Source organism: Scopulibacillus darangshiensis (genome assembly GCF_004341035.1).
Taxonomy (GTDB): Bacteria; Bacillota; Bacilli; order Bacillales; family Sporolactobacillaceae; genus Scopulibacillus; species Scopulibacillus darangshiensis.
In genome coordinates, this window is record NZ_SLXK01000007.1 from 57,672 (window position 1) to 115,342 (window position 57,671).

Here is a 57,671-nt window from a genome sequence, read left to right on the forward strand (position 1 = left end):
GTGCGTGATTCATTCCAACATGATGGACCGGTTTTACTTGATGTTGTTGTCAACCGCCAAGAGCTGTCCTTGCCTCCAAAAATTACACTTGAGCAAGCAAACGGATTTAGCTTATGGATGCTAAAAGCCGTTCTGAACGGTCAAGGGAACGAATTGCTTAACCTTGCCAAAACCAACTTATTTCGATAAATGGTCTGTTGTTTTATAAAGGAATATGTCAGTTGATAAGATCAATCGACATATTTCCCGGGAAATTTGCAAATAAAAAGAGGAGTGCAGTAACTATTTGGTTACTGCACTCCCTTTTTATTGTGAATGTTATTTCTTTTTATCCCTTACAACCTCAACATCGCTTTTCTTAACGAAAGCTGCGCGGTGGTTGAATGAAATTTGGTAATATTCTTCATTTCCTTCTACAACCTTATTGGTTTCAGGGGCATTATAAATTTTGGCATAGTAGTAGTCAGGTTGGATTGGCCCGGTTGCTGCATAGCGCTGTCCCGCTGGTATTGTATATTGTAATGGAGTAACGTTCACGGCAGGGACTCCTGTTCCTTCGTAAGCAGCGGCCTCAGGATAGGCAGAACCATAGACGGGAATTGAATCTTTGCCATCTTTGGGTTGAATAATTAATCCTTTTGAAGGCACAGCATTCTTACCGTGTGGATTATAGAACCATGCTTTTTGTCCAGCAAAATAAATCGCTGTCCATTTACCTTTCGAATCTGCTTTGTAAAAACTCTGACCGGTCATCGCTTTGTCGCCCCAGTCAGTAATATTTGTCGTACCAGGAGCGCCGTCCGAATGCAAAGCTTGATCGCTGAGCAGCGGAGCATCAAAGTCCGGTGCGGTCCGCAAGTACACAAAGTTAGCAGATTGCGGGTCTAATTCTTTGCCCCCGTACGTCAAGACAGGTTTGTTCGTGTGGAAATTCGGCTTTATTGTGACAATGTGACCTTTGTTCTTGCCATGCTGTGGATGAATAGGCGAGCCAAGAACATCGTAGAAGTGGGCCCAATCCCAATATGCCGCGGGATCCCAATGCATGCGGGACTGATTTGATGGACTTAAGCCGGGTACATTCTCATGACCCAATATATGAGCGCTGTCCATTGGAATATCAAATCGTTTCGCAAGGTATTTTACAAGCTTTGCAGAGGCATGATACATTTGCTCGCTGTACCATGAAGCGCCATCAACAGCAACCCCGCCATGTTCAATCCCGATCGAGTGGCTATTAAAATACCAGTTTCCTGCCTGCCACGCCACATCTCTCGGCCGTACCATCTCCGCAGTATGGCCGTCTGTGGAACGAATAACGTAATGGGCGCTGACGTAAGATTGGCCAAGGAATGTATTGACGCCGTCTTGATAGCTGCCTTCAATATCATGAATGATAATGTAATTGATATCCAGTCCGTCCTTTGGGCGGTTTGCGAGGTCATAGTTGCCATAGTTATAACTGCTGCTGGAAAACTGCTTGTAGGCGGCCGGAATATATTCACATTCAAGACCGTTAGGACAATCGACACCGGCCTTTTTCGCATTTCTTAAGGGAATGTCTTTTGCGGTCTCCTTATTAGCTGTGACATTTTTTGCTTTAAGAACAACATGCTGGCCATTTGGTGTTGTCCTTTCCGCTCCCTTTTTAATTGTCTTATAGACTTGATCGGCAAAATCTTTGGCAACACTTGCGACATCTGACCCGCTGTATTTCACAACAGCCCCGTACCAGTCCGCTGCATGTGGTGAAAGGGAATCAGCGGTTTCACGTGCGTATTTGGCCAAGAGCGCTGCACCGCCCCGAATATTCTGAGCGGGATCAGTTTTAACCGTGTCAGATGAAATGCCTATGAGCTTTGCTGCCGTGTCAAGAGTGTGCATCTTAGGATCATCCGTTACAGTCCGTGTTATCCTCTCACCTTTTGCACTGATTGCCGGCACCTTAGTAACTTGAGTCAAATGCATGACACCATATCCGCCCGATGTGCTCGGTTCGCCGTTGTGGCCGTCCCAACGTGTTTCATTGTAGGCAACAGACATCAACAATTCCAGAGGCACGCCGAATTCCTTAGCTGCTTTTTCAAAGCCTTTTTGCAGAGCATCCGAAGGCTTTCCGTGGCTAGTTGGGGTTTGCTGCTGTGCATACGCGAGATTAACCGGCATCACCATGAAAAGAACCACAACAATTGTTAATAGCCAAGGCCCCAAACGATTACGCTTACCAGTCACCATGCTTTCTTCCTCCTCTTATCAGAATTTTCTAGAACAGTAAATCACCTAACGTTTCACCCTCGCTCTGCAAATGTCCTTTATTGTTACAAAAGATAATTAGAAACGCCTAAAAGATTGATTTAAAAGTTTCAAAAATGACCTTTGATCCGATTCTTTAGGCCTTTTACAGATAGTTTAAAGGAGTATTTTGCTGTTTAGAAAAAATTAATAAACATTTTATAAAGATATTAGGGATATCAGTTACAATTACCTTATAATCAGGAAACAAACTGTTTGGTATAAAAGGAGACCAGCTATGTCGATTAGAAAACGCCTGATGCTGTCTAATATCGCCATGATCGTGATCCCGGTCATTCTGTTTGTGATCGCGGCATTTCTTCTAGTTGTTATTTTCAAAGGTGACATACAGAATATCCGGGGACATTTTAACCGCGGTAATCAGACAACAACCCAGGAATCACGGATGTATATGGATATTGTAAAAGGAACCGCGCTCACGCCGGGGAAATTTAGGGATCAGCAATATCTTAAAACGTTAAATAAGAAACTGCAGAAAAAAGACATGGAACTTGTGGTAAGAAAAGCGGGAAAAGTGCTTTTCGTGGCGGACAACTTGGATGGTAATGTTACAAGCATGCTTCCGGCTTTTGGAGAAAATGAGGGGTATAAACCTGTAGTGTGGCTTGATAAACAACAGCTGTCCATTTACCAGCATAATTTCTATTTTACAGATGGGTCAGAAGGGACGGCTTTTTTAATAAAAGACGCGGCGCCGTTTACTTCATTTGCAAGAAGCTTTTTTCCTCTGCTATTTGTCAGTTTGTTAATGATATTGGCATTAACAAACTTTTTGTTAACCTATTTTATGTCGCGAAGCATATTAAGACCGGTTAAGAGATTATCTGAAGCCGCTCATTATATTAGTGAAGGACATTTGGACTTCCATGTTGAAAAAACCTCAAATGACGAGCTCGGCAAGCTATGTGAAACTTTTGATGACATGCGTGAGCGATTGAAACGATCAACCGAACTTCGGCAGCAATATGAAACCGACAGAAAAGAATTAATCGCAAGCATTTCACATGATTTGAAAACACCGATAACTTCCATTAAAGGATATGTCGAAGGGATTCAAGACGGTGTCGCTAATTCACCGGAAAAAGTTGAGAAATACCTCCATACTATTTTTGCAAAGGCGAACGACATGGACCATTTGATTGATGAATTATTCATTTATTCGAAACTTGATTTGAAAAATCTCCCCTTTCATTTTGAAAAGGTTGATGTCCTGGAATACATGAAGGATTATACAGAAGAGCGCCAGTTTGAATGGGACAAAGAGGGCGGTTCGGTTACACTTAATGCAGCAAAAGGAGATTATCTTGCTATAGTGGATCGGGAAAAATTGAAAAGAGTGCTTGATAATATCATTAATAATAGCATCAAATATATTGATAAAAAAGAAAAGCGAATAAAGATCAATTTAACAACTGCTGAAGATAAAGTCGGTGTGGAAATTCACGATAATGGTCCGGGTGTTACACACCAAGAGCTGCCCTACATTTTCGACCGATTTTACAGGACGGATCCATCGAGAAATTTAAGCGGCGGGGGCAGCGGCCTCGGACTTGCGATCGCTAAGCAGATTATCGAAGAACACGGCGGGGACATTTGGGCAGAGAGCCCTTCAAATCAGGGCCTAATAACCACTTTCACTTTGCCGAAAGCCGAAAAATAAGGGGTGGCGTAATGCAAAGAATATTAATTGTTGAGGACGAACAAAGCATAGCCGAATTAGAGCATGATTATCTTGAAATAAATGGATTCCATGTGGATATCGCCAATGACGGCAATAGTGCTTTGCAAAAAGTGATGGCCGAAGCGTTCGATCTTATTTTATTGGATCTCATGCTGCCGGGAATAAGCGGGTTTGAACTTTGCAAACATATTAGAAAGGAACAAGATATTCCAATTTTAATGGTGACAGCCAAAGGAGAAGATATTGATAAAATTCGAGGACTTGGCCTTGGTGCAGATGACTATATTGTCAAACCATTCAGTCCGAATGAACTTGTAGCGAGGGTGAAAGCGCACCTTTCACGCTATGATCGTCTAAAGGGCGGCGGAAGGCGTATGGATGATATTCGCATCCGCGGGTTGGTTATTAATAAAGAAGCCCGCCAAGTTTTCATTAATAATGAAGAAGTGATGTTAACCGCGAAAGAGTTTGATTTATTGACTTTTTTAGCGTTGCATCCTAATCGGGTGTTCAGCAAAAACGACTTATTTGAACGGATATGGGGCATGGATTCAATGGGGGACATTGCCACTGTAACGGTGCATATTCGAAAAATCCGCGAAAAGGTTGAAATGGATCCAGCCAACCCGCAATATGTAGAAACGCTTTGGGGAGCAGGCTACAGATTCAGGGGCTAAAGTTAAAGAGTCAGACCTTGTGAACGTTCACAGGGTCTGACTTATTTTCGGTTAACCAGAAAGTATAACTTTCTGACGCACCTAAGTGCACTGGCTAAAGACGTAACATCCTGTTACAACGCCAGTACTAGCACGTCCTGTGCGTCGCAACTACGCCTCTGTCTTTTAATAAAGATTTAAGATTTGGTTTATGAGGGGTTTAGAAATGGTGGTTAGACTTAAGTTTGTAAGGGGAAGTTGACATCAATCAAAAACAAGGAGTGGATAATAATGTATTGGGGACATCCTTTTTTTCCTCCCATCGGATTCTTCTTTATCATCTTGTTCATCGGTCTGGTGATTTCTAATATTATGCTGTGGCGCAGGCGGGGAAGGGCTTGCCGTCGCTACAACGGAAACACTGCGGAGTTTATGTTGAAAAAACGCTTGGTCAATGGCGAAATAGATGAAGAAGAATATCTCAGATTAAAAAATGTATTGGAACAATAAATCAGCCTGCCCCGCTAGAGCATTGCACTCCGGCGGGGCTTTTCCTGTCTAATCCCTGCCCGCCAGTTCATATTGAGTTCATAATCCTTTTATATAATGCTACAAGATTAGAACAAATAATGAAGGGTTAGATAAATATGGAGAACACGATGAAAAGCGATATCACGCCTGTCGAAAATAAGAGTCATAAAATCCTTGTTATGATGGGTTTGATTATCGGATTGATTTTTTCCGAATTGGATGAGACTGTTGTCAATACCGCAATGCCAACAATTATCAAGGATCTTGGCGGTTTATCGCTGTATGGATGGGTCGCTGGGGTATATATGTTAACATTGTCAGCCTTTATGCCCATTTTAGGGAAGCTGGCGGATTTGTTTGGCAGAAAAAAGATTTATTTAATATGTATGACCTTTTTCATTGGCGGATCAGTTGTATGCGGCCTATCCCACTCGATGACATTATTGCTGATCGGCCGCGGTATCCAAGGGATCGGCGCCGGCGGATTAATGCCGCTCGCTATGACGATTTCAAGTGATCTCTTTCCCGTGGAACAGCGGGCGAAGGTGCAAGGATTTATGGGTCCGATTATGTTTATACCGATGTTATTAGGCCCATTAATGGGCGGTTTCTTTGTTGACCAAGTAAGCTGGCACTGGATCTTCTTTGTCAATATTCCTGTTGGCCTGGTAGCTGCGCTCCTTTTAGCAAAGGGATTGCGCGAATCAAAGCAAACCAAGGAAGTAACCATCGACTGGGCAGGGGGATTTCTATTGATCTCAGCCATTGTCTCCTTGTTAATTACACCTGTACTTGTACAGAATGAGGGCTATGCTTGGACATCTCCATTAATACTTGGACTGCTGATTTTAGGAGTCATTTTAATTGGCTTCTTTATATGGGTAGAATCCAAAGTGAAGGAACCAATTGTTCCGCTGCATTTATTTAAGAACCGAAATATTTTAGTTTTATCATTACTTGTATTTACGGTAGGGCTGGGGCTTATGGGGTCGTTCTCATCCTTTCCTTATTTTGCTCAAAATGTGTTGGGCTTAACGCCAACAGAGGCGGGGTATTTAACGCTGCCTATGATGGTCGGCGCTGTCGGTTCAGCCATGATATGCGGTTTCTTATTGACAAAAGTGAGGTATCGCGAGCTATTTGGCATCGCCTTTATCATGCCGGTGATTGGCTTTTATTTATTTGCCCATCTTAATATTCATACGACAATTGTACAGATTATTATTTTCTTTGTTATATCAGGACTTGGGTTAGGCGTCATGTTCGGTGGCGATAACTTAATCGTGCAAGAATCCGTTGAAAAGGAACATAAAGGCATTGCCCTAGCCACTGTTCCGTTATTCCAGTCGATTGGGGCAACAGTGGGTGTGAGTATATTTGGCAACTTATTATCGTACACACTCACATCCAAATTGGGAAGTTTAGGCGATAAATTGCCAAAAAGCATCTCCGAACACATGGAGGATATGGCAGCAGGAGGCATACCACAAGGGCTTCGGCCATCACTAATGACTACTGTAAAAACAATGTTTGTTGAGTCGTTCCAACATATTTACCTTTATTCGTTTATCATTATGATTATCGCCTTTATATTGTGCTGGTTTTTGAAAAAAGAAGTCCTGTCATCCAAGACGGAAGAGGAAAATTAATAATTAAACCTCTCTAAATTAACCACTGGTTATTAATTTAAAATAATAATAACCAGTGGTTAATAAATTGTCATGATGAATTTGCAAAATTAGGCTTTTCCATGGAAAATAGAGGATGAGAATAATCTTGAGGTGGGGAAATGCCAGTGGCTAAACAACAATTTTGGTTCATGGTAGCTTCAGATACAGCGGCAGCCTTTAGGTGGGAGCACATATTAGAAAGTCAGAGGTCACAGTTTTGGTGGCTGCGCAGGCTCCCAAAAAACTTTAAGTCAGCGCGTGTGGGTGATCTTATTTTGTGCTACCGAAGCGGCAGCGATAAAAGAGCACTAGTGGGCTTAGCTAAAGTTGAAGAGGGATTCAATGAGGATGGCATCATGGTTAAGGGCCTGCTCGCTTTTAAACATCCCATTCCTTTTGAAAGATTTAAGCATGAACCTGTATATAAAAAAACAGAGGCAGGGCGCCTGCGCAACCGCGGCACCCTATTTGCAGTAGACAGCTATTTTGTTAACTGGGTGAGAGAGGTTCTAGAGGTGTGCGGAGATCAAGAAGCTGCAGACATGATAAGCTCAAGATTTAATAACGATCCAGTCCTCTAAGTCAAAAGGATTGTAAATTGTAACGTATTTTATAGTAATTGCCAAAATTGGTTTTACTCCTCTGCGAATTGTGATAAATTGGCAATAAGGCAACCCGCACTTTACTAAAATATTAGGTATGTTTTTTTATCATTTCCCCCCTTCTTTCCATACAAACAAACCAATAAAGAAAATAATGCCAATCCCGATCAGCGCATAGACAATATTTGAATAAACAGCCATGAAGCTAAGGATTTCCTCCCACGATTCCCCTAAGGCCCAAATGCAATCATTAAAAAAATACCGGCATAACCAAACTGCTCCATAAAGCCAGTAATCCACTCTTGCATGACATACCCCTCAATCTAAGATTTAAAGTAATGTCTTTTTTAAAAGTCCTTAAATACCTGGTATTGTACGAGAAATTGGGCGGTGCAGTTCCCTTTTTGCAGGCGGTTGCTTTTATTGACATTCATAAAGGATAACGTAAAATGAAGGGGATTTAAAACAATATCATTTTAGAAGCTGTTCAATGGTCTGTTGCTCTTACAAACTGGATTTTAAAGGGATTCAAACGGCTTTGGCTGCATCTTCTGTATCCGCCAATCTGCTGCGATGGATGTGGCTGTACATATGCTACTTGCCGGAAAAGTGGATCATGGGGAACATTATATGCCCCCTGCTAAAATGGGTTGTCGGTCTTTTCTCCGATGATGTGAAGAGGAATAGAAAAGGATAAAAAGGGGTGTCAATTAAATGATTAAGGCTGTTATTTTTGATTTTGATGGATTGATCATAGATACGGAATCCGCCTGGTATGAAGCTTACCGGCATGTTCTTGAAGGGCATGGTGTTACCCTTCCGTTAGAAATATTTGGCCGAGCGGTTGGAACACATGATTCGACTTTATATGACTATATCCACTCGCAAGGAAAGGATGGCTTGGAGCGTGAGGTGATTGAACAAGAAACTGCAAAGCACTATCATACGCTAATGGTATCACCCGCGCTCAGGGACGGTGTATTAGACTACCTGGAAGCAGCCAAAGCAGCCGGTTTGAAAATTGGGCTGGCATCCAGTTCTGGACGAGATTGGGTGCAAGGGTATTTGGAAAAGCTCAATATTCTCAGCTTTTTTGACACGATCAAGACACGGGATGATGTCAAGCAAGTGAAGCCTGACCCGGAATTGTATATCAAGGCTGTGGGAGCACTCGATGTGAGACAAGAAGACGTACTAGCCTTTGAGGACTCTCTTAATGGCTTAAAAGCCGCCAGGGCAGCGGGCCTTGCATGTGTCATCGTGCCAAACCCGGTAACTGGCCATCTCCAGTTTGAAGACTTTAGTCATCGCTTGTCATCTATGAAGGAAATGACCTTTGATCAATTGGTTAAAATGTTGGAGGAGAAATAAAGTTTAAGAAAAAAACACATTCGAAAGTAATATCAAAAAGGCCCTCGCTCTATATATGAAAGCGTGGGCCATATTTTTATTTTTAGATATCCCATTAAGGTGAAAATAAATTATGAATAATAAAATAATTTAATGTATAATTAGATGAAGGTATTTTTAAATTCCTTACATAGGGGAGATATGATGAAGCCAATCATCGGTGTCACATCGAATGTTGAGAATGATTTTACACATACGCTGTCGAATGATTATCTTCAAGCGACGCTGCAAGCGGGGGGCGTGCCGGTTATCTTGCCGATTGGCCTTGACGACGATGTCAGTCAAATAGCCGAGGCCATAGACGGGCTTGTTTTAAGCGGCGGCGGCGATATTGACCCGATGTTGTTTGGTGAAGAACCTCACCAAAAACTAGGAAGGATTGCGCCGGGCAGGGACACTTTAGAGATTGCCCTTACACAAAGGTTATTGGAGCTGAATAAACCGATTCTTGCGATATGCCGCGGCATTCAAATTATGAGTATTGCTGCGGGCGGTGATATGTATCAGGATATATACAGCCAGATCGGGGCACCACTGCTTCAGCATACTCAGAATGCCAACAGGTTTCATCTTTCACATCGTGTCAAAGCAGAAGGTCATAGTTTAATAGCGAAGATCGCCGGGCAAACCGAATTTAAAGTGAATTCCTTTCATCACCAAGCTGTCAGGGATGTTGCCCTGCCCTTTGTTGTGTCCGCCCGTTCTTCAGATGGTGTCATTGAAGCCATCGAAAGCACCGAACATGACTTTGTAATAGGTGTTCAATGGCATCCCGAAGCCTTAGCGCTTAAAGGTGATGCTATTGCAAAGCAATTGTTTGAAAGCTTAGTCCGTAAAGCTACTAAATCATAACGAGGTGGTACTGTTGAAAATTATCGATTTGCATTGCGATGCTTTGCTAAAGCTTTGGATGGGAGAGGGGAAAGTACCCTACAAGCATGCCTCTGAATTAGATACAAATCTAAGGCGATTAAAAAAAGGAGACGTTCAGGTTCAATGCTTCGCGGTCTTCATAAATCCGGAAATGAAAGCAGAACAAAAGTTTCAGGCGGCGCTTGACCAAATCTACTATTTTTACAATGAAGTACTCGCGAAAAACCCCGAAATGAAGCAAATAAAGGATTGGGCAGACTTTACTCAATTAAAAGAAAACGAAATAGGGGCCATGCTGACTCTTGAAGGTGTGGATGCCATAGGCAATGATTTGAAAAAAATGAGCATTCTTTACCATTTAGGCGTCCGGTCAGTTGGCCTAACATGGAACAACGCCAATCTGGCGGCAGATGGCGCCGGGGAGCCAAGGGGAGCCGGACTGACGACTTTCGGCCGCGAGATTGTCCAATTCAATAACGGACACCACGTTCTTACCGACGTTTCACATCTGTGTGAAAAGGCGTTTTGGGACGTTATAGAGCTTGCTGACTATCCGGTTGCCAGTCATTCAAATGCAAGGGCTGTATGTGAACATCAGCGTAATTTATATGATGAGCAGGCTAAGGCCATGTTCGAAAAGGGCGGGATGATCCATGTCGTCTATTGTCCTTATTTTGTAAAGTCGAAGGGTAAAGTAACGATTTCAGATCTTATCAAACATATTGATCACTTTTGTTCGCTTGGAGGCGTTAACCAGATTGGCTTCGGCTCTGACTTCGATGGCATCGAAACTTTTGTCGCAAAATTGGAAGACGCCTCAATGTATCCGAACCTGATCAACGAACTCTTAAAATATTATACCGAAGAACAAGTCAAAGGTTTTGCCCATCAAAACTTTATAAATAACTATTGTCTAAAATAAACAATGCCAAGAGAGAACACAATGCTAACCATACAGAAGGACAGGCCCGCATAAATCCATGGCTTTGAGGGGGGGTAAGACGTCCGGACCGGCAAAGTCCGGATCCTCCTCCCCTCAACTTCCTGAATCACTTGCTCCTTCCTACTCGCAATCCGAAAAAAACGCTTGCAGCTATAAATGAATGCTGTGAAAAAATGTCCCGATAAAATGAGAAGAATCGACCCTACAACCAAATAGATTAAACCTATATAAAAAATGATATTGACCCAGCTGACCAATTGCCATGAATGATAGAAAACAAGAACGGCAGGAAATGACAGAATGAATGCGATAAGACTGCTTCGAAAAATGACTTTCAATAGTATGACCTCACTTCTTTTCTCTTAAAATTAGTCTAGCATGACAATTGTTTTTTGAACATTGGCAATTTATATTGAAATATAGATAAAAAGAGTATAAACTGTCCATAAATGGTTAAAAATTCTGACGATTGAGAGGGTCGTATATGAAAATGAAAAAAATGGCCTCGTTCCTAATCTTTCTGCTGATCATGACGATGGCGCTAAGCGGTTGCAATTTTAGTTCTTCAAAAGACACCAGTTCAAAAGGTTCAGGGGGAGATAAGTCAGGGAAGTCCAAGCAAGTTCTGAGAGTAACCGAAAGCTCTGAAATCCCAACAATGGATTCTACCAAGGCTCATGATACGGTAGCTTTTACAGTATTAAACAATACCAAAGAAGGTCTATACCGTCAGGACAAAAACAACCAACCTATTATGGCAATGGCGGAAAAACATGAAAAAAGCGACGACAGCCTCGTTCATACCTTCAAAATCAGGGATGCGAAATGGAGCAATGGTGATCCGGTTACTGCTCATGATTTCGAGTATGCCTGGAAGAAGGTCATGAAAGAAGCTGGGGCGTACAATTATATGTTTGTCACAGCAGGCGTTAAGAACGCTCAGGCGATCATGGATGGAAAAAAGGATGCTGATGAATTAGGTGTCAAAGCGGTTGACGACAAAACATTAAAAGTGACCCTTGAGCGTCCTAACCCTTTGCTTGAAACGCTTTTAACATTCCCGACGTTCCTGCCCCAGAATCAAAAGTTTGTTGAGAAGATGGGCGATCAATATGCCCTTGAGTATGACAAGGTTCTCTCAAACGGCCCTTTCAAACTATCAGCATGGAAGCATGAACAAGGCTGGACATATGTTAAGAATCCCGATTATTGGGATGCAAAGAACGTGAAGCTGAATAAAATCAAGGTCTATGTGGTTAAAAACGATAAAACAGGATTAAACCTTTATGAAAGCGGAAAAATTGACCGAGTCAGTTTGTCCGCATCAGCGGTGGACAACTACAAAGACGACAAGGCATTCAAAACGAAAACGTTAGCGGGAATAGGATTTTTGCGCTTCAACTTAAATCATCCTGCATTAAAGAATGAAAATATCCGCAGAGCGATTAATCTCGCCATCGATAAAAAGGGCTTGACCGATATTGCCTTGAATAATGGCGCCGTGCCTTTATATGGTGTTGTTCCAGGTAATTACTACTATTCGCCTGGTAAAAAGGATTTCCGTAAATTAAATGGGGATCTGTTAAAAGGTACTGCAAAAGAGGCGAAGAAATATTGGGAAAAAGGCCTTAAAGAGATAGGAAAAGACAAAGTTAATGTGTCGATAAACATATCAGATGTTGAAGAAAGCAAGAAAATGGCAGAGTTTTTGCAATCCCAATTGGAATCAAAATTGCCGGGATTCAAAATGGAAATCAAGGCGGTTCCATTTGAACAAAGGCTGGAGATAGAAAAGTCTATCAAGTATGACATTTCGTTGTCAACATGGGGACCGGACTACAGCGACCCTATGACTTATCTGGATATGTGGGTGACAGGCAGCTCGGCCAATAGGGAGGATTATGCCAATCCGGAATACGACAAGCTCGTCGAGAAGGCAAGAACGGAAACAGATCTGGCGAAGCGCTATAAAATGCTATTAAAATTAGAAAAAGTGTTACTGGAAGAGGATGTGGCCATAGCACCGTTATACCAAAAAGGCCAGGCGATCCTGCAGCATAAGAACATTAAGAATCTCGTTCAGCATCCAAGCGGTCCGGAATTCACCTATAAGTGGACATATATAGAATAACGGGCAGCCTTGCAAAAGTAGGGATGTATCTACAGGTACATCCCTTTTCCACTAGATGTTCCTATCAAATGAGGTGTTCAAATGAAACGTTACATTCTCCAACGAATCGGTTTTATGTTATTAACGCTTTTTTTAATTGCGACGCTCACCTTTTTCCTTATGCACTTTTTGCCGGGGACGCCTTTTAACAACCCGGAAAAGCTCACAGAAAAGCAAATTAAGGTATTGAATGCCAAGTATGGTTTGGACGATCCGGTCGCTCTTCAATATCTTCGTTATTTGGGCCATTTAGTCACGGGTGATTTTGGGATGTCATTTCAATATGAAGGCAGAACGGTTAACAGCATGATTACAACAAGAATCGGACCATCCGCATTGATTGGATTCCAAGCTATGGTTTTTGGGACAATTATCGGATTAGCTCTTGGGATTATTTCTGCTCTTAAGCATAATTCGATATATGACTATGGTTCAGTTACACTCGCTGTTTTAGGCATGTCAATACCATCATTTGTCTTTGCCGCCCTGCTGCAATATTTTGTCGGTGTCAAGTTAGGATGGCTGCCGCCGGCATTATGGGAAGGCTACCAAAATACGATTTTGCCATCCTTTGCCTTATCAGTAACCGTTATTGCGACCGTTGCACGGTTTATTCGCACCGAAATGCTTGAAGTATTAGGGCATGATTATGTGATCACCGCCAGATCGAAGGGGGTCGCTGAGCCCAAGGTTATCGTAAAGCATGTGCTTAGAAATGCATTAATTCCAGTAGTCACTATGCTCGGTCCACTGGCGGTCAGTATTATGACAGGGACTCTGGTCATCGAGAAGATTTTCTCTGTTCCCGGACTTGGTGAACAATTTACTTTATCCATCTTGGTCAAGGATTACAGTGTAATTATGGGTATAACGATCCTTTACAGCGCATTATTTATTTTGATTGTATTTATTGTGGATCTGCTCTACGGTTTCCTGGATCCCAGAATTAATTTTAAACGGGGGGCAGAGGCATGAAACTTGAAATGAATAATCCGAAACCGATCCTCCCCAATAAAAATGGACGGCATAATCAGCCCCTAATTCCAACAGAAGTAACCGATGATCTATTTGTTGTCAGTCCAATGGACGACATAAGGCAAGAAGAACTGGATTCCCCGCCGGTCACATTTTGGAGGGAGGCTATGGGCAGATTAATGAAAAATAAAGGGGCGGTGATATCCCTCACTGTACTCGTGATTATAACAGTGATGGCGATCATTGGACCGTACCTTAATGAATACACGTACAGACAGCAAAATACAGCCCATACAAATTTACCCCCAAAAGTGACAGGATTGGGATGGCTCGGATTTGACGGCATCGATGTCCATAGGGTAGATCAATATGAAAAAAGGCATATTACAGAAAATTTTTGGTTTGGCACCGATGAATTCGGCCGGGACTTATGGACAAGAGTTTGGAAAGGCACACAAATTTCCCTATTTATCGCGCTGGTTGCTGCACTGCTTGATTTATTTGTGGGTGTGCTTTATGGAGGCGTTTCCGCATTCTGTGGCGGGAAAGTGGACAATGTGATGCAGCGAATTATTGAAATATTAGTAGGGGTGCCTAATCTGATTGTGATTATTTTGTTTATATTAATTTTGGAGCCAGGCATTACCTCGATTATTTTGGCCATGGTTATAACAGGATGGGTCGGCATGGCACGGGTTGTCCGCGGCCAAATGCTGCAATTAAAAGGTCAGGAATTTGTATTGGCGTCACGGACTTTAGGAGCGAAAGGCACGAGCTTAATAAGGAAACATTTACTGCCTAATGTGATGGGGCCGATCATTGTGACTTTAATGTTTACGATACCTACCGCAATCTTTTTTGAAGCTTTCCTAAGCTTTATAGGACTTGGCTTGCAGGCACCGCTTGCTTCACTAGGCGTCTTGATTGAAGATGGTTATAAGTCGATGCGTTTCTTTACATACAAGCTTATTTTCCCATCTATTGTTATCAGTGCTATCATGATTAGCTTCAATCTTCTCGGTGACGGACTTAGGGATGCGCTTGATCCGAAGATGCGAAAATAGGGAGGGATAAATCGTGGCAGAACCAATGCTTTCAGTGGAGAATTTGCATGTCTCCTTTCAAACAAAGGATAAAGAAGTTAGAGCTGTCCGCGGTGTAAACTTTTCATTAAATAAAGGAGAGACACTGGCGATCGTCGGTGAATCCGGTTCAGGCAAATCAGTGACAGCCAAGTCAATTATGCGACTGCTGCCAAAACATAATACAAAGGTAAAGGAAGGAAGAATCATCTATGAAGGCCGGGATTTATTAACCGCATCAATCCGTGATATACAGAAGATAAGAGGATCAGACATCTCGATGGTCTTTCAGGATCCTATGACTTCGTTGAACCCGACAATGAAAATTGGCAAGCAAATTATAGAAGGTCTTAAGACATATCAAAGCATATCAAAACAGGAAGGAAAGACTAAGGCGGCTGAAATGTTAAAACTGGTTGGAATACCAAATGCCGAAGAACGCCTAGATGCTTACCCTCATCAGTTTTCAGGCGGGATGCGGCAGCGTGTCGGGATTGCGATGGCGCTTGCCTGTAATCCCAACTTATTGATTGCCGATGAGCCAACAACGGCTCTGGATGTAACTATTCAGGCGCAAATTCTAGAGCTGATGACTGATATGCAGAAAAAGACGGGGACAGCTATCATTCTCATCACACATGACCTCGGAGTCGTGGCAAATATGGCGGACCGCATTGCTGTCATGTATGCCGGTGAAATCATAGAAATTGGCCGGGCTGAAGAAATATTCTATAAGCCGCAGCATCCATATACTTTGGGGTTACTGCAATCAATGCCAAAGCCGCATACAAGCCGAACGGTTCCGTTAATCCCGATACCCGGAACTCCCCCGGACCTGGCAAAGCTTGAAAGAGGGTGCCCTTTTGCCCCAAGGTGCCCGCACACAATGAAGGTTTGCCATTATTTTAATCCTGAAATGCAACATGCAAGCGGCGGCCACTCTGTCTCATGCTGGCTGCAAGATAAGCGAACACCTAAAGAAAATTTGCCGGCCGGAGTAGGCGTGGTATAAGAGAAAAGCCCCCATCTCTAATTGAGATGGGGGCTTGATTGAGTTAATCAGAAAGTATAACTTTCTGACGCACATAAGTGCAACTAAGCCTCTAGCTACGCCTATTAAAGGCTTGCCAATCGGCAAGTTTTCTTTATTTTTAGTACGCCAAGCTGAACAAACCTTTGATATGTGTCAAATAACGGATATTGCTTGCATCTTTCATCAGGGATGCTGGAAGACCTTTAAGCGGTGTTTCGTTAGCGCCAATTTTGGCAACGGCATCTTTGCGCCCAAGGCTTGCAAGTGTTCCGGAGTCAACTGGGCTAAACCCTTCAAATGCTTTGTTTTCCAAGTAAGCGTACAGATTGTAGCCAATAAGCTCACCCATTTGCCAAGCAATCTGGGCAGTTGGCGGGTATGGACGGCCGCCTTCGGATGGGAAGACAACAGCACTGTCGCCGGCTACGAACACATCTTCATGGGAAGTTGACTGCAGGTGTTCGTTAACGGTTGCCCGTCCGCGATCTACTTCAAGGCCGGATTTTCCAACGAGCGGATTTCCTTGCACGCCGCCAGTCCAGACAAATGTATTTGCAGTAATTTTTTGGCCATCTTTTAAATCAATGACATTGCCTTCGACATTTGTTACAGGAAGGCCTGTTAAGAATTGAACGCCTCGTTTTTCAAGGCTGACAGTTGCCCGTTCAATGAGGTCGTCTGGCAGAACCGGAAGAATCTTCGGACCAGCTTCGACAAGCATTAACTTCACTTCTTTAGGATCTACACCATAGCTTTTAGCAAGCTTTGGCATTTTATCGGCAATTTCACCAACTAACTCGACGCCGGTTAATCCTCCGCCGCCGATTAGGATTGTAGCATCAGCTTCATTTTTCGTTTTGGCGTATTCGCGAATGCGATCTTCAATATGTTTCTTAACTTTGTTAGCATCCTCAGCAGACTTCAATACCATGCTGTTTTCTTCGAGTCCCGGGATACCGAAGTAAGCTGTAATGCTTCCCAGGCTGACAACAAGAGCATCATAGGTTAAAGCCGTGTTGTCCGAAAGCTTCACTTCTTTCTTGTCTGCAGAAAATGATTCAACCTTTGCGATCTTAAGGTCAATATCTTTTCCTTTAAAAAGCTTTTCTAAAGGCATGGCAACAGCCTTTTCAGTAACATTTCCTGCCGCCAAGCGATGCAGTTCCGTAATGATTTGGTGTGTTGGGTATTGATTGACAACGGTGACCTTGGCTTCAGCTTGACTGTAGTGTTTGCGTACGGTTAAAGCGCTAAGAAGTCCGCCATAACCCGCACCTAAGATAACGATATGTTTTGACATAGTTTATCCTCCGCCCTAATTAATAGAATGTAAAGAAATCTTATTTATTGTTATTGCGGTTATTTATTGTTACCTGCGGTTTGCAGAAATTTGAAGATAAGCATTTGCGAAGCGGAAAAGCTTCTGAGCTTGCGGGTCTTTTATCATTTTCAAAAGACCGAAGAGACCGATCACTTCATTGCTTGCTTCAGCGCGATCCTTTGCTTCAATAGCAGTTGCCGCGATATCTTTTACAGTGTCTTTTACAGGTTCTACAATTTCTTGAATCGCACCGACAGTATCATTCTTTAATACGTCATCTGTTGCGACCGATTGAGCGAAGTCATAGGATTTCGTCAAAATGTTAACAAGTTCCGTTAATTTAGGAAGCTGTTCTACTAGAGCATTCAAAGATTCCTGAACTTCAGGCTTTAATAACTGATCAAGGACATCAAGTTGTTCCTGAGTAGCAGACAACTTCGTTTGAGTGTTCGTTTCTGACATGACCAATTCTCCTTTAAATTTAGTGGTTCCCTCTCAAGGGAGTTTGTGAAACATTACACAAAGATCCACAGAAAATAATATACCTAATTTATAATATTTTCAACAACTTTGTAACACAAAATATAATTTGTATACAAACTATATTTACACATAGCAATAAAAGGTGTATACTCGGTTGGTATGTTTTTTGGGAGGCGTTGCTTTTTGGTTTCAATTGAAGATTTAGTAGGCATAACCATGTTAAAGTCGAGCAAACGATTGACGCGATTAATCACGATGCATTTAAAGCCTTATAATATTACATCAGAACAATGGATTGTTTTAAAGCGGGTATCTGAGGCGGATCATATCAGCCAAAAGGAACTGTCTCAGCGATCAGATAAAGACCAGGCAACATTGACAAAAATTTTAGATCTTCTCGAGAAAAACGGTTATGTATCAAGAAAGCCTAATCCGGATGATCGCCGGTCATTTCTTATTTGCATTTCTGACAGCGGGAAATCGTTAAAAGAAGAACTGTTTCCTTTTATAGAACATCTGTATTCTCAAATTATCAGCGATATCCCGGAGGAACAAATGGCTGTCTATCAAGAAGTCTTGCAAAAAATCCAATGTAATATAGAGGATTTAAAATATAAATGAGTTTTAACTATAAAGAAAGAAGGGTCTAGCACCAGTGAATTCATCAACATCAAAATTATGGACGGGGCAGTTTGCAATTATTATTTTTATGACGTTTTTGTTCTTCCTTTGCTTACAGATGCTGACAGGAGGATTTCCAATATTTGTGACGGGGTTTAGCCAAAGCCCGGCTTTAGGGGGCATCATGACAACGGCTTTCATGCTGGCCGCGATTATAACAAGACCGATAATAGGCATTATTATGCATAAGCTTAACATGAAAAGATTGCTAAGCGTTGTGCTGCTCTGTGTCCTAGCCTGTATCATCGCAAGCTATAATCAACAAGCTATGCCGTTATTAATATTATTACGGATTTTGGAAGGTATCGGCTTTGGTATTTCGACAACTTTATTGGCCACACTGGCAACAAACCTTATTCCTCAAGGACGGTTAGGTGAAGGAATTGGTTACTTCGGCATGGCGACAAGCTTAGGGACGACGCTCGGGCCGATGTTTGCTTTATCGATTCTGAACTCCTCCTCATTTAATATCCTGCTTGTTGTAACTATGATATTGAGCGCTCTGACCTTTATTTGCGGGTTGTTTATTAAGAATAACAAATCGGTTCAGCCGGGGCCTGATTTAAAAGGATCACTAATAAGCTATGCCTTTGATAAGAAAGCTTTTCTTCCATGTTTTTTAGTTATGCTCTTTTATGTTACCTTTTCAGGCATTGTAAATTTTATTAACGGATTCGGGGAAGAGATCCACATCGGCGCCAAGGTATCCATTTTCTTTTTAATCAATGCTGTAATCATGGTAGTGATCAGACCTTTTTCAGGGAAAATATATGATCGGATGGGTCATAAATTTCTCATTTATCCAGCCGCGGTTTGCGGTTTCATTGGACTGATATTAATGGCTATGGGCAAGAGTTTCACTACCCTAATCATAGCAGCTGTTCTTTATGGGATAGCTTATGGTGTGATGCAGCCGTCTTTCCAAGCGTGGGCGGTCAGCCGGGTCAGCGCTGATAAGAAGGGAACGGCTAATGCGATGTCACTCAGTTTTATGGACCTGGGCATGGCCCTTGGATCGGCCACTTTAGGCGGTGTTGCTGGCTTGACAAGCTACAAAGCCATGTACGGCATATCCTCACTGTTAATCATTGCTCTTTTGTTGATCTATATGACGAAACATAGTAAGGTCAGGAAGATAGAGAAGGCGAATAGGGAAGCTGCGTAAATGAAGGGAGAGGTTGTCTTGGCTCAATCGTTAAAAGGGAAGATCGCTTTTGTAACCGGAGCTGGAAGAGGCATTGGCCGGGCCACAGCCATCGCTTTAGCCAAGGAAGGCGTCAGTGTTGGGCTACTGGCACGAACGGAAACGGCACTTAAAGAGGTTGCCAAGGAAATAGAAAGCTATGGTGTAAAAGCTGCTTTTGCCGCAGCTGATGTGTCATCGCAGGAGCAAGTGGAGCAGGCCATTGAAGAGGTCACAAATGGGCTTGGTCCGGCTGATATTTTAATTAACAACGCGGGAACCGGTAAATTCGGGTCTGTTTTAGAATTTGATCCGGAGGAATGGAAGAGGATTATCGATGTTAATCTAATGGGGCCGTTTTATGTGACGCGCGCTGTGCTGCCGCAATTAATTGAAAAAAACGGCGGAGATATCATTAACATTTCTTCTACTTCAGGGCTAAGAGGCACCGCAGGTTCAAGTGCTTACAGTGCATCCAAGTTTGGACTCCTGGGTCTGACCGAATCTTTGACACAGGAAGTGCGCAAACACAATATTCGCGTCATGGCCCTAACGCCAAGCATGGTCGCAACGGACCTCGTTTTTAAGGATAACAAGCCTGAGGATAGCGAGGAGAAATACATGCAGCCGGAAGACTTGGCCGAAGTCATCGTTTCTCAATTGAAATTACATCCACGGATTTTTGTTAAGTCAGCAAGCCTTTGGGCGACGAATCCTTTTTAATTAATAAGTGGCTAGATGTATATAAGACATCCAAAAAGGGTCATTAGGTGGAACTACCTAATGACCCTATTAATCTTCCATTATTAAAGATAAAATGTGGCACAGTTTCTAATAATAGTATCAAATATGTTATCTTCGTGAATAAAGTAAAGATTATAGGGGGAATGATTTATTTGTTTAAGAAAAGGTTTGCAGTAATTTGCTTTTCTTCATTAACGATGGCATTCTGTTACACTATAATTGAATTTTACAATCAAAACATAAGATTTTCGTTTGCTGCTATTTATAGCCTTATATTTATTACCTTAGTTTCGGGGCGTGTTACTGCATGAAAGCCCTACCAACCCAATTCGTACTTCATAAGGTTACTAAAAGACGTAGGTTCAGTCTTTTGCACTTAATTACATATATAGTTATTGCTCTCTTAATAATAATTATTATCTATCCTTTTTTTAATAGTTATCAGTCTGTTTTTAAAAATCCCGAGGTTTATATCTATGTTTTGTTGACTTCTATTATATTTTGGTTCTGGGATTCCTATTATTCCTGGTTTTCAGCAAGTTAAAATTTTAAACAAATGAATAATCACGAATAGCAAATAACTTCTAAAGTCAACTCTTGCCAAACTTTTCGAAATGGTATAATAATATTGATAATCAGTAAGGGGAAAGTTGTAATAGTTTGTTTGTGATTTTCATTCAATCAGCGAAGGGACTTACTCATGGCCAAAGCGGATAATATGCTTTCTATATTGTGGTTATTGAAGACAGGGAAGCGGATTACGGCGAAGCAGCTGGCGGAAGTGTTGGAGATTAATATTCGCACCGTCTACCGTTATATCGACTCGTTGTGCGCAAGCGGCGTTCCGATCATAGCTGATTCAGGGCATAATGGCGGGTATAGTCTGCTTAGCACATTTAATGACACACCGTTAATATTTGACCTGGATGAACAAAAGGCTCTCTTGCATGCTGCAAAATTTGCTCAAGAGGCAGGATATCCTTTTGGGGAGGCGCTTGACCAAGCTGTCTCGAAATTAAAAAGGTACACGAATGAGGACCAATTAAATAAAATTGATCGCCATTTGGCTGGTTTTGATGTCATTAATCCGCCTGCTGATTCTTCAATAGGGACATTTCTCCAGGTCTTGGAAGTTGCAGTGGCGGACGGGCGCACACTTTCCATTACATACAAAAAAGGACATGAAGCGCCCCCGACTACTAGAAGCATTGACCCCTATGGACTCGTCTATTGGAAGGGGAAATGGTATATCATCGCTTACTGTCAGCTTCGCTCAGACATTCGAAGCTTCCGGGTTGACAGGATACAAGCAGTAACTCGAACGGATGCCACCTTTGAAAGGCCAAAGGCATTTTCAGCTCGTGACTTTTTCCTTAGCCGCTTGTTGCCTGACTTAGAACGCAAGGAACACCTCATATCGATACATATCCAAGGTAAGGAAAATGCTATTAATGACCTTTGCAAACACTGGATGATAGGACACGCGGTAGTCGGTCGCTCTGCCAATAACCTTCACTTTATGGCCGAGAAAAAAATGACCCTTTCTTATTTACCCTACACACTCATGTCATACGGAAAATCAATCAAGGTCCTTGAACCGAAGATTTTAAAGGAAAAAATCGCGGCTGTGCTGTCTGATTTGTTAAACCATTATAAATCATGAGATCTTCACTGACCGTAATTGTCAGTGAAGGTTGTTTATAATGATGTTATCCATTCCGAAACGACCAATAAGGAGGAGACATTTAATGAGGCATTCTGCATTAAAGTCGTACGATTATCACGTTTGGGCTAACAAAAGGGTTCTTGATCATTTGAAAAGTCTGCCCGAAGAGGTGTACTGCCAAGAGATCCAAAGTGTGTTTTCCTCTATTTCAGAAGTAGTGAAGCATGTCTACCGTGTAGATATCGTGTGGCTCGGTGTGATGGCAGGTGACAGCTTTGAAGAAATAAATGCTATGAATGGCCGCATTCTCAAGGGAATCGATGGAAAAGGGCTAGTGGAGATGGAGAAATTATATGACGAAACGGTCGAAAAATACATGGCATTTCTTGACCGTCAAGAGGATTTGGATAAAGATGTTTCACCTGAACATCCCGAGCTTGGACGGCTGGATACCACGTTGTCTGAATTAATCCAGCATGTCGTCAATCACGGGACCTACCACCGAGGCAATATCACAGCTATGCTGCGGCAATTAGGGCACAAGGGTGTTCCGACCGATTACGTCTTTTATTTGTACGAACAAAGCTCTGTTCGTTAATTATTGATCCAAAAAGACAAAGCGCTTATGCTTTGTCTTTTTGCCGTTAGCCTTCTTCGCAAGTCTCTTTCAATTTCCTCCAAACTGCGGCCTTGCATGTTTTACCACCTCGCATCTATTTTAATAAATAATAGGTAATATGGTAGAATTCAAATAAAGGGATACGAATAAGGAACGGGGGTTGGTTAATGCATGGGAAGCGATCTGAATTTATATAAGAAGGTGCAGGAGATAGCGTATCTGAACGCGGAACGGACGTGGAGCTACCGCACGATTTTGCGTTACTTTTTCATCCAGCATGAACGAATGCAAGAGTTTTTGTTTCCTGAAGAAATTCTTGGCTATTTGAAGGGCATACCTGCTTTTCAAGCTTACACCGAAGACCAGCTGCATCAGGACTTAGCCCAATTAGTAAATTGGAAAAACCTTGTTGCAAGACAGGAACTCAGCAGTGCAAAAAGTGTTGAGGAGTTTAAGAAAAAGCGTTTCCGTTATCAATGCACGCCATATACGATTGAAATTGAACGAATGCTGGAAAAACTGGAACACATGGGAGACGGCTTTGGCGGGTCACTTGAACGGACACAGTTTGACCGACTGTATCAATCCTTGCAAAAAGCAGAATCACTCGTAAGAGGGCAGGATGACATCACGGAAACTGAAGAGGAATGTGCACAGGTGTGGGAGGATATCTTTAGCTATTTTCGCTCAATTACACAAAATACCTCGGACTATATTGCATATATTAACAGCGAACATGTCGAGGAACGCATGAAAACTGAAGCCTTCCTAGTCTACAAAGATCAGTTTACCGCTTATCTCCGCGATTTTATTATATCTCTTCAGCAAACCGCATTGAAAATCCAAGCTCTTCTAGAGTCGATGACAGACAAACAACTTCTAATGCTGGTCACAAAAGTTGTTCATCACCGTCAGTCAATTCCCCGCTTAGAAGATGCAGCCCTTTCCGATGATGACTTGAAATTAGAACAGAAGGAAAAATGGGAAAGTCTCAAAAAGTGGTTTCTCGGCAGTGATCACCGGAATAGTGAATTTCATCTCCTTCAGCTAAGGACTAATGAGACGATCCGAAGGGTAACCCGGGTTGTTCAAAGACTTGGTGAACGCTCACATAATTTCCGCAGCCGGAAAAAGGATTATCTGCATTTGGCTGAGTGGTTTGCAGGCATTGAAACAGTTAATGAGGCGCATGCCTTGTCCTCAGTAGCCTTTGGAGTCTCCAATACCAGGCATTTGTACAGCGATCATATACCCACTGAAGATCTGTACACCGATGTATGGGAGGAGGAGCCGATTGAAGCAGAAATAAAGCCGCGGGTACGACATTATAATGAAAAAACGCGTCCGGGAGCTGTTAAGGAAAACCGTGAACAAAAAGAAGCTATGCTGCGGGAATATCTGCTGGAGAAGGAGCAGGAACGGATAGCAATTGAAAGTCATCTGATTGATGGTCGGATTCAATTGCAAGCCTTGCCTGTAATTAAGCCCTATGTTCGAAAGCGGTTGTTAGCATGGATTGGCAAAGCGATGGCCCGGAGAGACGGGATCATCAAAACGGAATTTGGTCAGCAGGTCAAGATCGACCTTATCCGTGACCGTCCTCCCATTGTTTTAAGATCCGAGGATGGGAATTTGGAAATGCCTGATGCTGTCATCCAATTCATTGATGATAAGGAGAAAGTCTGATGGAACGCCAAATATTTGACGAAAAGGCAGAAGAGGCTCTAGGGCTGTTATTCGAGAACTTTTGGATTCTGCGTGAGCATGATCCTGAAAGCTACCAGCTTGTTCGCGAACGTGAGAAGGTCCTTAATCGCTATGTAGAGGAAAAGTTCGGTTTTCGGTTAATTGTCCACCGGTTTTTTATAAAGATGGAAAAGACTCCAGTTGAACCGAAGGCGTGGATGGGGATACAATCGTTTCAAAAACCGATGGACTATGCTATTTTTTGCTGTGCCCTCGCTTTTTTGGAGGAAAAGGCAGTGGAGGAACAGTTCCTGCTCTCCAACATATGTGAGGATATTCATGATCTTTATCCGGGTGAGCTTGGCATTGATTGGACGAATTATGAGCACCGGAAATCATTGGTGCGTGTCATCAATGTCCTGTCCGAATTTCATTTGATGGAAACGATAGATGGTGAAACTGGACGCTTTGCCATGGATGAGGACCAGGAAGTGCTCTACGAGGTAACAGTGTATTCCCGCTATTTCATGCGATCTTATCCAAAAGATTTATTTCAATACAAGACTATATCCGACATTTTGGAGGCCGAATGGGAGCAGAATCGTGAAGGGGAACGGCGGAAGAGGGTATATCGGCAATTAATGTTTTCACCGGTCGTTTACAGGAAGTCACAGAATGACCCGGACTTTTATTATATTCGTAATATGCATAGAAGGCTGCGCGATGATCTTGAATCACACACCCCATTTAAATTGGAGATGTTTAAAAATGCTGCATTGCTGACGGCGCCTGAAAGGAAAAATGTCTTTTCGCTCTTTCCAAGCCAGAAAGCCATCCATGATATCATCATGCAAATGGCATGTCTGTTAAGGGAATATAGCCGAGAGCATCAACCCGATGATTTTGGTGAAATAAGGTTAACTTCCGGAGAATTCGGCGAAATTGTCAGTAACCTAAAAAAGCAATTTGGCAGCGGCTGGAGCAAGTCTTATCGTACAGCACCGGAAAAAACGGTCGGCAAAGACTTGCTGGAGGCGATGGAGGATTGGGAGATGCTTCATATTGAAGCCGACACTGGGATGATCGTCATCCGTCCCCTTTCAGGACGCGTTACGGGGGATTATCCAAAAGATTATTATAAGAAACTGGAGGAGGCAAGAGCAAATGACGGAAGTGAATAAGTGGATGCTGAATAGGGCCGGACTTTTGAATTTTTGGTATTACGACGATGAAATATTCCAGTTCGCTAATGGAAAATTATTATTACGGGGCAGCAATGGCTCAGGGAAATCTGTTACTATGCAAAGCTTCCTCCCTGTCTTATTGGACGGAAAAAAATCCCCTGACCGGCTTGACCCGTTCGGATCGAAGGCAAGACGAATGGAAGACTATTTGCTTGGTGAAAAAGGCGTGGTCGACCGTGATGAGCGGACAGGCTACCTGTTTCTCGAATACAAGCGTGAACAAACGAACCAATACATCACAACCGGGATTGGTCTGCAGGCAAAACGGCATAAGAACATGAACTTCTGGGGTTTTGTCATCCTTGATAACCGCCGGATCGGGGTCGATTTTAGCCTGTATAAAAAAGAGCGGCATGGCGGGGAAACCCAAAAGGTTCCGCTTTCCCGCATTGAACTGGAAAACCGGATCGCAAAAGGCGGCGAAGTGGTGCGGACTCAAGGCGATTATATGAACCTTGTCAACAAACACCTTTTTGGTTTTCAGTCCAAAGAAAGCTATGAAGATCTGATTAAGCTGCTTATTCAGTTAAGAAGCCCAAAACTTTCAAAGGATTTTAAGCCAACGGTTATCTATGAAATTCTTGAAGCAGCACTTCCACCTCTTTCTGATGATGATCTTAGGCCGTTATCAGATACAATTGAGCATATGGATCAGACGAAGCAGCAGCTTGAACAGCTTCAGAGAGAAAACCGGTCGTTGAATAAATTAACACGTGTATATGACCAATACAATCAATATATCCTGGCTGAAAAGGCGGAAGAAGCATTGGCGAACCGTGTTAAATGGGAAAAAACTGAACAATCCTTTAAAGACCAGCTGGAGAAGGAAACAGAGGGCGTTAAGGAGATCACAAAACTCGAATCGGGTCTGCGTGACTTGGAGCAATCAAAGGAGGTTACTCTTCAGGAGCAAAAACGGCTCTCATCTCACAAAGTTTGGAATCTTGAAGATGAGCTTCGAGGTCTTAATGCCCAGAACGGAGAACTGCAACGGGATTATGAAAAAAAGGAAAAGCGGATGGATGAGGGGCGTCGGAGAGAACTCGATTACCGAAATGAGAAGGACCAAAAGGAAGGCGAATGGGATGTAAAAAGCCGGGTGAAGAAAGCTGTGCTTAATGACTTATCACAGGATGCGGAAGAAGCCGGTTTTCCCCGCCACAATATTAATGCTGGGGATTTCCATCGTCACGAAGGTGCAAGGGCCTTTGATTTTACGCTTTGGAAGCAAGAGGCTGATGGACACTATAAGAGGCTGAATAAAGCAGCGGGCCAAATTAAGGACTATGAAAATTTAAAAAGGCAGTATCAGGAGTTAAATAAGGACTACGCGGATATTATTAAGGAATATGATCAGCTGAAATATGATGAAAATGAGTGGCAAAAGGTTTTTGATGAGGATAAAAACAAAAAGGAAGATGAATGGCACGGCTGGACAAAAGAGTATAAGGCACTCCCTGTCACTGAAGATGTCATGCAGCGGGCTTCAAGAGCCATTCGGGGACTTTATGACAGTGCTTCATATGATGATGTCAAACAGCCTTTCATTGACATTTGCCAATCCTATCGGGAAGAGCTTCATAAGCTCCTTGCCGGAAAAAAGAGCGAGAAAACCATATTAGAACAAACAATAGCTAAACTTGAAGAGGAGCTTAGCAGTTGGAAAAACATGACGGATCCAGAGCCGCCAACCGATCCGGCAACGAAGGATGCAAGGCGAAAATTGGAGGAAAGCGGACAGGCCTTTCTGCCTTTCTACGCCGCTGTCGAATTTCAAGATCACGTCACTCAGGAGCAAAGAGAACGGATTGAATCATCCCTTACTCATATGGGACTGCTGGATGCCTTGATTGCAGATAAGAGTACTGTTCCGGAGCATGACCGCATCTTCCGGCCCAATCCCCAGATGATGGCCCATACACTGGCTGATTATCTCAGACCGGATCTTAGCCCAAATGCATCCGTTTCTTTAGAGAATGTTGACCGGGTCTTGAGAAGTATTTTAATAGATGATGCAAGCGCGGGCAGCGAGGGGCTTGTTTCCATTGATGAATCCGGCCGTTTTATTATGAGTCTCATTGAAGGCCATGCCCCTCCAGCAAAAGCTGCGCAATTCATTGGCCGAACGGCCCGTGGACGCTACCGGAAGGAAAAAATCAGTGAACTTGAGATGGCTGTTGCCGAGGAAAAAGGGGAGCTCGAAAGGCTTCAGGCAGAGATTGGGCAGTTTGAAGAAAAGGTTAAAGAGGTCAGGGACGCCCAAGCTGCTTTTCCGACGGATAAGGACTTGGTTGAGAGCTTTAGCCAAATTAGAAAAAAACAACTCGAGATTGAACAAAAGGTAAAAGAACGGGCGCGTATGGACGAGCGCCTGAAAACAATGGATTATGCATTTAAAAAGATGAAATATGAGATTGACGGGCAAACGGCCGAATTGGATTTCCCAATGACATCAACAGCTTACTTTGAAGCTGCTGCGATGATGAGGCAATATGAAAGGGACCTAGGTGAATTGGTAACCACCGATCTTGAGTGCCGGAATTTGATGCGACATATTGCCCAGCTAAACGAGCTCATCCAGCATAAGGCGGCGGAGGTCGATGATATAAAAGGGGAATGCAATGAATTAGAAGATCGCATAAAACGGACTGAGATGCATATTGAAAGCATTCAAGAGCAGCTTGAGAAGATGGGAGCGGAGGACATCCGCAGGCAGATTCAAGATGTACAAAAGCGTTTGGCCAGTATAGAAGAAGAGCTTAATAGCCATCGGGAGCGGCTGCCTAGGGTTCAGACGGAATTGCAGTATACCCGTGAAAAACTTGCTGCCTTGAATGAGGATCGGACCTTTTGGGAGAACATGTATGAAGCATGGATTGCAGCTTTTGAAAAAGAGTCAGATAGGTCTTTTGTTGAAATAACTCAAGAGGATGCAATCTGGAAATCAGCGGAAGCGGTGAAACAAAACCTTGGGCTATTCTATGAACAGCATGAACGGGCAAAAGTAACGGAGCAGCTAACAAAAGCTTATTACAGTGAGCAGCCTGATCTAATGGAATATCGGCTGTCAGAATATGAAGACCGTCTTAAATCATTGGACTGGATGGATGGTAAGGAATGGCCGGACGAAAAGAACGTTATGATCGAAAAGTGGAAACAGCTGACGGCGAGGAATGTCATTGAGATGGATTACCAGGGACAAAGGGTCAGCCCATATTTTGTAAAAGAGGCGGTTGAAGCCGATATTAATCGCAATCAAGATAATTTAAGAGAAAATGACCGTGAGCTTTATGAGGAAATTATATTGCATTCGGTTGGCGGTATGCTCAGGAGCCGAATCCAGCGTGCTGAGCGTTGGGTGAAGGAAATGAACCGCTTAATGCACAAACGGAATTCTTCGATGGGTCTGACCTTTTCAATCAAGTGGAAGCCCCGGACCGCCGAGGCTGAAGAGGAACTTGATACACACGATTTAGTTGAACTATTGCGGATGAATCCGCGCCTGCTGAAGGAATCCGATCTAGAGAATGTCACCCGGCATTTCCGGTCCAAAATTGACAGGGCCAAAGAATTAATCGATGATAATTCAGCCAGCAACACCTTGCACCAGGTTCTTAAAGAGGTGCTGGATTACCGCAAATGGTTTTCCTTTATATTATCCTATAAACGGGAAAATGAACCGGTAAGGGAATTGACCAATCATGCCTTTTATCAATTCAGTGGCGGGGAGAAGGCAATGGCCATGTATATTCCGCTCTTTACTGCTGCTTATTCCCGATATCAGGAGGCGGACGAAGCGGCGCCATATATTATTTCACTGGACGAGGCTTTTGCAGGGGTGGATGAGATGAACATTCGGGATATGTTCGAAGTGGTTGAAGAGCTTGACTTTAATTATATTATGAACTCCCAGGCGCTATGGGGTGATTACGACACGGTCAGTGAATTGTCGATTTGTGAGCTGGTCCGGCCGAAGAATGCTGATTTTGTGACTGTGATCCACTATCATTGGGACGGCCATACCCGTCGTTATGTCGATGAGATGTCACGTTCGGAAAATGAAGAAATAGCAGTATCTTTAGTGCCTGATGATGAGTAAAGGGGACATAAGGATTGAGACAAAATCAAATCATGCAGGAAGCAGTACATTACTTTCGCAGTGAGCCGGGATTCAGCCGGCTCCTTGCCCTTTTCAAAAGGAAATATCAGTCTCTCGGACGGGTCGGAGGTACAGTTACACTTTCCCGTTTTAGCGAAAAGGAGCTTTTGGCTATTGCCGATTTCTTTGGGAGAGATGCGGCGGACTTAGGGGCAAATCCTATTGTCAGCTTAAAAAACTTTGAACAACGGCTGCAAAAAACACGATTTGAGGGTCTGACATTACACAATGTGCTGGAGGCCTTTTTTAAAGAGAAGGTGATATCCAATAAAGAGAGACAGGCGCAAAAACAAGATGCTTTGAAGCAATTTTTCATCACAACGGCTGACCAAAATCCTGTATTAAGGGATTGGGTCAGCCATGTGCTGGATAAAAGCCCGGACACCCGGTTTGTGTATACTCTTGCAGAACAGAATCGTCATTTATTAAAGGAAATGATAGGTCATGTGGCAAAAGCATTGGACGGGTTGCCCGCAAACGGGAAGACCGAACGGCTTCCTTTTTTTGCCCAGCGGATAACGGGCGATCCACATGCTTTTGATGTTCAGACGGAGCAAGGGAAGCTGTTGCTTCACGCCATCGCGGTCTACAAGGCAATTGAGGAAGAGGAGCCAGTCCAGATGCCTGCTGGAAGTGAGGGAATCAACGATATTTTGCAGTCTGTAGGGATTCTGCGGGATGATTTGCATAACTTTGTAACTTGTACAGGACTCTTAGCCGATACAGCTGAAGGCATCCATCCCGTTTGGCAGGAAGCAGCCCGCACCCAAACCGTCTGGCATGTTCCGGTTCGGGAGCTGACGAAGACCGAGAATATCTACCCTTATCATGGAAGAGATGTCTGGATTGTTGAAAATTCCGGTGTCTGTTCGACCATTTTAGATGCATGCCCCGCAGCCGTAATGGTTTGTACACATGGCCAATTCAAATTAGCAACGTGGCTTTTGCTTGACCGGCTCGTGCAAAACGATGTGACGCTTCACTACTCAGGTGATTTTGACCCTGAAGGCCTCGGCATGGCCCAAAGACTTGTGGATAGATATCCAGGGCACATTCATTTATGGCACATGGATTTGACAAGCTACATGGACGCGGGGCCAAACAAATATATCGAAAAAGCCCGCTTAGAAAAACTAAACCGGATAACACAACCTGTGCTGCTCCAAACCGCAGAAAGAATGAAACTATTGAAGAAAGCTAGCTACCAAGAGGCACTGATAAAGAGATTGATTGGGGATATGCTACCCATAACGTTTTAGATAAACTAGGATAAATATAATCTAAGCCTCATTGCTTTAATTCAGCAGAGGCTTTTTTTATGTGTCTATTTCTCTATTGTGGCACACAAACAAAATACCAACTAAAATTTTGTGGCGCTGACACCTATTAAATGCAGCCTTGTAAAAGATATAATTTTTACATAAAGAAAACTTGTCGATTGGCGAAGCCAGAGGCTTAGTTGTACTTATGTGCGCAAGAAAGTTTATGCTTAATGTTGCTTTTGCGTGAAACGGTCTATTCCAAAAAATAGACTTTGTATATAAATATTTTTTAAGGGAGAGATCAAGATGGTAACAGAATACAGACATGAACCATTTACGGATTTTACAATTGAAAGCAACCGCCAAGCGTTTGAAGCGGCGCTTGAAAAGGTAGAAAAAGAGTTGGGCCGTCATTATGATTTAGTCATAAATGGGGAAACGGTTTCAACGGATAATGTTATTACTTCAAAAAATCCATCAAATCATGAAGAAGTGGTCGGCACGGTTTCAAAGGCGAACCAAGAACTCGCGGAAAAGGCGATTCAATCAGCTGCTGAAGCTTTTAAGGATTGGAGAAATTGGGAACCTGAAAGCCGCGCAGACATTTTATTTAGAGCAGCAGCTATCGTGCGCAGAAGAAAGCATGAATTCTCAGCGCTTCTTGTTAAAGAAGCCGGGAAGCCTTGGAAAGAAGCAGATGCGGATACCGCTGAAGCGATCGATTTTATGGAATACTATGCTCGCGAGATGATTCGTTTGAAGAATGGGGCTGACGTCAAGTCCCGTGAAGGCGAGAAGAACCGGTATATCTATACGCCAATGGGTGTGACCGTTGTTATTCCACCATGGAACTTCGCATTTGCAATTATGGCCGGCACGACAGTTGCACCAATTGTAACAGGCAACACAGTTGTCCTGAAACCGGCAAGCAACACACCTGTTGTGGCCGCAAAATTCATTGAGGTTCTTATGGAAGCAGGTCTTCCTAATGGTGTTGTTAACTACTGCCCGGGAAGCGGATCTGAAGTTGGCGATTATCTTGTAGAGCATCCGAAAACACATCTCATTAGTTTTACAGGTTCAAGGGAAATCGGCACACGTATCTATAATAAGAGCTCCCAAGTTTCACCAGGACAAAAATGGCTGAAACGTGCGATTATCGAAATGGGCGGAAAAGATACGGTCGTTGTTGACAAAGAGGCTGATTTGGATCTTGCGGCTGACGCGATTGCTGTATCCGCTTTTGGATTCTCCGGACAAAAATGTTCCGCTGGATCACGTGCGGTTATTCATGAAGATGTCTATGACGAGGTGCTGGAAAAGGTTATTGCTATTACAAAAGAAAAAACAGTTGGGGAACCAACTAGCCCTGATGTGTATATGGGGCCTGTCATTGACCAAGCTTCTTACGATAAAATTATGAATTACATTGAAATTGGTAAAGAAGAAGGGCGTTTGGCTCACGGCGGAAATGGTGAAGACAAAAAAGGATTTTTCATCGAGCCGACTATTTTTGCAGATGTTGATCCTGAAGCACGCCTTATGCAGGAAGAAATCTTCGGACCAGTTGTAGCGTTTTCCAAAGCCAAAGATTTTGACGAAGCAATTGAGATCGCAAATAACACGGAATATGGCTTAACAGGGGCTGTGATTTCTAATAACCGCTCTCATATCGAAAAAGCAAAGCGCGACTTCCGGGTAGGGAACCTGTACTTCAACCGTAATTGCACTGGTGCGATTGTTGGTTACCACCCATTCGGCGGATTCAATATGTCAGGTACAGATTCAAAAGCCGGCGGACCGGATTACCTTACACAGCACATGCTGCCAAAAACAATCAGCGAAATGCTATAAATACTAGACTTTAACAGTCTCAAGCCTTAGGTTTGAGGCTGTTTTTTTGCACCTTCCGTTGTCATTCCCACCTGTCATTTTCTTTTTACCAAAAAAGTCGTTATAATTTAAGGAAATTAGTCAAGGTTGGAATGGTGCAGGGGGATGCATGTGAAGGCTATCGATAAGATATTGGCAATTGAGGATATTCATCATTTGACAGAGCGTATTAGTTTAATTTTAGATAAACCCGTCATTGTTGAAAATAAAAACTTTGAGCTTATTGCTTACAGCTCACCCAGCGATTATCAGTTTGATCCGACCCAGCAAAAGACGATACTTTCAAAAAAATGCCCGATTTTTGTGGTGGACAGATTAAAGAAAGAGGGTATTGTGGGGCATTTGGAAAGCAAAACGGATCCGTTAAGGGTTGAGCCGATTCAAGAAATCGGTTTTTATCAAAGGAGACTTGTTGTTAGGGCAAGCCATAATGGACAAACAATGGGATCCATATGGGTTCAAGAATCGAAAAGCTTTCTTTTAGAAGAAGAACTCTTATTTTTACAAGATATTTCTGCTCACGTTGGTAAGCTCATCCACCAAATGCAATCAAAAAAGCAAGAAAAAGACAGCGAAAAGGATCAGCTGCTTTGGAAAATCATCAATCATGATTATGTCAGTGAACAGCAAATCCGTCGCGAAGCTGAGAAGGTTAATGTGATCCTTCCAAAGAAATTTACGGTCATCGTGTTGTCTAGCGATGAGGCAGCTTTGGCTGACCTTGAATCTCTTGTTCGCAGGCAACTTGTAGATCTGCCTGTTTCCTATTACTTAAAATCAGACTCGAAAATTATCATTATCGTTGGGGAGTCTGCCGAACGTGTGAACACTGAACATCCGGCTAAGGCTCTTGTTGAACAATACCGGGACAAGATTTACAAGAAAGATGTGAAGCCCTTTTTAATCGGTGTCGGGAACATGTACCATCGGCTCCGTGATATGAGGAAAAGTTTCTTGGAAGCGTTGGAGGTTATTGAAATCGCTGAATTTGTTAACCTATCCTCAGAGGATGTTCCTGTTGATTATTCAAAGCTTGGGATGTACCGTTATTTAATTGTTTTGTACGAAAAAAATATGTCTGAGCAGTTTGTGAACTATGATTTACTTAAGCTTCTAAAAAAAGATGAAGAAAATCAAAGCAAGCTGCTGCAAACATTGGAAGTGTATTTAGCTCACAATTGTAAGTCAAAGAAAACCGCTGAATTTTTATTCATCCATCCCAATACATTAAATTACCGTTTAAAACAAATCATTGAACTCACGGGTATTAATTTTAAAGATTTTAATGTTAAAAGCCAGCTTTATACAGAACTTCTATTACTCAATCACATTCCGGACTACTATAAAATGTACCAAAAGGCTGAAGCACTTGAAGGGGATTTATAAATCAGCGAAATGGCATATAAGTCATATAAAGCGTGGAGAAGAACCGAAATGTTCTCTCCACGCTAACGGGTTCTTCCATTGTATTGAAAAGAACATACAACCAATTAATCGGTGAAAAATCGGCGATAAAAATCATTCTCCTAGAGCGAGAATGTGGCAGGCACATTAATTTTTCATCCAAACCCTTAGGTCACCAATGTTTTCCCATCCGGCTCTTATCGCGTTCTCATAGTCCTTGTCCTGTTCGTAGCCGACAATATGAAGGCACTCATGATTTTGGCTTACGGATTGGATGATATCAGTCCAAAGGGAAGACGATATTTTTGTTGAAAAGACATTGAATACTCCTACTGTGTTTTCGTGAACATTGACAATAAATCCGGATTCTATATGGTCCCCTTTATTAGCATAAAAGGTCACATCGGGATGAGATAAAATACCTGATGTAAAAACATCACCTGAACCATGGGTTGTTGTCCATAACCGCAGATCTTCAGTAGAGGAGACGGGTCTGTACTTTACGGCTTTTTGGCTGCCACTTTTCACAGGAGCATGGTAAATCCAATGTGCGTTGAATAGTACACTATATTCGCCCTCTGGTAATTGCAGGCTTGAAAAACTGTCTTTAATAAATTCTACTGGTCTATGATTTGTGAAGTTTAGGTATTCCTCATACGAGACATTTTCGGTTTTTGTTACGACGTCAGGATAAAATGTGGGTGCTTTTTGGTCCAATCCCCAGAATTGATGATCCATTCTAGGATGACATCCATGCAAAGTGCTTACGATCTGGCACCATGCCATATTATTCTCCACAGCTAATTGTTGTAATGACGTCAAAAGAATTCCCCCAAAAGGAAGTTATAGAACAAAGTTGAAACTTAAATTAGGGTCGTTTTTGGATGGAGACTTCTGTAAAAGAGGGTGGGAGTTGGTGTCTTGAAAACTAGTGTTGCGGCTTATTTTATTCTTTTGATTTGATCAATTTCAGCTCTTGCTTTTAAGGTGTCTTCATTAAGGACTCTCATTTGTGCATCAACGAGATCAATCCGCTCATTGACCGTTTTAAAGCCTTCACGCATTTCCCCTCTTAATTGATTAATATCAGAGTCTACCTTTTCAAAGCGTTTATCAATTTGCTCAAAGCGTCTATCCACTTGTTCAAAGCGTTTATCAATTTGCTTAAAACGCTTATCCACTTGTTCGAAGCGCTCATTAATTTTACCGAAACCTTCTTCCATCTGCTTTTGCAATCCTTTGATGCCTAATTGCATGTTATAAATGCCTTCCATCAATTTTTGTTCGTCCATTTTAAATACACCTCCTAAGTCATTTTACCATATTATTTAATCCCCCAGGCTAAATGACTTTAACCTGGGGTTCCTTATATTATATTGCCCAGTTTCCATTGCGGAATAACGGGATTCGCTTTCCATCTTGCGTTTCGGCATCTATATCCAGTTCACCTGATCCGATCATGAAATCGGTATGAATAAAGCTTTGGTTAGCGCCAGAGTCGATTAATTCCTCCTCAGACATATTGCTGCCATTTTTGACATTCATTGAGAACGAGGTGCCTAAGGCTATATGGCATGATGCATTCTCATCATAAAGTGTATTCATAAATATAATCCCGGATTGGGATATTGGTGACTGGTGAGGGACAAGAGCAACTTCACCAAGGTAACGTGCACTTTCGTCCGTATCCAGCAGCCCTTCAAGAGCCTCATAGCCTTTTTCTGCTGAAAAATTGACCACTTTTCCATCTTTAAAGGTAAATGAAAAGTTTTCAATAAGATTACCATTTACAGATAAAGGCTTCGTGTTTTTGACTGTGCCATTAACGCCGGTCTTCAACGGTGCGGTGAAAACTTCTTCAGTTGGCATGTTTGGAATGAAGACATGCTCTTGGGTAGACTTGTGACCGGCGCCAACCCATAGATGGTCTGGATGAAGTTCAATGGATAGATCGGTGCCAGGCCCCTTATAATGCAGAGCTTTGAAGTGCTGATCGTTAAGATAATTCATCTTGTCATGCAAATCTTTGGAATGCTGGTCCCAGGCAGCGATTGGGTCAGCATGATCAAGGCGTACCGTTTTGAAAATGGCTTCCCACAGATCGTCCAACGCTTGATCTGGCGCTTTATCGGGGAATACGAGTTTGGCCCAAGCTACCGTTGGCACGCCGACAATGCACCAGTGTATATCACCTTTTAACTGAGCGATTTTAAAATCCTTTAATGATTGTCCCGACGCCTGCTGTACCATTTGAATCCGTTTCGGATCAACACCGGCAAATGCGTTAGGATCCGCCCCGGTAATGTGCAGGAGGGCACCTTTATTTTCAATAAGTTCATCATACATTTCCACACGCCATTTCGGAACTTCCTTCAGGCTTTCTTCAGGCTGCTCTTCGAACTGGAGACGTTGCGTCGGGCTGTCACTCCAATCAACGTGTACTCTTTTTGCGCCAAGACGATAAGCCTCCCGGACTACAGCGCGGGTAAATTCAGCGGATTCAAGCGGCGAATTGATGGCCAGGATTTGGCCCTTTTGAATGTTTAAGCCCATTTTCACGGTAAGTTTGGCGTATTGATCAATTTTTTCTTGGCATGCTGCCATTTCTCTTCCCCCTTGTGTGTATGTAAGGTGTATGTCAATATTTTATCATAATTAGTGGGATATTTTTCGATTTTCGGAACATTTTTAAAAGAAGTAGGTTATGTGGCATGTTCAGATTTTAATCAAACGTTTAATTAAGAAGAATGTTAAAATAAAACTATCATTTATCATGCTATTATATGAGTTTATTTCTCGGAAAGGTTGAAAACATTGCAGCACAATATTGATAGAATTGATGATATGGAATCAGCGGCCGCTAAAACACGGCGGTTATGGATGGCCTTTGTGCTTGGGGCCTTAACGGCGTTTGGACCGCTTTCCATTGATATGTACTTGCCTTCTTTGCCTGCACTTGCGGCTGATCTTCATACCAGTGCGTCTTTGGCCCAGCTGAGTTTGACAGCTTGTCTGCTTGGCCTTGCTCTAGGCCAGCTTTTCGTTGGGCCTTACAGTGATGTGCACGGACGGCGGATGCCTTTGATCGCAGCCCTCGTTTGTTATGTTGTTGCAACATTTTTGTGCGCGGTAATCCCGTCTATTTGGGGGCTCATCGCCTTGCGCTTCATCCAGGGTGCAGCTGGATCAGCGGGTATCGTCATATCGCGGGCAATGGTGCGGGATCTATATTCAGGATCAGAGTTGACGAAATTCTTTTCCCTTTTAATGCTGGTCAATGGTGCGGCACCGATTCTTGCACCGGTAACCGGCGGCCTGCTGCTTAAGGTGACCTCTTGGCATGGCGTCTTTATTGTCCTTGCGGCAATAGGTGTCTTGATGCTTCTTGCAGCCCTTTTCAGCTTGCGTGAAACATTGCCAATTCAAAGCCGGTCTGAGGGCGGGATCAGGAACACACTGTTAACTTTTCGCCGTCTTCTTGTTGACCGGGTATTTATGGGGTATGCACTATCACAAGGCCTTGTTATGGCAGCCATGTTCGGCTATATATCCGGCTCTCCATTTGTCCTCCAGAATATATATAATGTATCGCCGCTGATGTTCAGTGTGATCTTCGCGTCTAACGGCCTTGGTATTATCATTGCGACTCAAATCAGCGGACGGTTGGCGGGGGCGGTCAGTGAAACAAAACTTCTGATCAGCGGTCTTATTCTTGCGGCACTTGGCAGTATCGTATTGCTTTTTATGATTCTTATTGGGGCGCCTCTTGCCGCTATATTACCGCCATTATTTATTGTTGTTTCCAGTGTCGGGATTGTCACGACAACGAGTTTCTCACTTGCCATGCAAAATCAGGAACGTTCTGCTGGCAGCGCCTCAGCTTTACTGGGCGTCTTGCCGTTCATTGCAGGAGCAATTGTTGCGCCTCTTGTTGGCATTGGTGGCAGTCACACAGCCGTTCCAATGGGCGTCGTAATTGCGGTTTGTGATATTGGTGCAGTCATTTGTTTTGCTTTATTAATACGGAAGAAAACAATATAAGCCTTTTAAATTGAGCGGGAACAGTGAGTTTTACAACACTGTCCCGCTCTTTTTTTTAAGGAAAATTTACCAGCGCTTTACAAAATGTTCATATGCGCTTAATCCAACTTTACTATGATGAACTTGCCTGAGAGGAAAAGCTGAACTCAAAATGGATGGGCGGTCAGACTATATGAAAAATTTGTTAATGATTACGCAAAACTATTATCCGGAAATTGGCAGTGCGGCGAACCGAATGAAGAATATCAAGCAATTATTGGCAAAACATCATTTCGGCGTCACGGTCCTTACCACTGAACCGAGTTACCCAAACCGTCATTTATATCAAAACAACGATGCGTTTTGGTCAAATGATGAAGATTTTGAGGAAAATGTGGTGAGAATCCATCCCAAAGTCCGCAAATACACACACAATATGTTCAAACGGCTGCTGCTGTATCTTGAAGTCACATTAAGGTTTTTCCTTATTCTATTAAAGCTAGAAAAGAAATTTGACTTTATTTTCGTATCATCACCGCCGATCTTCATGGGCATCGCCGGTTTATTTGCCAAGAGGCGCTTTAAGGTACCGCTTATTTTGGATGTGCGTGATCTGTGGCCTGAATCACTTCATGGTGTCGGTGTATTTACATATGGGCCGTTGCTCCGAATCGCTTACCTGCTGGAAGAAAAACTCTATAAGCATGCCGACCATATCATCATAAATAGTGATTCCTTTCGTTCCTACATCCTAAGTAAAGGGGTATCGCCCGATAAAATTAGTTTCATGCCCAATTCCTTAACCGAAAGGGAATTGGCTTTTTCCCCAGATTCTGAATTACACCCGAATGATACCCGGGTATCTGTTGTTTATACGGGGAACATTGGGCTCGCTCAGGACTTGCAGAAGTTTGTATGTGTGGCGGAAAATCTAAAGGATCGTAAAGATATTCAGTTCAAGATTATCGGGTATGGGTATCGAAAGCCAGACATTGTAAAACAAATCGAAGAAAAGAAGCTTAGCAATATTGCTATCTATCATCCAAAAAACAGAGAAGACACGATGCTTGAGGTCGGCAAATCGGATATTGCCTATGTAAGCTTATCAGAAAAATCCGTGTTCCAAACCGTGCTGCCGGGAAAAATGATTGACTATATGTGTATGGCCAAACCGGTAGTCGGAGATGTGTCAGGTTACTGCAGCGGGATTATTCGTCATGCTGACTGCGGATATGTTGCCGAAAACCGGGATGTTGAACAGCTGACCCGGCACATTGAAACCCTTTCGAACGATCGTTTGCTCCGGGAGAGGTTAGGAGGCAACGGGTATAGGTATGCTTGCCAAAAATTAAGATGGAAGAAAAACATCAGAGTGCTGCTTAATATATTGGAGGGGCTTAATGAAAAAGAAAATATGCATGTTCGTGTGGAATCATTTTACGAATGACGCAAGAGTATTGCGGGAATGCACGGCATTGTCAAAGGAAGGCTATTTGGTTGACTTAATTGCGATTCACGACAGGAAAAATCCAAGCTTAAGCCGATTTGAAAACCGGAAAGAGGGCTTTACGGTGACAAGGGTAAAAAATGAGTTTCCCCTGATGCAAAATGCTATTCGAATCGTTAAGAGATTCAAGATACCTGCAATACTGCTGTTAATTGTCTTATTGGGGCTGGCTGTGTGGCAACTGCCGCTATGGGCAGCATTCTTCTTGATGATCTGCCTCCCGATTGTCGGAGCGGCGGCTATGAAGGTTAATCTCCCCAGATTAATAGTAAGGTTCTTCATCTTTTCGCAAATGGTAAGGGCGGGTATGAAGGAAAATTACGATCTTTATCATGCCAATGATTTAAATACACTGCCGCAAGGGTGGTTGTGTGCCAAAGTTCTTAGGATCAGAAAAAAGAAGCTGATCTATGACTCCCATGAAGTCCAAACGAGCCGTACAGGCTATGAAAATCATATTTACGCCAAGATGGAGAAGTTCTTTATAACCTTTATGGATGTAATGATCATGGAGAACCACACCCGGGCAAGTTACATACAGGACTTATACGGCTTCTACCCTCGGGTTGTTCATAATTATCCCGTTCCAGTAAAACCGGAAATGAGCGATTCAATCGATCTGCACCAGCTTCTTGGCATTAATGCTGATGAACCGATTCTCCTTTATCAAGGCGGCATTCAAACAGGACGGGGGTTGGATAAGCTCATTGAAGCAGTGCCTCAATTCAAACGGGGCATCGTAGTCTTCATTGGGGAAGGCAGGATAAAACCGGATCTTGTCAACATGGTCAGTGAGTTGCGCCTAGAAGACAAGGTGAAATTTTTGCCTAAAGTACCTGTTGAAGAGCTGCTGAATTACACAAGGAATGCCTACCTCGGCTTTCAGGTTTTGAATAATGTGTGCTTTAACCATTACTCTGCTTCATCCAATAAGTTGTTTGAGTATATGATGAGCGGTGTTCCCGTAGTCGCATGCCAGTTTCCCGAAATCCAACGGGTTGTTGAAACTGAAGAAATAGGTATCTGCATTGATTCCCATGACCCGAACGCCATTGCAGAGGGCGTTAATACCCTTCTCGAAGATTCAGAACGATATGCGGCGATGAAGGCAAACTGCTTTAAAGCGAGGGATAAATATAATTGGGAAAAGGAAAAGACAGGTTTTATTGATATTTATCAAAAATTGGGGTGATTGGCTTGGGAAGTGACGTCCGGGAAAGGGATTTACAGCATATTGCTTCAGAATTAGGGAATAGCAATGATCCGCTGCAGCAGCTAAGAGACAAAGCTCAATTTGAACTTAGTGAAAAGAATGAATTACAGCAGCTTTTGGCTGAACAAAGCAAAAGATATCAGGAATTAAATAAAGAATATATCCTTTTTAAAGAAAAAACATTTGATATTTTAGAACAGGAAAAGAAAATTGTTGAAATGCTTCAAAGTGAGCTCGAAAAAAAGAAAAGGTTCCAACTAGAGGCGGCACATTTAAAAAAAGAAATGGAGGCCTTGGAGCGGAGAACCGTGCAATTAACAAGAAAATATCATTCTTTAAAACAATCGAAACTAGGTAAGCTTACAACAATGTACTGGAAAATCCGAAAACGACTGACAAGAAGGAGAAGTTAAGCTTGGAAAATTTAACGGTTCTCCACGCAGAGATTGAAAGATTTCAAAAGGAGATTTTAGATGATCTAAAACCTTATTTTTTAGATAGCAGGGTGATTTTCAACGAAAAAAACTGGTATTCCGAATCAGATCATATTTTTTTGCGAAGCCAGGACAATCAGCTTGTCATCTCTTCAGCAGATACCCTATCCAACACAGAATATGATGGCAATGCTGTTAACTTTTTGCCGGAAACCAGCCTGAAAATACTTCAGGGAGAAACCTTCGAAGTGGCTTTTTCTGGAGAAACAACTGGTCCTATTCATTTGTCGTTGCTGCTGACAGAGTATTCCCATGAGGACATGTTAAATACACACCATTTCGAGTTGAACCCATCATCCAGCCGGATCAAATTGTCTGCGGATACGTGCAGAATTGGGATCACGCTGTTGGTTACAGGCGAAGGCCTGGGGATTATTGAAGGCTTGGTTGTTAAACGGATCAAAAAGCGGGGGACAGCGTTTTTAAATAAAAGGCCTTTACAAAAAGCGCCTCAAAAGATCTCGGACTTGAAAATGGCCTGCATTTTCGATGAATTTTCCATGAGCTGTTATCAAGAGGAAGTAAAATTGATAACCTTCACCCCGGACAATTGGTTTGATGTGTTAGAACAAAACCCGCCTGATGTCCTGTTTGTCGAATCGGCATGGCAGGGGAATCATGGCAGCTGGCAATATCGCATTGCAAAATATAAAACCCAAGACAAAATACCGCTCATTGATCTCATTCAATGGTGCAGGGATGCAGGTATTCCAACTGTTTTTTGGAACAAGGAGGATCCCATTCATTTTGATAAATTTATCGATTCAGCAGTGATGTTTGACTATATTTTTACAACAGACACCAATATGATTCCCGAGTATCAGAAAAGGGCTGGCCATGATCATGTTTATCCTTTGGCTTTTTCTGCAGAGCCTAAGCTTCACAACCCTATACAAACCTTCAATCATCGAAAAAATAAAGTTTGTTTTGCCGGATCATATTATGCCAATCGTCATCCAGAACGGAAACAAGATATGGAAGATGTTTTGGATATGGCACTGCCCTATGGTTTGGATATTTACGATCGTAATTATGAAAAAAACAAACAGGGTACAACCCATTTTAGCTTTCCGGAGCGGTTCGAAAGCCATATAATAAGCAGCCTGCAATACGATGAAATTGATAAAGCCTATAAAGGGTATAAAGTGATGCTGAACGTCAATAGTGTCAAGCATTCACCGACAATGTTCTCCAGACGTGTTTTTGAAGGCCTTGCGTGCGGGACCCCTGTCATTTCTAATGCTTCACTCGGCGTCAAAAAGGTATTTAAAGATTTGGTCATCACCTCAAGTGATAAAAAGGCATTCAGAATGAATTTAGAAAAGCTTATGAGTGATGAGGATTTTTATAGAGAGAAAGCATTGGAAGGCATTCGGGAGGTTTATTTGAATCATACGTATAAACATAGAATAAAAGATATTTTTGCAAAAATGGGGATTGGGATTTGCTTAGAAGCCCCCAAAATCAGCGTCGTTTCCGTTGTACAATCGGCTGAAGAATTCGAAAGAATCCTGCATTATTTTAAAGAACAGACATTGCAGCCGAAAAGGTTAATTGTATTCCTGGACCAATTCCCCGGATCTGCGGACATACTAAATCAATATAATAACGAACATATCACGTGCTATGTTCTAAGTTATATGGATCAGTACAGCAGGCTTAGTGATCTTGTTAAGGAGCGCTATATTGCATTTTTTCATCCTGACCATTTCTATGGGGAGAATTACTTATTGGACTTAAGCTTTGCTATTGAATACAGCAAGGCGGAAGTGGTAGGGAAAAATTGTTATTTTCATCATGATATCGCTAATAAGGGATTATCCCAAACAAGCGATGACAATGAATACAGTTATGTTAATGACCTATCGATTGACGCTTCAATTTCCCAAACTGAGATGTTCAGAGGGGAACGCCTTTACAAAATTTTAGACATGATAAGATCGTGTCAATCGTTAAATCCCTATGTTAAAAAGGGATACCGGCTGTTCAGTACAGATAAATATAACTTTATAAAAAATGGAAAAAACCTGGACCAGCAAATGGTCGACATGATAGAAAAATAGGAGCGTTCGCATGAGAAAGCTTAAGATTTTACTTTACGGTGAAATTGATCTGAATATAATGGATGGTTCGACGATTTGGCTTTCATCAATGGCCCATGTATTAAATAAAGATGAAAATATTGAGGTTAATGTACTGCTTAAAGCGAGAATCAGAAATAAAGACTTTACTGAAGAGCTGGCAGCATTATCACAAATAAATATCATTGATCCATATAAAGCAACACATTCGCAAACTTTTCAAAATCCCTATCGAATGAATTGCGGGGAAGCGGCAAGAGTTATAGAAGAATTGGATGAGGAACATCACTATCATTGTATTATTATTCGCGGATTTGACATTGCTGAAGAAATGGCGAAGACAGTTCTGATATCGAAAACGATACCTTATATTACAAATTTCACTCATGATAAGGGAAAAATAAATGAGAATGAAAGGAACAAATTAAAAGAAATTTACAATTTATCCTCCAATATGTTTGTTCAGACACAGGAAATGAAGGATCTGCTAAAAAGTATTCTTGGTGTCAAAGGAGATAAGTTTGCGATCTTGTCACCGATGATCCCTGACTACGAAGAACAGCCTGACTTTAGAAATCATCATAACACACTCGTTTATACAGGGAAATTTGCAAAAGACTGGTATACTGAGGAGATTCTCTCGGCTTTTACAAGATTACAAGGGAAGGATCTGGCGGCAACCTTAAATATTGTTGGAAATAAGTTTCAAGGGGCGCTCGCTGATCAAAAAGAGGAATTGGCAGATCGTATGAGAAATATGGTTGGCCTTGAATGGTTTGGTGCGGTTTCCCGCAATGAATCTTTAAGGATTATAAGCAAGTCGGATATTGGTATAAGCTGGCGGAGCAGCCGAATTGATCATCATGACAGTGTAGAATTATCGACAAAGTTATTGGAGTATGGAAGGCAAGGCACGCCGGTGCTCCTCCGCCGAACCAAGATGCATGAGGATCTTCTTGGGCAAGATTATCCCCTATTTGTTGATTCGGAAGACGATGTTGTCCGCAAAACTTCGGACATCTTAAATAATCGGAAGCTCTATCGAAAAACGGCCAAGAGGGTTTATGAAGCGTGCAGGACATTTACTTATACGGCAGCCTGCGAACGGTTAAAACCGTTATTATGGCAGTATTATGGGGATAGAATCAAGCTGCTTTTTGCCGGGCACGATTTCAAGTTCATCCAAAAAGGGGTTGAGTATTTCAGAAACCATCCCAATTTCGAAGTGAAGGTTGATCAGTGGACTGGCCACAATGAGCATGACGAGATAGCCAGTAAATCATGTTTGGATTGGGCGGACATTATCTTCTGTGAGTGGGGTTTAGGAAATGCCGTCTGGTATTCAAACCACAAGAAACCAGGGCAAAAGCTGATTGTAAGAATGCATGCTCAAGAGCGCAAGACGGTATATCCAAAACAATTCACGATGGATCACATCGATAAGGTCATCGCCGTGTCGCCTTACATTTTTGAAGAATTTCACAGAGTATGTCAAGTGCCTCGAGATAAAATGGTGATGATTTATAACATGGTCGATACAGAGGAATTTGACCATCCAAAATTAGCGGAACATGAGATCGAATTTAATTTGGGCATATGCGGCATTCTTCCAAGTCTAAAACGGTTTGACAGGGCGCTTAACATCTTTGAAAAACTATGGGAGAAGGAAAAAAGATATAAATTATTTGTCAAGAGTAAGTTGCCCCATGAGCTCGATTGGTTAATGAAAAGAGATACGGAAAAAGCGTACTATGATAACCTTTTTGAACGAATTAAATCAGCACCATGGCGTAAAAATGTTATTTTTGATCAGCATGGAAATGATGTCGATGAATGGCTGAGAAAAATAGGGTATGTCTTATCGACTAGTGATTTTGAAAGCTTTCACCTTGCTCCAATGGAAGGGATGGCTTCCGGGAGTACACCAGTTGTTTCACACTGGAGGGGCGCTGAAACCATTTATCCTAAAGAATTCATATTCGAAAATGAGGATGACATGGTTGACTTTATTTCAAATAAAAGCCACGATAACAGCTCTATTAAAGACTATCCAAAACAGTATTTTGATACTGCTTTGGTGTTAGGTAAATTGGAAAAACTAATGACTAACGTCCTTTAAAGTCTAGTGGCGGCGATTTTGCTGCCTAAGGCTTTTTTATACTTTAAGAATGTTTAAGTTCGCTAAAGCGAAAAAGCGGAATAAAGTATAAGGGCAACTAAGGTTTTCGCCATTAAAGCTTGGCGATAAGCCAAGTTTTCTTTATTATGATAAAAATCCCTCCTTTACATTATTTTAACTATTTATTCATCGTTATTTTACACAATGTTGCTACGATGAAAGTGTCGTAAGGAATAGTTAATGATCTAGGGAGGTTAGCATTGTGAAAGTATGCACCATGGGTTTAGGTTACATTGGACTTCCAACTTCAGTTGTTTTTGCAAAGCACGGTGCTGAAGTGGTAGGGGTAGATATTTTTCCGGAAATCGTTGATCAGCTTAATAATGGCAATATTCATATTGAGGAACCAGGGCTTTGTGACTTAACAAAAGAAGTCGTCGAAAAGGGTGCTTTTCGCGCCTCTTTAAGACCAGAGGCAGCGGATGTCTTTATCATTTCCGTGCCAACGCCAAATATGGAAGATGGGTACAAATCATGTGACCTGCAGCATGTATTAAGAGCCGTAAGGCAAATCACACCATATATCGGAAAAGGCAACGTTGTGATTGTCGAATCGACCATTGCCCCTCGCAGTATGGACGACTATGTCAAGCCCATGCTTGAAGAAGCGGGATTTGTCATAGGTGAGGATCTCTTTCTTGTACATTGTCCAGAACGGGTGCTTCCTGGTAAAATCTTGCACGAAATCATCTATAACAATCGTATTGTAGGCGGGGTAACCCCTGCTTGCATGAAAGCGGGAGCCAAGGTCTATGGCTTATTTGTCAAGGGAGAAATTATCCAAACAGATGCCAAAACCGCTGAGATGTCCAAGCTTATGGAGAACACTTTCAGGGATGTTAATATTGCGCTTGCTAATGAATTGGCAAAAATTTGTCATGACTTAGAGGTCAATGTGCTCGATGTCGTGGAGATGGCCAACAAACACCCGCGTGTGAATCTCCATCATCCTGGTCCAGGTGTAGGGGGCCATTGTCTTGCTGTCGATCCTTATTTCATAGCCGCAAAGGCGCCGAAGACCGCGAAAATCATCCAACTGGCACGGGAAACCAATGTGTCTATGCCGGAATATGTTGTGAGGCAAACCCACACCTTGGTCGAAGGAATCAATCATCCGAAAGTTGCCGTGTTCGGTGCCGCTTATAAAGGGAATGTCGATGACGTCCGCGAGAGTCCGGCTATGGATGTTATTCAATTATTAAAGAAAAGCGGGGTGCAAGTAGCTGTTCATGATCCGCATGTTAAGTCAGCTTTATTTGATTTTGTATCCTGTGAGGACGCAGTAAAAGATGCCCATCTGATTCTTGTGTTAACGGATCATAATGAATTTAAGGAGTTGGATTATGATTCTCTTGCGCAATTAATGAGAACGCCGCTTTTATTTGATACACGCCACTGCATCCCTGCAGAAAACAGTCATTCAATGAAGCTTTATCATTTTGGCAATCTGCATAAGCGTAAGGAGAAAAGTGTGGCATACGTATGAAATCTTTCTTAATGATTTTTAGAGAACATTATCAAAATATCTATATGATTAACAGACTGTCACTCTATGAATTGAAAAATACTTATTCAGGCACTTTTCTAGGTCTGATCTGGGTTATATTAAATCCTATGATTCAAATCTTGGTTTATTGGGTAGTGTTTGGTCTGGGAATTCGGGGCGGGGCGCCGGTTGACGGCGTTCCCTATTTTGTGTGGCTGATCAGCGGTGTCGTGCCATGGTTCTTCATAAGCTCATCTATTACACAGGGGTCGAATGCCATTCATGCCCGGTTAGGGACGATATCCAAAATGAACTTTCCTTTGAGCATTGTCCCAACCTTTGTGGTCCATGCCCAATTGTATCATCATGTCATTATACTCGCGGTGATCAGCCTTATTTTTTCCTTATACATCGGTTTCCAGACAATCGATTTCCCCGAGCTGCTGTATTTTATTTTAGCCGCGACATGCTTCTTAGTCGCCTTGTCCTTTGTGACATCAACACTGTCAACTCTTTTGCGTGATATTCATTTGCTCATTCAATCGATTGTCCGTATGCTCTTTTACCTAACACCAATATTATGGACACCATCGGAACACTTGCCGATGTTTTTCAAAGTGGTCTTTCACTTAAATCCATTCTATTACGTTGTGGAAGGCTATCGTGCGGCACTACTCAAGACAAATGCAGAAGCCTTTTTCTCGTTTCAAACGCTTTACTTTTGGAACTTTACCATTGTGCTAATGCTGATCGGCGCTGCATTTCATATCAAGTTCCGCAAACAATTTGTTGATCATTTATAAGGGTGATGTGTCATGAGTTCTAAAGTAAGCTTTAAAGCTGTCACAAAGACATTTAAGATGTATAACCGATCGGTAGACAGGGTTAAAGATATGGTTAGATTTAGGGAGAAAGGGAATGAGCATTATGCGCTTCGCAATGTTTCCTTTGATGTCGATGAAGGGGAGATTGTCGGGGTAATTGGATTAAATGGCGCGGGCAAAAGCACGTTGTCAAATTTAATATCAGGCATTACGATGCCGAGTTCAGGAGAAGCCAAAGTAAATGGCCATGCCGCGCTGATTGCTATATCATCGGGATTAAATATGAAGCTTACGGGGTTAGAGAATATCGAATTGAAAGGACTTATGCTTGGTTTAAATAAGAAGAAGATCAAGGAAATCACTCCTAAAGTGATTGAATTTGCTGATATTGGCAAGTTTATCGGGCAGCCGGTCAAAACCTATTCAAGCGGTATGAAGGCGAGACTGGGTTTTGCAATTTCGGTTCATATTGATCCGGATATCCTTGTTATTGATGAGGCGCTTTCCGTTGGGGACCAGACTTTTACAGATAAGTGCATTGCCAAAATGGCAGAGTTCAAGGAAAAAGGCAAAACGATTTTCTTTATAAGCCACTCTATCTCGCAGGTCAGGGATTTTTGCAATAAAGTGCTGTGGCTGCATTATGGGCAGGTTAAAGAATATGGATCGAGTGACGAAGTGATCAATCATTATCTCACCTTTTTAAAAGAATATAATAGTCAGTCTGCGGATAAAAAAAGGGCGATACGGGAAAAGGAATCTAAGTTGCGTGATGCTGACGATTTTGGTCAACGGCAATACAAAGCATTAAATGTCCAAAAAATGTTATTTGCAAAAAAAGGCTTGGGGTTTGGCCTATTATGTTGTACCCTAGTTATAAGCGGATTTTTAAGCATTGCCCAGCCGACACTTTCGTTTAACCAAATGAAAAGCTTTTTTGCAGAAAAGGTACTGATGTTAGAACATCATACAGATAAAGAAGAATAAGAATCGGAAATACTTTTAAAAAGGATAGGATAGCATTGCAATCAAGATATGAGAGAAAGCATCAAAGACGTAAGTCTAAACCGAAAAGGCTCGTTAAGATCCTTGGCCTTCTTGTGCTTCTGCTATTATTTGGCGGGGGCGCCTATGCTTACAGCACATATGATGCGATCAAACAAACTGCAGGAAAAATGCATGTTAATATAGACACTGGCTCAGGAAATAAGACATTCTCAGAAGGCAAACCAATTAATCTTCTATTATTAGGGGTAGATGAGCGTCCAAATGATAAAGGCCGTTCAGATGCCATGATCGTTGCTACGTTGAATCCCAAAACAAATTCATTGCTTATGACAAGCATTCCAAGGGACACGCGGACTGTGATTGCCGGACGGGGGACAACGAGCAAGATCAATTCAGCTTATGCTTATGGCGGTACGGAAATGGCAATGAAGACAGTGGAGAACTTCATGGATATAAAGATCGATGATGTGATCAAAGTGAACATGGAGGGACTCGTTGATCTTGTCAATGCCGTCGGCGGTGTCACTGTGCATAATGATTTAAGCTGGATTGATGAGGGGTACTACAAGAAAGGTTACCACTACCGTAAAGGTGACATTCATTTGAACGGCGAACAGGCGATTGGTTATGTCCGAATGCGCCATAAAGATCCAAGGGGAGACTTTGGACGCAACCAAAGACAGCGCCAGGTTATCCAGGCTGTTGTTAAAAAAGGGGCAAGCATCCGCTCAGTGGGGAATTTAAAAGAAATACTAGACGCAATTGGCAGCAATGTTAAAACCAGCTTGACCTTTGACGATATGAAAGACATTGCTCAAAATTACCGGGATTGCCGCCAGAATATATACAGTTACGAGGTGCATGGCGTACCTCAGATGATTGACGGAGGATCATATGTGATCGTCTCCGATCAAGAAAAGGCGAAAGTCCATAATATGATACAGGATGAACAAGATGGACAACTGGATATGTCTAAGTACAAGACAGAGAATTAAATGTTAGCTATTTGGCCGGCCTAAAATTCCCAAAAGGGGATTTACTTAGGTCGGTCTTTTTGTTTAGCATTTCTACATATTTTGATTTTCTTGCGTGTAAAGGATATTTCACTTATAAGGGCAAATCATAATCAGTAGTTTCCTATTGAACCCAGAAGGACTTGATTTCTTTGTTTGCATAAAAAATAACTTTCTTCACTTAGATAGAATGAATCAAGTCTAGTATTTTAATGTGAAATTTAGTAACTTTTTGTCAAACAATTTATTGATTTCTGAAATATTCCATGTTAATATTTAGTAAGGAATTTAATATTTCCATAAATGGTGATTATATGATCAATTTTTTTTTTAATATTACACATGATTTAATTGTTCTAATATTCATTGGTTCAGCATTCCATAAAATTACTAATTGGAAAAGGTTCCTTTTGGTAATTAAATCCTATGAATTAAAATGGTTTAATAGGGAAAAAGCGATATTTAACACTGCTTTTATAACTTGTATTAGTGAGATATACATATTTGTTGGATTGTCATTTACAGATTGGAACATTCCTTATTATGTGGCAGTTTTTTTATTAACCTGTTATACATATGCGATTTCTATCAATCTAATTAATAAAAGAAGGATTGAATGTGGTTGCGGGGGTTTTCTAAATAATAGTAGAATTTCACCAATGATGTTTTTAAGAAATTTGTTACTACTTGCCTTAGTGATAACACTTTTATTTACAAAAAGAGCCGTAATTTTAACTGGTATATTTAGTCTTAATCAACTCTTTAGTTTATTTATAGCAACTTTATTAATGTTATGCTCGAAGAACCTATTCCTTATTAAAACAAATTTTAAAGTAAATAAGGAATATTTGTAGGGAGAATGTGGAATGCAAATTCTTAATTTAGTAATTATTTATTTGCTACTAATTATAATAATGCTTACTCTTGGATATATTTTAAAAACTTTAACCAAGATAACATTCCAAATACATCATTTAAAACAAGTAAAGGTAGGTGATAATGCACCTGATATAAAGATAAACGGAGACAACTTGTTGGAAATAGGTAATAATAAAAGTTTGATTTTATTATTTATAAATCCAGGTTGTGATAATTGTAATCAATTGCTTAATTTTATAAGAAATAAAGAACCTGATTTTAGTTGCGAAATTATAATATTTTATGAAGATAATAAAAGTTTCCTAAAGGAAGATCAAATGTTCAGAGTAGTTAAACAAAAGGAAGCATTTAAACTATATGGTATTGATATTGTACCTACCGCAATTCTTATTGAAAATGGAAAAGTAAAGAAAAGAGAACTTATTTATGAATTACATAATTTCCAAGATTTATTAGATTCTTTTTGGAACAGGGAAAGGAGTATGGTGAATGCTAAATAAGAATTTATTAATCAGTATAAAAAAGAACATTTATACAACTGAAGGTGATGACAAGACTATAATACTGAATTTAAAAACTGGTCACTATTTCGGAATTAATAATGTAGGATCCTTCTTTTGGAAACAGTTTAAAAAAAGGAAAACCGTTGAAGAAATTATTTCTAAAACAAAAAAAGAATATGAAATAGACGATGAAAATTTAATCATGGAGGATTTAGAAAGGTTTTTAAATGATATGCTTTTAAAAGGGTTAGTTAAACTAAAATGACTAAGTTCAAAATTTATATTTATATATTTTTAGTTGACTTTTTCTTGCGGCTTATAGGTATGAATTTTGTATGTAACAGATTAAAAAAAGTTAAAAGCAGAATTAAATTTAAAGATAGTATTTGCGATATTAAACCAATCTATGAAATGTGCGACGTTGTAAACACAGCATGTGATAAGCACCCACTTAAAGAAAAGGCTAAATGTTTACATCAGTCTATCATTAGCTTTTATATACTAGTAAAAAGAGGAGTCCCGGTAAATTTGTGTATTGGTGTATCTACGGATATTTTTCTAGCACACGCATGGGTTGAACTTTCTGGTAAAGTAATAAATGATAAAGATTCTGTGAAAAATAATTATAAATTAATCTATAAGGTATAGTAAGGTGGAATGATGAGTAAAATTGCTGGAATATATGGCCTACCTACTGAAAGAGCAACAAATTTATTAAGGAAAATGTTGGACCAAAATAATGAGTTATATGAATTTAATTTTACGGAAAAATCCATAGCAATGGGAATGAACTGCTGTAAAAAAGTTGAAAGGCAATTTTGTGTTAATGGGAAGTTATTACTTTTAATGTTTGAAGGTTTTATAGCAAATAGGGGAGAATTGATTAAAAGTTTCAATTTAAATAACCAATCGGTAACTGATGAAGAACTTATTGTTATAGCCTATTTAAGACACAACGAATCATTTATCAAATATATATTTGGTAATTTTTCGATAACGTTATACGACCATCATAGTAATATTATCATTCTTGCTAGGGACAGAGTCGGTATGAGAAGTTTATTTTATAGATATAAGGACGGCGTTCTGACATGGGCTTCAAACATTAATCAAATATTAAAAGTAAATAATGATTCTAAGATCAATAACAACTTTCTTAAAGAATTTCTGGTTTCACTACCCGAGGCAAATCATGAAACAGCTTACAATGATATCTATCGGGTTGAAGCTGGCCAGATCGTTATTTTAAAAAACAGCACGCTTTCAAAAAGATTTTATTATACTTTTGATTTTAAAATTATCGAGTACAGTAAAGAATCGGAATATATTGAACACTTTTTAGAATTATTAAGCAGATCAGTTAACGCATCTATTTCTTCGGATGAAAAAATTGGCTTTTCATTAAGTGGAGGATTAGACTCCTCATCCATATATACTATTGCTGAGGATTTGTTAAACAAGGGTAAGGTTGCAAAAAAGAATTTTGTACCAGCTTTTCTTCATCTAAATGATAGGTATGGAAACGAAAAAAATTATATAGAAATGATACAGGAGAAGTATGGGAGAAAGATAATAGTAATCCAAGCGGATGATAATTGGTTTTTTAAGGACAGTATAGAGTTTACTAAAAATCTAGATGAACCCTATCCATTATTTAACGTCTCTTTTGCTTCGGCCATACCTCAATATTTGAAAGAAAAAAATATAAATGTAGTTTTATCGGGAGCAAAAGGTGATGAGCTTTTTTTTGGGAACTTAAATTACCTTTCTAGGTTATTTTTAAAAGGGAGATTTATTAACTATAGTAAGGATTTAAAGGAATGGAATAGAAAAGAAAATGTTCCGTTTTTTAAATTGATATATAAACATAGTTTAAAGCCAATTGTTTCGAATTCTTACAAAAAGTCAAGACAACCAAATTGGATTAAGTTGGATAGTAACAGAAAACTGTTAGATATTGAGAATATGAAATTTAATTATGAAGATATTATAAATTATTATACCTTTATTATAAAAAGGGCAGGGCATGAATGGTCTAATCAATATTTATATTTTAAAAATAATATAGACTATCGAGCACCATTTTCAGACATAAAGTTAATGGAGTATATGGCAGGCTTACCAATAAATTTAAAAATTAGATCTGGATATAGAAAATATCTATTACAGCAATCTATGAAAAATATCTTACCTGAGGAACTAAGAAAAAGAGTTGATAAAGGTGCTCATACCAATTTATTTGTGAAAGGCTTTAAAAATGAATGGATTAATATACAACCTTATATAAAGTTTGAAGTTTTAGGGGACTTAGGATGGATTGAACCCCGATTACTAAAGATCCAGCTTGACAAATACTACTTAGGCTCTTTTGATAATTTTATTGAATTTCCTTCTATAATGAGGGCTTTAGCTTTAGAAATATGGCTAAAGGGCAAGTTAATTTAGCTAAAAACATTGGCTGATGATAAAACAATAAAAAGGTGGATGATTATTCATGAAAAAAGTATATGTTAGTCCAACAATTGTTGATCTAGGTAAAGCAGTAGATAAAACTCAAGCAAAGTGCCTTGGTGGGTATCCCGAGTGCGGATCAGGAGACTGCAGTTACTATAAAGAACGCTGCTATTAATACCCTATCCTGACATTGATTTAAAAACCTAAAAAACATCAGCCAATGTTTTTATAAAAGGGTGAAAGGACAGTATGAAATTAGCATTTTCTGTAGCTTGTAAATTCAAAGGCATCTTGTTGTTAGAAATTTTAGTTTTAATCATAATTGCGATGTTAGAAGCTCTGTTTCCTTATTTAAATAAGTTATTAATAGATGATGTTTTTGGGGAAAAGGAATTCGATCTACTTATTAAATTGTTTTTTGTTATTATCTTTTCTGCAATCTTGTTGTCTTTACTAAATATCTTATTAAGTTATTGTGTTTCATTCATATCAGGTAAAATTGAGATTTACATAAAATGTAATTTGTTTAACCGAATTAGGAAGCTCCCTTTCTCTTTTTATGATAACAATTCTGAGGGGGCAATCCTTTCAATCTTTCAAAATGATGTTTTTTTATTTGTTTCGATATTTAGAGAGATATATCCAAGTATTATTCATATTACACTAAGAATTATAGTTTCTGTGTCAATAATGACATTTATTAGCTGGAAGCTTTTCCTAATGGGCCTCTTTTTTTTTCCTTTATCCTATCTTCTTATGATTATATTCTCAAAGAAGGTAAAAAAACAATCTAATACCAATCAAGAAAATATTGCAATTGTCAATGAAAGGCTTAGAGAAGCCATTTTTTTAACCCCCGAAATATTTGCCTTCTCTCAGGAAGAATGGGACAAGACAAGACTTAAAAAGGTTTTTAAAATACCATTTATGAGTCAAATTAAGTTGTCCATGTATTCGTCCTTAAATTCAAATATTATAATATTTTTATATTGGTTTACTTTTGGAGTTTTATTTCTTTACGGCGGTCTTCTTGTAGAAAGAAATGCCCTTACTCTAGGTCTATTAATTGCATCCATAAACTATATGATGAATTTGTTTTCACCCATAAGTCATATCACTGTTATCGCTAATCAATTACAAGCGGCTCTAGGTGGTTCCGAAAAAATATTTAATTTATTGTACGGTAATAACCATTCGGAGGAAGTAAAAAAGAAACAATTATCTTCAATTGATACAATTAAATTTGTCAATGTGTCCTTAGAAAAGACAAAGGATAAAAAAATAATTTTAAATAAAGTTAATATGAATTTTAATAAAGGTAAGATTTATGCTATTACTGGAGAAAGCGGAGCGGGCAAGACAACATTAGTAAAATTGCTTTTAAACTTTATTGAACCAAGTAAAGGTAGTATATTAATTAACGACCATGAGAACATAAATTTCCGGGAGAAAATATCCCTAGTGTTTCAACATACTAATTTATTATCTGATTCAATTGATAGCAATTTAAGGTTTGGAAATTATCATATTGATCAAAATAGGATCAACAATGCAGCGCAAAAAGCATATATACATAAACTTATCCTATCACTTCCTATGAAATATAATACACATATTGGCAACAATGGACAAATGTTATCAGGAGGGCAAAGGCAAAGGCTTTCTATAGCCCGAGCGTTACTAAAGGAACATGATGTATTAATTCTTGATGAAGGAACATCCTCCTTGGATCATGTTTCAGAAAAAAATGTCTTGAACAATATTTTAAATGAGGATTATAAAAAAGACAAAATAATTATTTTAATTACGCATAATATAAATAATATGAAAATGGCTGATTATATTTACGTTTTAAAAGAAGGAAAAGTAGTTGAAGAAGGACCCTTTGATTCCATAAAATATTGTAATTCTGAACTGGTAACAAGCAATTAAGCAAAGTTTAAAGGTGATGGTAAATATGAGGTTTATGCGGCAATTTATATTTACTTTTATAGCTATTTTATGTATTGGTGCCTCTCCCAGTTTATTTAAAGGTATAAACATTCATCCAATAAAATTTTTAATTGAAATTTGGCACAACCTTAATCTGCTACTGCATCCTAATCAATTAACATATGGAAAAGAAACAGTACGGCCTTTAATACCTGATGTTTTTGATCCTTTTTTTTACTCAATGGTAATTTTATTGGGTGGGGTTATCTTATCTTTACTTTTTTCAATCGTTTTAGCATTCATTACTTTTTCTCTAGGTAAAAAGTGGGCAGATGGCGCGGTTTATATATCCTCTTATATTGAAGCCATACCTGATATTTTCGTTATTGCTATACTTCAACTGGGAATTGTTTGGGTTTATAAAATGTTTGGGAACGTACAAGTTAGTTTTGTATCTCTCGGCACAGATAGAATCTATATAATACCAATTATTATTTTAAGTATTTTACCTTCATTCTATTTATTCAGATTAGAGATAAGAGCCTTTATTGAGGAAAATGAAAAACAATATACAGAATTTGCATTGGGAAAAGGCTTATCAAAGTTTCAAATAATTTTCAGACACATTTTCCGTAATACGGTAGGTTCGCTCTATTTTAATTCTAAACATATGATTTGGCTTATGTTATCAAATCTATTCATGGTTGAGTATTTTTTTAATATGTATGGCATTATGATGTTTATCTACCAGTATCACTCACCAATTGTGTTAACTGTCTGTTTGCTTCTAATTTTCCTTTTGTTCTATGGAATACTATTATTAACAGAAGCTTTATTAAAGCCTTGGTTGAGAATGAGTGGTGACATATAACATGGCACTTTTTAAAAATAAACACTTTTTAATTGGATTTAGCTTTATTATTATTCTTTTAACCTCAAGTTTTGTAAATCAAATTATATTTGGCGATAATATTATAACTGAGAAATTGCAATATAAAGGGGGCGAATTAGTAGGAACACCACCTTTTCCACCTTCGTGGCACCATCCTTTTGGAACGGATACTGCTAGTCAGGATTTATTACAGATGGTTATATACGGAGCTAAATTTACCATAATAACAGCCTTGGTTGTCACCATATGTCGTATGGTAATTTCCATTATAATTGGAGTTTTCACCGCCTTATATTTTCCAAGGATCAAAAAGTGGCTAACGGAATTTGGGGAAGCCTTTCACTTTTTCCCGGGCACATTATTAACCTTTTTTCTTGTTGTTTCAGTGTTGACTATGGCTTACGGGGGCTTTAAATACCCCTTTATGCAGAGATGGGGCTTTGAGGTTTTTATAATGACTATTATAGCCTTACCAACACTAACTATGGTCATAAGTGAAGAAACTGATAGATTAAAAAGCCAACAATTTATAGATGCCTCAAGACTTCTTGGAGCAGGAAATCTCCATATTGCCAAATGGCATATTTCTCCCTTTATAAGGCATAATTTGCTAATATTAGCTGCCGAACAGTTTATGAATTCACTATTAATTCTTGCCCATTTGGGTGTTTTGAAAGTTTTCCTAGGCGGAACATGGATAGATTATAGCCCTATTAAACAACCGCCGCGGACTGTTTCTATGGAATGGTCGGGGTTAATCGGTTCAAAATTAGATAATCTACTTATATATCCCTGGATTACTTTGACTCCGATTATCTTTTTTACCCTAACTATTTTAGCTGTTCATAGTATGATTATTGGCATAAATCAGCAAGATAATAAACATTTGAATTTATGAAACG

General features: G+C 40.7%; 50 protein-coding genes and 1 pseudogene (1 of these 51 only partly in view). 44 read left to right on the forward strand and 7 right to left on the reverse strand.

Features of this window, described 5'->3' with window-relative positions:
* On the forward strand, positions 1 to 189 hold the end of the coding sequence (gene poxB / locus EV207_RS07045; protein ID WP_132745081.1) for a ubiquinone-dependent pyruvate dehydrogenase. The gene continues 1,536 nt to the left of window position 1, outside the view; only the last 189 of its 1,725 coding nucleotides appear in the window; its start codon lies beyond the left edge, outside the window; it ends in the stop codon at positions 187 to 189.
* Between the two features lie 129 nt (positions 190 to 318).
* On the opposite strand, the gene EV207_RS07050 is transcribed toward poxB, so the two are convergent.
* Positions 319 to 2,235, reverse strand: coding sequence for an N-acetylmuramoyl-L-alanine amidase (locus EV207_RS07050; RefSeq protein WP_132745083.1), 1,917 nt, complete (start codon positions 2,233 to 2,235; stop codon positions 319 to 321).
* Between the two features lie 295 nt (positions 2,236 to 2,530).
* On the opposite strand from EV207_RS07050, the gene EV207_RS07055 reads away from it, so the two are divergent.
* The 9 genes from EV207_RS07055 (at position 2,531) to EV207_RS07095 (ending at position 10,658) form a co-directional block, all read left to right on the forward strand.
* Positions 2,531 to 3,973, forward strand: a complete 1,443-nt coding sequence (locus EV207_RS07055) for a sensor histidine kinase (protein ID WP_132745085.1) — start codon at positions 2,531 to 2,533, stop codon at positions 3,971 to 3,973.
* Between the two features lie 11 nt (positions 3,974 to 3,984).
* On the forward strand, positions 3,985 to 4,671 hold the full coding sequence (locus EV207_RS07060) for a response regulator transcription factor (protein ID WP_132745087.1): 687 nt from the start codon (positions 3,985 to 3,987) through the stop codon (positions 4,669 to 4,671).
* 270 nt (positions 4,672 to 4,941) lie between these two features.
* On the forward strand, positions 4,942 to 5,160 hold the full coding sequence (locus EV207_RS07065) for an SHOCT domain-containing protein (RefSeq protein ID WP_132745089.1): 219 nt from the start codon (positions 4,942 to 4,944) through the stop codon (positions 5,158 to 5,160).
* Between the two features lie 137 nt (positions 5,161 to 5,297).
* A complete protein-coding gene (locus tag EV207_RS07070; protein ID WP_132745091.1) occupies positions 5,298 to 6,830 on the forward strand; it encodes an MDR family MFS transporter in 1,533 nt (510 codons plus the stop codon).
* Positions 6,831 to 6,976: 146 nt separating this feature from the next.
* Positions 6,977 to 7,432 carry an EVE domain-containing protein gene (locus EV207_RS07075; protein WP_165886854.1) on the forward strand — a complete coding sequence of 152 codons (456 nt, stop codon included), beginning with the start codon at positions 6,977 to 6,979 and terminating at the stop codon, positions 7,430 to 7,432.
* Positions 7,433 to 7,943: 511 nt separating this feature from the next.
* On the forward strand, positions 7,944 to 8,150 hold the full coding sequence (locus EV207_RS07080; RefSeq protein ID WP_132745095.1) for a hypothetical protein: 207 nt from the start codon (positions 7,944 to 7,946) through the stop codon (positions 8,148 to 8,150).
* A gap of 17 nt (positions 8,151 to 8,167) precedes the next feature.
* On the forward strand, positions 8,168 to 8,824 hold the full coding sequence (locus EV207_RS07085; RefSeq protein WP_132745097.1) for an HAD family hydrolase: 657 nt from the start codon (positions 8,168 to 8,170) through the stop codon (positions 8,822 to 8,824).
* A gap of 183 nt (positions 8,825 to 9,007) precedes the next feature.
* Positions 9,008 to 9,715, forward strand: a complete 708-nt coding sequence (locus EV207_RS07090; protein ID WP_132745224.1) for a gamma-glutamyl-gamma-aminobutyrate hydrolase family protein — start codon at positions 9,008 to 9,010, stop codon at positions 9,713 to 9,715.
* A gap of 13 nt (positions 9,716 to 9,728) precedes the next feature.
* Entirely contained in the window at positions 9,729 to 10,658 is a 930-nt protein-coding gene (locus EV207_RS07095) for a dipeptidase (protein WP_132745099.1), read from the forward strand.
* Here EV207_RS07095 and EV207_RS23870 read toward each other — a convergent pair.
* Positions 10,643 to 11,017, reverse strand: coding sequence for a DUF3899 domain-containing protein (locus tag EV207_RS23870; protein ID WP_165886855.1), 375 nt, complete (start codon positions 11,015 to 11,017; stop codon positions 10,643 to 10,645). The genes EV207_RS07095 and EV207_RS23870 overlap by 16 nt on opposite strands.
* A 146-nt stretch (positions 11,018 to 11,163) precedes the next feature.
* Between EV207_RS23870 and EV207_RS07105 the strand changes: the two genes are divergently transcribed.
* The 4 genes from EV207_RS07105 to EV207_RS07120 all read left to right on the forward strand — a co-directional run bounded on the left by EV207_RS07105 (position 11,164) and on the right by EV207_RS07120 (position 15,918).
* On the forward strand, positions 11,164 to 12,810 hold the full coding sequence (locus EV207_RS07105) for a peptide ABC transporter substrate-binding protein (RefSeq protein WP_132745101.1): 1,647 nt from the start codon (positions 11,164 to 11,166) through the stop codon (positions 12,808 to 12,810).
* Between the two features lie 81 nt (positions 12,811 to 12,891).
* Positions 12,892 to 13,824, forward strand: a complete 933-nt coding sequence (locus EV207_RS07110) for an ABC transporter permease (protein WP_132745103.1) — start codon at positions 12,892 to 12,894, stop codon at positions 13,822 to 13,824.
* The gene (gene opp3C / locus EV207_RS07115; protein WP_341539797.1) at positions 13,821 to 14,888 is read left to right on the forward strand and encodes an oligopeptide ABC transporter permease; all 1,068 of its coding nucleotides are present in this window, start codon (positions 13,821 to 13,823) and stop codon (positions 14,886 to 14,888) included. The genes EV207_RS07110 and opp3C overlap by 4 nt, the downstream gene beginning before the upstream one ends.
* A gap of 13 nt (positions 14,889 to 14,901) precedes the next feature.
* Positions 14,902 to 15,918 (forward strand): ABC transporter ATP-binding protein, encoded by a 1,017-nt coding sequence (locus tag EV207_RS07120; protein WP_132745105.1) that lies wholly within the window; start codon positions 14,902 to 14,904, stop codon positions 15,916 to 15,918.
* Between the two features lie 139 nt (positions 15,919 to 16,057).
* Here the strand turns inward: EV207_RS07120 and EV207_RS07125 are convergent, their stop codons facing one another.
* Both EV207_RS07125 and EV207_RS07130 read right to left on the reverse strand, forming a co-directional pair.
* Positions 16,058 to 17,239, reverse strand: coding sequence for an NAD(P)/FAD-dependent oxidoreductase (locus EV207_RS07125; protein WP_132745107.1), 1,182 nt, complete (start codon positions 17,237 to 17,239; stop codon positions 16,058 to 16,060).
* 69 nt (positions 17,240 to 17,308) lie between these two features.
* On the reverse strand, positions 17,309 to 17,722 hold the full coding sequence (locus tag EV207_RS07130; RefSeq protein WP_132745109.1) for a helical membrane plugin domain-containing protein: 414 nt from the start codon (positions 17,720 to 17,722) through the stop codon (positions 17,309 to 17,311).
* A gap of 204 nt (positions 17,723 to 17,926) precedes the next feature.
* On the opposite strand from EV207_RS07130, the gene EV207_RS07135 reads away from it, so the two are divergent.
* From EV207_RS07135 to EV207_RS07190, 12 genes are all read left to right on the forward strand, one after another.
* Positions 17,927 to 18,364, forward strand: a complete 438-nt coding sequence (locus tag EV207_RS07135) for a MarR family winged helix-turn-helix transcriptional regulator (RefSeq protein ID WP_132745111.1) — start codon at positions 17,927 to 17,929, stop codon at positions 18,362 to 18,364.
* Between the two features lie 34 nt (positions 18,365 to 18,398).
* Positions 18,399 to 19,589, forward strand: a complete 1,191-nt coding sequence (locus EV207_RS07140; RefSeq protein ID WP_243646981.1) for an MFS transporter — start codon at positions 18,399 to 18,401, stop codon at positions 19,587 to 19,589.
* An 18-nt stretch (positions 19,590 to 19,607) separates the two neighbouring features.
* Entirely contained in the window at positions 19,608 to 20,330 is a 723-nt protein-coding gene (locus EV207_RS07145; RefSeq protein WP_132745232.1) for a 3-ketoacyl-ACP reductase, read from the forward strand.
* Between the two features lie 328 nt (positions 20,331 to 20,658).
* Complete coding sequence (locus EV207_RS23875; protein ID WP_132745113.1) at positions 20,659 to 20,895, forward strand: UPF0715 family protein; 237 nt, start codon at positions 20,659 to 20,661, stop codon at positions 20,893 to 20,895.
* Positions 20,896 to 21,051: 156 nt separating this feature from the next.
* Positions 21,052 to 22,014 carry a helix-turn-helix transcriptional regulator gene (locus EV207_RS07155; RefSeq protein ID WP_132745125.1) on the forward strand — a complete coding sequence of 321 codons (963 nt, stop codon included), beginning with the start codon at positions 21,052 to 21,054 and terminating at the stop codon, positions 22,012 to 22,014.
* A gap of 85 nt (positions 22,015 to 22,099) precedes the next feature.
* Positions 22,100 to 22,615, forward strand: a complete 516-nt coding sequence (locus EV207_RS07160) for a DinB family protein (protein WP_132745127.1) — start codon at positions 22,100 to 22,102, stop codon at positions 22,613 to 22,615.
* Positions 22,616 to 22,807: 192 nt separating this feature from the next.
* The gene (locus tag EV207_RS07165) at positions 22,808 to 24,322 is read left to right on the forward strand and encodes a TIGR02677 family protein (protein WP_132745129.1); all 1,515 of its coding nucleotides are present in this window, start codon (positions 22,808 to 22,810) and stop codon (positions 24,320 to 24,322) included.
* Positions 24,322 to 25,503, forward strand: coding sequence for a TIGR02678 family protein (locus tag EV207_RS07170; protein WP_132745131.1), 1,182 nt, complete (start codon positions 24,322 to 24,324; stop codon positions 25,501 to 25,503). Before EV207_RS07165 ends, EV207_RS07170 begins: the two co-directional genes overlap by 1 nt.
* Positions 25,487 to 29,665: a TIGR02680 family protein gene (locus EV207_RS07175; RefSeq protein WP_132745133.1), complete on the forward strand. Its 4,179-nt coding sequence runs from the start codon at positions 25,487 to 25,489 to the stop codon at positions 29,663 to 29,665. The genes EV207_RS07170 and EV207_RS07175 overlap by 17 nt, the downstream gene beginning before the upstream one ends.
* Positions 29,666 to 29,679: 14 nt before the next feature.
* Entirely contained in the window at positions 29,680 to 30,984 is a 1,305-nt protein-coding gene (locus EV207_RS07180) for a TIGR02679 family protein (protein WP_132745135.1), read from the forward strand.
* A gap of 309 nt (positions 30,985 to 31,293) precedes the next feature.
* Positions 31,294 to 32,841 (forward strand): L-glutamate gamma-semialdehyde dehydrogenase, encoded by a 1,548-nt coding sequence (gene pruA / locus EV207_RS07185; protein ID WP_132745137.1) that lies wholly within the window; start codon positions 31,294 to 31,296, stop codon positions 32,839 to 32,841.
* Between the two features lie 150 nt (positions 32,842 to 32,991).
* A complete protein-coding gene (locus EV207_RS07190; protein ID WP_132745139.1) occupies positions 32,992 to 34,266 on the forward strand; it encodes a PucR family transcriptional regulator in 1,275 nt (424 codons plus the stop codon).
* A gap of 165 nt (positions 34,267 to 34,431) precedes the next feature.
* Here the strand turns inward: EV207_RS07190 and EV207_RS07195 are convergent, their stop codons facing one another.
* From EV207_RS07195 to EV207_RS07205, 3 genes are all read right to left on the reverse strand, one after another.
* Positions 34,432 to 35,106, reverse strand: coding sequence for a hypothetical protein (locus tag EV207_RS07195; RefSeq protein ID WP_132745141.1), 675 nt, complete (start codon positions 35,104 to 35,106; stop codon positions 34,432 to 34,434).
* A gap of 119 nt (positions 35,107 to 35,225) precedes the next feature.
* Positions 35,226 to 35,576 (reverse strand): hypothetical protein, encoded by a 351-nt coding sequence (locus tag EV207_RS07200; RefSeq protein WP_132745143.1) that lies wholly within the window; start codon positions 35,574 to 35,576, stop codon positions 35,226 to 35,228.
* A 79-nt stretch (positions 35,577 to 35,655) separates the two neighbouring features.
* Positions 35,656 to 36,888, reverse strand: a complete 1,233-nt coding sequence (locus EV207_RS07205) for an aminopeptidase (protein WP_132745145.1) — start codon at positions 36,886 to 36,888, stop codon at positions 35,656 to 35,658.
* Between the two features lie 240 nt (positions 36,889 to 37,128).
* On the opposite strand from EV207_RS07205, the gene EV207_RS07210 reads away from it, so the two are divergent.
* From EV207_RS07210 to EV207_RS07295, 18 genes and pseudogenes are all read left to right on the forward strand, one after another.
* Positions 37,129 to 38,325 carry a multidrug effflux MFS transporter gene (locus tag EV207_RS07210; RefSeq protein WP_132745234.1) on the forward strand — a complete coding sequence of 399 codons (1,197 nt, stop codon included), beginning with the start codon at positions 37,129 to 37,131 and terminating at the stop codon, positions 38,323 to 38,325.
* Between the two features lie 172 nt (positions 38,326 to 38,497).
* Positions 38,498 to 39,751 carry a glycosyltransferase family 4 protein gene (locus EV207_RS07215; RefSeq protein WP_132745147.1) on the forward strand — a complete coding sequence of 418 codons (1,254 nt, stop codon included), beginning with the start codon at positions 38,498 to 38,500 and terminating at the stop codon, positions 39,749 to 39,751.
* The gene (locus EV207_RS07220) at positions 39,705 to 41,003 is read left to right on the forward strand and encodes a glycosyltransferase (RefSeq protein ID WP_243646982.1); all 1,299 of its coding nucleotides are present in this window, start codon (positions 39,705 to 39,707) and stop codon (positions 41,001 to 41,003) included. The genes EV207_RS07215 and EV207_RS07220 overlap by 47 nt, the downstream gene beginning before the upstream one ends.
* A gap of 5 nt (positions 41,004 to 41,008) precedes the next feature.
* A complete protein-coding gene (locus EV207_RS07225) occupies positions 41,009 to 41,437 on the forward strand; it encodes a hypothetical protein (protein WP_132745149.1) in 429 nt (142 codons plus the stop codon).
* A 2-nt stretch (positions 41,438 to 41,439) separates the two neighbouring features.
* On the forward strand, positions 41,440 to 43,581 hold the full coding sequence (locus EV207_RS07230; RefSeq protein ID WP_132745151.1) for a CgeB family protein: 2,142 nt from the start codon (positions 41,440 to 41,442) through the stop codon (positions 43,579 to 43,581).
* Between the two features lie 10 nt (positions 43,582 to 43,591).
* A complete protein-coding gene (locus EV207_RS07235) occupies positions 43,592 to 45,718 on the forward strand; it encodes a glycosyltransferase (RefSeq protein ID WP_132745153.1) in 2,127 nt (708 codons plus the stop codon).
* Positions 45,719 to 45,980: 262 nt separating this feature from the next.
* Entirely contained in the window at positions 45,981 to 47,264 is a 1,284-nt protein-coding gene (locus tag EV207_RS07240) for a nucleotide sugar dehydrogenase (RefSeq protein ID WP_132745155.1), read from the forward strand.
* Entirely contained in the window at positions 47,261 to 48,067 is an 807-nt protein-coding gene (locus EV207_RS07245) for an ABC transporter permease (protein WP_132745157.1), read from the forward strand. Before EV207_RS07240 ends, EV207_RS07245 begins: the two co-directional genes overlap by 4 nt.
* Positions 48,068 to 48,079: 12 nt before the next feature.
* Positions 48,080 to 48,982 (forward strand): annotated as a pseudogene (gene tagH, locus EV207_RS07250) (teichoic acids export ABC transporter ATP-binding subunit TagH); the annotation flags it as partial.
* A gap of 128 nt (positions 48,983 to 49,110) precedes the next feature.
* Positions 49,111 to 50,091 (forward strand): LCP family glycopolymer transferase, encoded by a 981-nt coding sequence (locus EV207_RS07255; RefSeq protein WP_132745161.1) that lies wholly within the window; start codon positions 49,111 to 49,113, stop codon positions 50,089 to 50,091.
* A gap of 332 nt (positions 50,092 to 50,423) precedes the next feature.
* Positions 50,424 to 50,963, forward strand: a complete 540-nt coding sequence (locus tag EV207_RS23880) for a MauE/DoxX family redox-associated membrane protein (protein WP_165886856.1) — start codon at positions 50,424 to 50,426, stop codon at positions 50,961 to 50,963.
* Between the two features lie 12 nt (positions 50,964 to 50,975).
* Positions 50,976 to 51,488 (forward strand): hypothetical protein, encoded by a 513-nt coding sequence (locus EV207_RS07265; protein ID WP_132745165.1) that lies wholly within the window; start codon positions 50,976 to 50,978, stop codon positions 51,486 to 51,488.
* Positions 51,478 to 51,756: a PqqD family protein gene (locus EV207_RS07270; RefSeq protein ID WP_132745167.1), complete on the forward strand. Its 279-nt coding sequence runs from the start codon at positions 51,478 to 51,480 to the stop codon at positions 51,754 to 51,756. Before EV207_RS07265 ends, EV207_RS07270 begins: the two co-directional genes overlap by 11 nt.
* 59 nt (positions 51,757 to 51,815) lie before the next feature.
* Positions 51,816 to 52,139 (forward strand): lasso peptide biosynthesis B2 protein, encoded by a 324-nt coding sequence (locus EV207_RS23885; protein ID WP_424511354.1) that lies wholly within the window; start codon positions 51,816 to 51,818, stop codon positions 52,137 to 52,139.
* Between the two features lie 9 nt (positions 52,140 to 52,148).
* Positions 52,149 to 53,936, forward strand: coding sequence for an asparagine synthase-related protein (locus EV207_RS07280; RefSeq protein WP_132745171.1), 1,788 nt, complete (start codon positions 52,149 to 52,151; stop codon positions 53,934 to 53,936).
* 258 nt (positions 53,937 to 54,194) lie between these two features.
* Positions 54,195 to 55,877 carry an ABC transporter ATP-binding protein gene (locus EV207_RS07285; RefSeq protein ID WP_132745173.1) on the forward strand — a complete coding sequence of 561 codons (1,683 nt, stop codon included), beginning with the start codon at positions 54,195 to 54,197 and terminating at the stop codon, positions 55,875 to 55,877.
* Positions 55,878 to 55,902: 25 nt separating this feature from the next.
* Positions 55,903 to 56,748 carry an ABC transporter permease subunit gene (locus EV207_RS07290; RefSeq protein ID WP_165886857.1) on the forward strand — a complete coding sequence of 282 codons (846 nt, stop codon included), beginning with the start codon at positions 55,903 to 55,905 and terminating at the stop codon, positions 56,746 to 56,748.
* Between the two features lies 1 nt (position 56,749).
* Positions 56,750 to 57,667, forward strand: a complete 918-nt coding sequence (locus EV207_RS07295) for an ABC transporter permease (RefSeq protein WP_132745177.1) — start codon at positions 56,750 to 56,752, stop codon at positions 57,665 to 57,667.
* Positions 57,668 to 57,671 lie beyond the last annotated feature (4 nt).

Excerpts from the sequence above, each read along its gene's own strand:
- EV207_RS07050 (WP_132745083.1), bottom strand. The coding sequence starts at position 2,235 with ATGGTGACTGGTAAGCGTAATCGTTTGGGGCCTTGGCTATTAACAATT.
- EV207_RS07055 (WP_132745085.1), top strand. The coding sequence starts at position 2,531 with ATGTCGATTAGAAAACGCCTGATGCTGTCTAATATCGCCATGATCGTG.
- EV207_RS07060 (WP_132745087.1), top strand. The coding sequence starts at position 3,985 with ATGCAAAGAATATTAATTGTTGAGGACGAACAAAGCATAGCCGAATTA.
- EV207_RS07065 (WP_132745089.1), top strand. The coding sequence starts at position 4,942 with ATGTATTGGGGACATCCTTTTTTTCCTCCCATCGGATTCTTCTTTATC.
- EV207_RS07070 (WP_132745091.1), top strand. The coding sequence starts at position 5,298 with ATGGAGAACACGATGAAAAGCGATATCACGCCTGTCGAAAATAAGAGT.
- EV207_RS07080 (WP_132745095.1), top strand. The coding sequence starts at position 7,944 with ATGGTCTGTTGCTCTTACAAACTGGATTTTAAAGGGATTCAAACGGCT.
- EV207_RS07085 (WP_132745097.1), top strand. The coding sequence starts at position 8,168 with ATGATTAAGGCTGTTATTTTTGATTTTGATGGATTGATCATAGATACG.
- EV207_RS07090 (WP_132745224.1), top strand. The coding sequence starts at position 9,008 with ATGAAGCCAATCATCGGTGTCACATCGAATGTTGAGAATGATTTTACA.
- EV207_RS07105 (WP_132745101.1), top strand. The coding sequence starts at position 11,164 with ATGAAAATGAAAAAAATGGCCTCGTTCCTAATCTTTCTGCTGATCATG.
- EV207_RS07110 (WP_132745103.1), top strand. The coding sequence starts at position 12,892 with ATGAAACGTTACATTCTCCAACGAATCGGTTTTATGTTATTAACGCTT.
- opp3C (WP_341539797.1), top strand. The coding sequence starts at position 13,821 with ATGAAACTTGAAATGAATAATCCGAAACCGATCCTCCCCAATAAAAAT.
- EV207_RS07125 (WP_132745107.1), bottom strand. The coding sequence starts at position 17,239 with ATGTCAAAACATATCGTTATCTTAGGTGCGGGTTATGGCGGACTTCTT.
- EV207_RS07130 (WP_132745109.1), bottom strand. The coding sequence starts at position 17,722 with ATGTCAGAAACGAACACTCAAACGAAGTTGTCTGCTACTCAGGAACAA.
- EV207_RS23875 (WP_132745113.1), top strand. The coding sequence starts at position 20,659 with ATGAAAGCCCTACCAACCCAATTCGTACTTCATAAGGTTACTAAAAGA.
- EV207_RS07155 (WP_132745125.1), top strand. The coding sequence starts at position 21,052 with ATGGCCAAAGCGGATAATATGCTTTCTATATTGTGGTTATTGAAGACA.
- EV207_RS07160 (WP_132745127.1), top strand. The coding sequence starts at position 22,100 with ATGAGGCATTCTGCATTAAAGTCGTACGATTATCACGTTTGGGCTAAC.
- EV207_RS07165 (WP_132745129.1), top strand. The coding sequence starts at position 22,808 with ATGGGAAGCGATCTGAATTTATATAAGAAGGTGCAGGAGATAGCGTAT.
- EV207_RS07170 (WP_132745131.1), top strand. The coding sequence starts at position 24,322 with ATGGAACGCCAAATATTTGACGAAAAGGCAGAAGAGGCTCTAGGGCTG.
- EV207_RS07175 (WP_132745133.1), top strand. The coding sequence starts at position 25,487 with ATGACGGAAGTGAATAAGTGGATGCTGAATAGGGCCGGACTTTTGAAT.
- pruA (WP_132745137.1), top strand. The coding sequence starts at position 31,294 with ATGGTAACAGAATACAGACATGAACCATTTACGGATTTTACAATTGAA.
- EV207_RS07200 (WP_132745143.1), bottom strand. The coding sequence starts at position 35,576 with ATGGACGAACAAAAATTGATGGAAGGCATTTATAACATGCAATTAGGC.
- EV207_RS07205 (WP_132745145.1), bottom strand. The coding sequence starts at position 36,888 with ATGGCAGCATGCCAAGAAAAAATTGATCAATACGCCAAACTTACCGTG.
- EV207_RS07210 (WP_132745234.1), top strand. The coding sequence starts at position 37,129 with ATGGAATCAGCGGCCGCTAAAACACGGCGGTTATGGATGGCCTTTGTG.
- EV207_RS07215 (WP_132745147.1), top strand. The coding sequence starts at position 38,498 with ATGAAAAATTTGTTAATGATTACGCAAAACTATTATCCGGAAATTGGC.
- EV207_RS07220 (WP_243646982.1), top strand. The coding sequence starts at position 39,705 with ATGAAAAAGAAAATATGCATGTTCGTGTGGAATCATTTTACGAATGAC.
- EV207_RS07235 (WP_132745153.1), top strand. The coding sequence starts at position 43,592 with ATGAGAAAGCTTAAGATTTTACTTTACGGTGAAATTGATCTGAATATA.
- EV207_RS07245 (WP_132745157.1), top strand. The coding sequence starts at position 47,261 with ATGAAATCTTTCTTAATGATTTTTAGAGAACATTATCAAAATATCTAT.
- EV207_RS23880 (WP_165886856.1), top strand. The coding sequence starts at position 50,424 with ATGATCAATTTTTTTTTTAATATTACACATGATTTAATTGTTCTAATA.
- EV207_RS07265 (WP_132745165.1), top strand. The coding sequence starts at position 50,976 with ATGCAAATTCTTAATTTAGTAATTATTTATTTGCTACTAATTATAATA.
- EV207_RS07270 (WP_132745167.1), top strand. The coding sequence starts at position 51,478 with ATGCTAAATAAGAATTTATTAATCAGTATAAAAAAGAACATTTATACA.
- EV207_RS23885 (WP_424511354.1), top strand. The coding sequence starts at position 51,816 with ATGAATTTTGTATGTAACAGATTAAAAAAAGTTAAAAGCAGAATTAAA.
- EV207_RS07280 (WP_132745171.1), top strand. The coding sequence starts at position 52,149 with ATGATGAGTAAAATTGCTGGAATATATGGCCTACCTACTGAAAGAGCA.
- EV207_RS07285 (WP_132745173.1), top strand. The coding sequence starts at position 54,195 with ATGAAATTAGCATTTTCTGTAGCTTGTAAATTCAAAGGCATCTTGTTG.
- EV207_RS07290 (WP_165886857.1), top strand. The coding sequence starts at position 55,903 with ATGAGGTTTATGCGGCAATTTATATTTACTTTTATAGCTATTTTATGT.
- EV207_RS07295 (WP_132745177.1), top strand. The coding sequence starts at position 56,750 with ATGGCACTTTTTAAAAATAAACACTTTTTAATTGGATTTAGCTTTATT.